We start from the raw sequence: 43,230 nt of genomic DNA on the forward strand, positions 1-43,230 counted from the left end.
ACCGGCCCAGGCACGGCAGCCAAACGGACACTTGTTTGGCTCGGCGTTATGTTTGCATTACTAGCAGTTCTCCTGGGCAGCGGGTCCATCTGGGGCACCGCGAGCTGGAGCCCCAAGCTGGCACTCGACCTTGAGGGCGGAACCCAGATGATCCTTGCGCCCCAGGTGCAGGGCGGCAGCGATGAGATTACCGAAGAGCAGCTCGACCAGGCTGTAGAAATCATCAGGCAGCGTGTTGACGGCAGCGGCGTGGCAGAGGCCGAGATCAACACCCAGTCCGGCCGCAACGTGATTGTGTCCCTGCCAGGTATCCCCGACGCCGAAACCCGCGAACTGATTCAGGCGTCGGCACAGATGGAATTCCGGCCGGTGCTCTTTGGCGGTCCGGGCCAGGCCCCCGCCGCGGAAACGCCCACTCCCGAAGAAGAGCTGCCCGCCCCTACTGACGAGCCAACCGATGCCAGCGATCCCAACTGGATCACGGCGGAGGTGTTCTCCGAGTTCGAGGCCCTCGACTGCACCTCGCCCGAAGCCCTCGAACCCGCCGAAGAAGCAGCCCCCGCTGATGCGCCAATGGTCGCCTGCGAGCCAGGCACCCAGGGCAAATACATTCTCGGACCGGTGGAGGTGCCGGGCACCGACATCGACTCCGCTGACTTCGGCATGCAGCGCGGTGCGCAGGGCCAGTCACTGAACACCTGGGCCGTCAACATCCAGTTCAACTCTGAGGGTAGTGAGACCTTCCGGGAAGTCACCGAACGGCTCTTCGCCTTCGAAGACGGCGACCCGCGGAACCAGTTCGCCATCGTGCTCGATGGGACGATCATTTCCGCTCCCACCACCCAGGCCGTCATTCCTGATGGGCGTCCCTCGATCAGCGGTAGCTTTACTGAGGAGTCGGCCGGGGCGTTGGCCGAGCAACTGAAGTACGGTGCACTACCGATCAGCTTCGAGATCCAGAGTGAGCAGCAGATCTCGGCCACACTCGGAGCCGACCAGCTCCGGCTCGGCATGATTGCAGGCATCATCGGCTTGATCCTGGTCGCCGTTTACTCGATCTTCCAGTACCGGATGCTGGGACTGGTGACCATTGCGTCCCTCGTGGTGGCAGGTTTCCTTACCTACCTCGCCATCTGCATCCTGGGCTGGACCGAGAACTACCGGCTCTCCCTCGCAGGTGTGGCCGGCCTGATCGTCGCCATTGGGCAGACCGCCGACTCCTTCATCGTCTACTTCGAACGAATTCGCGATGAACTCCGCGACGGCCGAGGACTCGTCTCGGCCGTTGAAAACGGCTGGCGCCGGGCCAAGAGCACGGTCCTCGCATCCAAGGCCGTCAGCCTGCTGGCCGCCGTCGTGCTGTACTTCGTCGCTGTCGGCAACGTTCGTGGGTTCGCGTTCACGCTTGGATTGACAGCTGTAGCCGACCTGATCGTCGTGTTCCTGTTCACTCATCCAGTGATGCGCCTGCTGGCGAGGACCAAGTTCTTTGGCGAGGGTCACCGGTTCTCCGGGGTCGATCCGAAGAAGCTTGGCATCATGCCGCTCTATCGTGGTGCCGGTCGGATCCGGATGCCGTCGGCAACACCACAGACAGCAGCCCCCCGCCCCAAGAACAAGGCAGTCTCAGGTGAAATCGCCCGACGCACCACCATCGCTGAACGCCGGCTGGCCGAACAAAAAGCCCTGGCCGCGCGAAGCAATGGTACAGACCAGGAGGAAAACTAAATGCGGGGCAATAGTTTCGCCAAATTCGGCAACGACCTCTACTCGGGCAAGCTGTCCTACCCGTTCGTCGGCAAGCGTAAGCTGTGGTTCACCATTGCTGCCGTGGCTGTCCTCGTGTCGATCATCATCCCCATCGTCAAGGGTGGGTTCAACCTCGGTATCGATTTCCGGGGCGGCTCCGAGTTCACGGTGTCGAGTGTCGAGAACACTGACATTGCCCTTGGCGAGCAGGCTGTTACGGGGGTGGTACCGGATGCGGTGCCGAGCGTCACGAACATCGCGCCGCAGACGATGCGGATCCAAACTGAGCGTCTCTCCGATGATGAGACCCTCAGTGTCCGCGATGCCCTGATCAGCGCCTATGAGGTCACCGAGGAGGAGGTCACCACCAACTTCGTGGGGCCCACGTGGGGCGAAGACGTCAGCCGGCAGGCACTGATCGGCCTGGTGGTCTTCATCCTGTTGGCTGCAGTGCTGATGGCCCTCTACTTCAGAACCTGGAAAATGTCGGTGGCCGCGCTCAGCGGCTTGTTCGTGGTCATGACGGTGACAGCCGGTCTGTATTCGCTGAGTAATTTTGAGGTGACACCGTCGGCGATGATCGGGTTCCTCACGGTGTTGAGCTATGCGCTGTATGACACGGTGGTGGTTTTCGACAAGATTAAGGAGAACACCGCCGACCTCGATGTTTCCACTAAGCGAACCTTTGGCGAGCAAGTGAATCTTGCGGTCAACCAGACGCTTGTGCGCTCCATCAACACCTCGGTTGTTGCCGTGTTGCCGGTGGCATCGATTCTCTTCATCGGTGCAATGCTCCTCGGTGCGGGTACCCTCCGGGACCTGTCTCTTGCCCTGTTCATTGGCATCATCATCGGGACCATCGGCACACTTTTTGTTGCCGCACCCGTTTACGCTTGGCTGAGGATGCGCGAACCGGGCATGAAGCGGCAGGAGAAGCGCGTGCTGCATCGCCGGTCGGTCGAAGCTGCAGAGTCCGTCTCCGCGACCTGACCCTCCCGGTCGCCGTCGGAGCAACCGACGTCCTGATGACCGTGTCCTGGACCCTAAGGGGGTCCAGGACACGGTTTTTTTGGACCAAGTTCATCCGCCACCGGAGAACGGTTCAACAGGGTTTGGTCCGTCGGACTAAACTTAAATATGCGTGCCGGAGAAGAGGCATGGTGTAATTCTTTTTCAGCCGTCCAACGGCTGAGGAATCGGGGTAGTACGTGGCAGATGCCAGTGGTCCAGCAGAGCGGCCAGACACGGAAAACCGTGAGGAGCGCCCTGGCACATACTCGCGCCCATCGACCGCCCAGCTGGAGCAGGTCCCGGCGCCCCCGGCGACTGTACCGCCGGTCCGAAGCCGCGACGTCGCAGTGACTTCATCGGGATCAGCCCCATCGGCGGCCAGCGCAGACCACGGGGCGCTGCCCGAGCGGAAAGTCCGGCCCCGGTCACGGCTCGCCCGCCTGACCGGCAGAGCCTCGAGCGGGTACTCCCCGGTGCTTGAACCGCTGCTGAGGACCGTCAGGGCCAACAACCCCAAGGAAGATCTTGACCTGATCCAGCGCGCGTACCTGGTGGCCGAGCATAGCCACGAGGGCCAGAAGAGGAAGAGCGGCGACCCGTACATCACCCACCCGGTGGCGGTGGCAACGATTCTGGCCGAATTGGGCATGACCGGCACCACTTTGGCTGCCGCCCTGCTGCACGACACCGTCGAGGACACCGCCTGCACCCTCGACGACATCAAGCGTGACTTCGGAGCCGAAGTGGCAATGCTGGTGGATGGTGTGACGAAGCTGGACAAGGTGTCCTTTGGGGACGCTGCACAGTCGGAGACCGTTCGTAAAATGGTGGTCGCCATGGCCAAGGACATCCGTGTCCTGGTGATCAAACTTGCGGACCGGCTCCACAACGCCCGGACCTGGCGCTTTGTCTCTCCCGAGTCGTCGGCCAGGAAGGCCCGCGAGACACTTGAAATATTCGCGCCTCTTGCGCACCGGCTTGGCATGAATACCATCAAATGGGAGCTTGAGGACCTGTCCTTTGCGGCGTTGCACCCGAAGGTCTACGAAGAGATCGTCCGGATGGTGGGTGACCGTACTCCTGAACGGGAGAAGCACCTGGCGGTGGTGCGCACCCAGATCGGCGAAGACCTTCGATCGGTCAAGATCAAGGCGACAATCACCGGACGCCCGAAGCACTACTACTCCATCTACCAAAAGATGATCGTCCGCGGCAAGGACTTCGATGACATCCACGACCTGATGGGGATTCGGGTGCTGGTGGACAGCGTGAGGGACTGCTACGCCACCTTGGGTCAGCTGCATGCCCGCTGGAATCCGCTGCCCGGCCGGTTCAAAGACTACATAGCGATGCCCAAGTTCAATATGTACCAGTCGCTTCACACCACAGTGATTGGGCCTGGCGGACGTCCGGTGGAGATTCAGATCCGGACTCACGATATGCACCGTCGAGCCGAGTACGGCGTTGCGGCGCACTGGAAATACAAGGGCGCTAGCGGCAAAGCCGGAGAGGGACCCGACAACAGCGACATGGGGTGGCTGCGGAGCCTGGTCGACTGGCAGCAGGAGACCGCCGACCCGGATGAGTTCCTTGACTCGCTGCGCTTCGAAATCAACGCCCGCGAGGTGTTCGTGTTCACCCCCAAGGGTGAAGTGATGGCGTTGCCTGCCGGGTCCACACCGGTGGACTTCGCCTATGCAGTCCACACCGAGGTGGGGCACCGAACCATCGGAGCCCGGGTCAACGGGAAGCTGATCCCGTTGAACAGCGAACTGAACCACGGCGACTGGGTAGAAATCTTCACCTCCAAGGCCGAGGGTGCTGGCCCGAGCCAGGACTGGCAGGGGTTCGTCAAGAGCCCGCGGGCTCGCAACAAGATCCGGCAGTGGTTCACCAAGGAACGCCGCGAAGAGGCGATCGAAAAGGGTAAGGAACTGCTCACCCGCGCAATGCGCAAGCAGAACCTGCCACTTCAGCGCATGATGACACACGACGCTCTGATAGCTGTGGCCCAGGAGTTGAGGCACGCGGACATTGCTGCTCTTTATGCGGCAGTCGGTGACGGCCACTCCTCAGCCCAGAACGTGATCGAACGTCTGGTCGCTCTGATGGGTGGGAACGAGGGTGCCGAAGAGAGCCTCGCCGAGACGGCGGTCGCCACCACGCCGCGCCGCCCCAAATTCTCCGACTCCGGGGTGACCGTGCGCGGCGTCGGCGACGTCTGGGTCAAAATCGCGCGCTGTTGCACTCCAGTACCGCCGGATCCCATCATCGGGTTCGTTACCCGCGGATCAGGGGTATCGGTCCATCGGAACGACTGCCGCAACGTCGAGGAATTGCGTGATCAGCCGGATCGGATTGTGGACGTTGACTGGGCTCCCACCCAGTCCAGCGTGTTCCTGGTCGAGATCCAGGTTGAAGCGCTTGATCGCAAGAGTCTCCTCTCTGACGTGACACGGGTCCTCTCGGAAAACCACGTCAACATTCTGGCGGCGAGCGTGAACACTTCAACGGACCGGGTGGCACTGTCGCGGTTTGCTTTCGAGATGGGGGACCCGAAGTACCTGACCCACATCCTGAACGCGGTCAGACGGATAGACGGCGTGTTTGACGTCTACCGCACTACAGGGGCCCAGCGGAGGCTCTAGCTGCCTGACCGTCGGCTCCGAATGGGGTGGACTCTAGCTTGAATGCATGGCGCTCTGGAGGCGAGCCAGGGCGCGGTTCTTACCAGGAACCCGCCGGGTTGCTTCCAGGGCCCTGGCTACGAGCGTCAGCTCACACTGCAAGTCCGGATGGGCTGCCAGCCTGACGAGGGTTGGCATGGCCCAGGAGTCATGTCCATGCACCGCAACATCGAGCGCGGTCCGCAGGGGAGCGGTGACGCCTACCCCGCCGACCACCCGTACATCACAGGGTCCTAAAGCCACCTGATGCATGAGTGCTTCACTAAACGGTGGCAGGGCGGTGGTGCGGCGTCGGTGATCTGTCACCAGATTGACCGTTTCCGGCAGCGGCGCGCAACCATAGACCCAGGCGGCGCTTTGGCGGGCAAGCGCCACTTTGGCCCGCAACGACACCGGGACACACAGGATCGCAGACTGGGCGCGGGAAGCGGGGTCTAGGCGGTGGTCCGCGCGTGCATAGGAATCCCCGCAGACACGGTGCAGCAGTCCGTCGATCCGCATAGCCTGCAACTCCACGCTGCTGAAGAGGTCGTTGGCTCGGAAGAGCACTCCGCCGGAGGAGGTGATCGGCTCGGCTGGGGTTTCTCCGGCAGCGGCTCCCAGCTGAAGATGGGACATGGCCCAAGCATTCCGAGTTTGGCGCCTCAACGAAAGCCCCGGCGTCGAGTTGTGGATAACCGGACTGGTGGCTGACCGGACTATTCATCCACAACCCCACGCCGGGGCTGATGGTTCGGGTGCTGCTAGGAGAAGTCCCGCGCTGACTTCTGGAGCATATCCATCCATTGTTGACGTGCGGACAGGGCTTCCTTGGCGGCTGCAATGCGTTTCGCGTCGCCAGCCTTCTCGGCGGCGTTCAGGTCCTCCTGGAGGGCAGCGATAGTGGCTTCCAGCTGGCTCAGAGCACTGTTGGTGCGGGCCTGGGTCTCGGGGTTGGTCCGCTCCCAATGGGCGTCGTCGGCAGCCTTCACCGCGTCCTCGACTTCGCGAATACCTGCTTCGATCCGCCCCATGTCCGCGCGTGGCACCTTGCCGGCTTCTTCCCAGCGGTCACGAATCGACTGAAGCGACTTCTTCGCGGCCGCAAGGTTCTTGATCGGTAGCAACTGGCGTGCCTCGACCAGCAGGGCTTCCTTGACCACAAGGTTCGCCCCGTATTCCTCGTCGATTGCCTCGTTGGTTGCTTTCCGTGCGGTGAAGAACTTGTCCTGGGCGGCCCGGAAACGTGCCCACAGGGCGTCGTCGTCCTTACGGCTGGCTCGCTTGGAGGCCTTCCACTCATCCATCAACCGGCGGTATTCGCCGGCGGTGTGGCCCCAGTCGGTTGAGGTGGAAAGCGCCTCGGCCTGCTGGATGAGGGACTCCTTGGCCTGTTTAGCCGAGGCGTTGTCAGTGTCCAGTTGGGAGAAGTACGCGCGCCGGTGGCGGTCGAAGATGGTGCGTGCCGCGCGGAACCGCTTCCAGAGGCCGTCCTCGGTGCCGCGGCCCAACCGGATGCCGTTCTTCTGCGCGGCCTTCCAGGTCTCGAACAGCTCGTTCATCCGGGTGCTGCTGGCTTTCCACTGCACCGTGGACGGGTCGCGGCCGGCGATTTCCTCGGCTTCGGCGACTATCGCTTCGCGGGCTGCGAGATCGGCTGACTTCAGCGCATCCTGCTCGGCCTTTTCGGCGGCAACAAGCTCCGCGATCTGGGTGTTCAGGGCGTCCAGCCGCGCTTCGAGGGCAAGCACGTCGCCAACGATCTTCTTCTCCGCGACCTGTTCCCGCAGATGACCGGCGGTCTTCTGCATGTCGGCGGATGGGGCCTTCGCGTGAACACGCTGTTCCAGGAGCGCGATCTGGCTGGCGACGTCGTCGTACTTGCGCACGAAATAGGCCAGCGCCTCCTCCTTGGAGGCATCGGGGTACTGGCCGACGGCGTGCTCCTCGCCGTTGACGATGAGGAAGACGTGGCCGTCGTCCTCTACCCGGGCAAACTTGGCTGCTTCGCTGAGCGGGGTGTTGTGCGCCGGGGGAGCGGCGACTGCTGCCCCGGGCTTCGCGCCTGGCTTACCGCCAGGCTTCGCACCGGGTCGTGGCGCCATCGCTGCGGGGCTGGGAGCGGTGCCGGGAGAAGGCGTGGGGCGGACGGCTTCAGCCACGGCTGGTTCAGCCTCGGGCGCCTCAGCCTCAGGCGCGGCTGATTCCGCCTGCTCGGGCTCACCAGCCTGCTCATGACCAGTTGTTGTTTCCTCGTCGCCTGACGTTTCGTCGGTACGGGGTGTTTCGTCGGATTGCTGACTTTGTGTCACCGCTAGAAGTCTTTCGCTCGTTGGTTTGCCTGCTGCCTTGCGGCAATTGGTTCAGGGCTATCGAGTCTATCGCCACGGCGTCCCCGCGCCGCGCAGCCTCAGAGGTTACTTTACGCATAAGGATTCGCGAGCGGAATCTCGGTTCCCCGTCAAAGCCGGGTAAAATCGGAGACCGTCAACCCGATATCACATCCCGCAAGGAGCTCAGCCGCATGGCACGCAAGGCCTCACTGTCCGGTTTTCCCGAATGGCTGCCGGAGGAACGCCTGGTGGAACTGCATGTGCTCGACACGTTGCGGAAGACCTTTGAGCTGCATGGCTTCTCCAACATCGAAACCCGCGCGGTGGAGACGGTGTCCCATCTGCTCCGCAAAGGAGACATCGACAAAGAGGTCTACGCCGTGTCGCGTCTGCAGGCCGACGACGACGGCGGCCGCGCCACCAGTTCCGACGACGGCCTCGCCCTGCACTACGACCTGACCGTGCCCTTCGCCCGCTACGTGGTGGAGAACTCCGGCCACCTTGCCTTCCCGTTCCGCCGCTACCAGATCCAGAAGTGCTGGCGTGGCGAGCGGCCGCAGGACGGGCGGTTCCGTGAGTTCACCCAGGCCGACATCGACGTCGTCGGCGACGGTGTCCTCCCGTTCCGGTACGACGTCGAGCTGGCCCTGGTGGTGGTCGACGCCCTCTCGGCACTGCCGATCCCCGACTTCACCGTGCGCGTAAACAACCGGAAGTTGGCCGAGGGCTTCTACCGGGGCATCGGCCTCGAAGACACCGCCGGTGTGCTGCGCAGCATCGACAAGCTGGAAAAGATCGGTGCGGAGAAGGTCACCGCCCTGCTGCAGACCGAACTCGGTGCCACCGACGACCAGGCGGTTCTGGCGCTCCGCCTCGCCTCGATCAGGACCGCTGATGTCTCCTTCGTCGACCAGGTACGAGCCCTCGGCGTAACGCACCCGCTGCTTGAGGAGGGTCTGAACGAGCTGGAGCAAGTCATCGCTGAAGCCTCCCGGCGCGCGCCGGGCCGGGTGGTCGCAGACCTGAGCATCGCCCGGGGTCTGGACTACTACACCGGAACCGTGTACGAGACTGTCCTCAACGGGCACGAATCGCTGGGGTCCATCTGCTCCGGTGGCCGTTACGACAGCCTGGCCACCAAGGGCAACCGGACGTTCCCCGGTGTGGGCCTCTCGATCGGCGTCACGCGGCTGGTCTCGCGGATCCTCAGCCAGGACTTCACCGCTGTGTCCCGACAGGTGCCCACTGCCGTGCTGATTTCGCTGACCGATGACAGCTCCTGGTCCGCGGCGCAGGACATCGCTACCTCCCTGCGGAGTCGCGGCATTTCGGCTGAGGTGGCAGCCTCGGCCGAAAAATTCGGCAAGCAGATCAAGTTCGCTGACCGGCGGGGGATCCCGTTTGTCTGGTTCACTGCCACGGACGGCACCCACGAGGTCAAGGACATCCGCACCGGCGCCCAGGAACCAGCAGACCCGGACACCTGGTCGCCTCCGGCAGTTGATCTTGTCCCGACGGTGCTCCGCGCCAAGCCAGCCGCAGGCTGACCCGAGCACTGCACCGAAAGGTCAGACGCGGCGTCGTCGTACTCCACTGACGACGGCGCGGCCCAGCACTCCCGCGGCCAGCACGGCCAGCATCGTGACGACCGAGGTCACCGGCAGGGTGAGCGCCAACAGCACGCACCCGCAGAAGCCCACCACGTTCAGCGCCCGCGGTGAATGCCACGGCCGCTCCGTGAGGGTAAACGCCGACAGGTTCGCGATCGCATAGTAGATCAGCACCCCGAAGCTTGAGAAGCCCACCACCGTCAGCACATCGGTGGTCAGGAGCAGGACGATGACGACGACGGCGGTCGCCACGTCCGCGGCATAGGGGACGCCGAAGCGCTCCCAGATCCCGGCCAGCGCGCGGGGAAGATCACCCTCGCGTGCCATGGCCAGGGTGGTCCTGCCCACCCCGGCAATCAAGGCCAGCAGCGCCCCCAGGCTGGCGAGGGCAGCTGCCACCGTGACCGCCGTCGTCGGGATCCCCGAGGTGGAGGGGGTGAAGACCTCCCGAAGAGGTGCGGTGGAGGTGGCGAGCGCTGTCGGGCCCAGTGCATTCAGCAGTCCCCAGGAAAGCAGCAGATACAGCACCAGGGTGAACCCGAGAGAACCGAAGATCGCGGCCGGGATGTTGCGGCGGGGGTCGCGGACCTCCTCGCCCATGGTGGCGATCCGCGCGTACCCGGCGAAAGCGAAGAACAGTAACCCGGCGGCCTGCAGCACACCGAGCCAGGTGGTGGGCAGCGCCACGACGTCGGCCGGTGCTGGTGCGGCGAAGGCCGCCACCACCACGAACGCCAGCACCGGGATCACCAGGGACACGATGATCCGGGTCATCAGGGCAGTGCGGGTGACTCCCAGGAGGTTGACCACGGTCAGGCCCACCACCGCCGCGACCGCTGCGGCGGTTTCGAAACCCGGAGCGGCGTACAGTCCAAACGTCAGGGCCATGGCGGCACAGGACGCGATCTTCCCGGTGATAAAGCTCCAGCCGGCGATGAACCCGGGCCAGGGGCCGAGCTGGCGGCGCCCATAGACGTAGGTGCCGCCGCTGTCCGGATGGACCGCGGCGAGCTGCGCCGACGCTGCGGCATTGCAGTAGGCGACGAAACCGGCGATGGCCACGGCGAGGGGAAGCCAGCTTCCCGCCGAGGCGGCTGCGGGCGCGAACACCACAAACACGCCGGCGCCGATCATTGAACCGATGCCCACAGTGGTGGCGTCGAAGCCGCCCAACTGCCGACGAAGCCCTGGTGGGTTACTCATGGCCATGTGGTTCCCCTGTGTGGCGGGTGGGTCCCGGTATCACCGGTAAACTCGAACGAGACGATCTTTTCACATGCGGGTAGCGAATGATGCCCCGTGCCCCCACCCGGAAGGAATGCTGTGCTGCGCACACATGACCTCGGTTCACTGCGGACCGAGCACATTGGACACACCGTCACCCTGGCAGGCTGGGTAGCCCGCCGCCGAGATCACGGCGGTGTCGCATTCCTTGACCTGCGCGACGCCTCAGGTTTCGCCCAGGTGGTGGTCCGGGAAGAGGAAGTGTTCCATGGACTGCGCAACGAGTACGTCCTGCAGATCACCGGCACCGTCGAGAAGCGCCCCGAGGGCAACGAGAACCCGGCACTGGCCACCGGCGGCATTGAAGTGATCGCCGAGACGGTCACCATCCTCAACACCTCCGACCCGCTGCCGTTCCAGATCGACGAGCACGTGGAGGTTGGTGAGGAAGCCCGGCTGAAGCACCGCTACCTCGACCTGCGCCGGCCCGCCCCGAACGCCAACCTCCGCCTGCGCTCGGAGGCGAACCGGGTGGCCCGCGAACTGCTGCACCAGGACGGGTACGTCGAAATCGAGACCCCCACGCTGACCCGCTCCACCCCCGAGGGTGCCCGCGACTTCGTGGTCCCGGCACGTCTGTCGCCCGGATCCTGGTACGCCCTGCCCCAGTCCCCGCAGCTCTTCAAGCAGCTGCTCCAGGTGGGCGGCTTTGAAAAGTACTACCAGATTGCCCGCTGCTACCGCGATGAGGACTTCCGCGCGGACCGCCAGCCCGAATTCACCCAGCTCGACATCGAAGCCAGCTTCGTGGAGCAGGACGACATCATTGCCCTGGGCGAGAACCTGGTCAAGGCACTCTGGCAGCTCATCGACGTCGAAATCCCCACCCCCATCCAGCGGATGACCTACGCCGACGCGATGGCCCGGTTCGGCTCCGACAAGCCCGATCTGCGCTTCGGCCTTGAGCTGACCGAGCTCACCGAGTTTTTCAAGGACACCGAGTTCGGTGTCTTCAAGGCACCCTACGTCGGGGCCGTCGTCATGCCCGGCGGGGCTTCCCAGCCGCGCCGCCAGCTTGACGCCTGGCAGGAATGGGCCAAGCAGCGCGGCGCCAAGGGCCTCGCGTATGTCCTGGTCGACGACGACGGCAGCCTCCGCGGCCCCGTCGCCAAAAACCTCACCGACGCCGAGCGCGAGGGCCTGCCCTCCGCCGTCGGCGCCAACCCAGGCGACTGCATCTTCTTCGCCGCCGGGGACAAGACCCCGTCCCGCGCGCTGCTCGGTGCTGCGCGCGTCGAGATCGGCCACCGCACCGGCCTGATCGACCCGAACGCCTGGGCCTTCGTCTGGGTGGTCGACGCACCCATGTTCGAACCGGCGTCGGCAGCTGTGGCAGCCGGCGACGTCGCCGTCGGCGGGGGAGCCTGGACGGCCGTCCACCACGCCTTCACCTCCCCGAAGCCCGAGTACCTGGACACCTTCGACAAGGATCCCGAGACCGCCCTGGCCTACGCCTACGACATTGTCTGCAACGGCAACGAAATTGGGGGCGGCTCGATCCGTATCCACCAACGTGACGTGCAGGAACGGGTCTTCGCGGTCATGGGCATCAGCCAGGAAGACGCGCAGGAGAAGTTCGGCTTCCTCCTCGAGGGATTCAAGTTCGGAGCGCCCCCTCACGGCGGCATCGCGTTCGGCTGGGACCGGGTGGTCGCACTGATGGCCGGTACCGAGTCCATCCGCGACGTCATCGCCTTCCCGAAGTCCGGTGGCGGTTTTGATCCGCTGACCGCGGCTCCAGCCCCGATCACCGCGCAGCAGCGCAAGGAAGCCGGAGTGGACTTCAAGCCGGAGCAGAAGAACTAGGGCACCGTTGTTCCTCACCCGGTGAGCTGAACGGGTGGGGAACAGGCGGGCTGTGCTGCTTTGTGACGGGAATGGACACACGCCCGATCCGGTTATGAAATACTGATACACACAAACGTGCTCCGGGGTCGGTGTAATTCCGAACCGGCGGTGATAGTCCGCGACCCGTCCGCTGCCAGTGCTACCGCGCTGGCGTGGCCGGTTGAACTGGTGAAACTCCGGTACCGACAGTTAAAGTCTGGATGGGAGAAGCGCGTGCAGCTTTGGCTGTGCTGGTTTGGTGGTGCCTTCGTGCGCCTTCGCCAGCACCGGCCGTTCCTGTCGTTACCCCCGGAGCGTACCGCTCGAGACTAGGGGACGACATGGATTTTCTGAGGTGGCTGTTCGACGCTCAGATCCCCGTCGCCGGAAGCTCGTTGCTGCTCCGCGAAGTGATTGGCAACGTCTTCGGGCTCCTCAGTGCGCTCGGTGGGATGCGCCGGAAACTCTGGGCCTGGCCCGTCGGTATCATCGGCAACGTTCTGCTCCTCACCGTCTTCCTCGGCTCCATTTTTGGCGGTGCCGATACCGCCAACCTGCTCGGGCAGGCCGGCCGCCAGATCATGTTCATTGCCGTCGCCGTCTACGGCTGGCGTCGGTGGCGGGCCAGCGCACAGTCCGACGGCCATGCGATCACACCGCGGTGGGCTTCAACCCGGGCGCGGATCGGCCTCGTCTCGGGCATGATCCTCGGCACCGTCGCGATCACGCCCCTCTTCCGGATGCTCGGTTCCTACGAACCCGTCTGGGCCGACGCGTGGACGTTCGTCGGGTCACTGCTCGCCACCATCGGCATGGCCAAGGGATGGGTCGAGTTCTGGCTCATCTGGGTGGCCGTCGACGTCGTCGGGGTGCCTCTGCTGTTCAGCGCCGGCTACTACGCCACCGCCTTCATGTACCTGTTCTACGGGGTCTTCACCCTGATCGGGTTCTTCGTCTGGATGCGTGCCCGGGAGAGCAAACCCCGCGTCGACGTCCTGCTCCCCGATCCCACGGTCCGGTAGACGCCGTGAACATGACCCTTCGGGACCCCGACTTCTCCGCCGCTGAACGCGGCGCGATGCAATCTGCCGTCAGCCTGGCCGGCCGCGGGGTGCGCGGGGCCAACCCGCTGGTGGGAGCAGTGGTACTTGACGAGCGCGGCACAGCGATTGGCTCCGGGTACCACCGGGGAGCGGGTACTCCGCACGCCGAAGTTGATGCCCTCGCCAAGGCCCTGACGCAGCGGGCTGACCTGACCGGGTGCACGCTGATCTGCACCCTTGAACCGTGCAACCATGCCGGGCGCACGGGCCCCTGTACCGAAGCCATCGCCGCGGCAGGGATCACCCGCGTGGTCTACGCCGCCGACGACGTCCACGGTCCTGCCGCCGGTGGCGCTGGCTGGCTCACCGCCCACGGCGTTGAGACGGTCGGCGGGTTGATGGCCGATGAGTCCCACCAGCTCAACCACCGCTGGCGGGAAGCCACCAGCTCCCGCCGCCCCTTCATCACCCTCAAGATCGCCCAGACCCTCGATGGGAAGGTTGCCGCGGTTGACGGCTCCAGCCAGTGGATCACCGGCCCCGAGTCGCGCAACGACGGGCACTCGATTCGGCGCCGTGCCGACGCCGTGCTCGTCGGCACCGGCACCGTGCTGGCCGACAACCCACGACTTTCTGCCCGCAACCCTGACGGGACCGTCACCACAAGGCAGCCCCTCCGCGTGGCGATGGGACTGCGCACTGTCCCCGACGACGCCGCCATCCGCGCCGGACACTTCGTTCACCTCACCACCCGCGACCCGTGGGAGGCTGGGCGTCACCTGTACGACGACGGCGTCGGCCACCTGATGATCGAGGGCGGCCCCACCATCGCCACTGCTTTCCTGGCCGCGGGGCTGGTCGACGAACTGTTCATCTATCAGGCGCCCCTGCTCCTCGGCGCCGGCACCCCGGCCATCCAGTCGCTCGGGATCGATTCCCTGCGAGACGCCAGCAGCTGGGTGCTCGACCCGTACGGGGGCGCGACGATCACCCGATACGGAAACGACGTCCGCCTCCACCTCAGCCCGGCACCGACCGCCCCGGCAGCCACCCGGGCTTCCCAGTCTTCTCTCCGAACGATCACCAGCAGCAAAGGATCCAGCACATGTTCACAGGAATAGTCGCCGAAAAGGGCAGCGTTGTTTCACTCGACGTCTCGGCGGACCAAACCAGCGCCATCCTGGTTTTCGACGCACCCACCACCGGCGAGGACCTGGGCCTAGGCGGGTCCATCGCGGTCAACGGCGTCTGCCTCACGGCAACCAGCGTTGAGGGCGGCCGGATCGCCGTCGACGTGATGGGGGAGACACTCCTGCGAACCACCACTGGGTCCCTTGCCCCCGGTGGCACCGTGAACCTCGAGCGTTGCGTCCCGGCGAGTGGGAGGCTGGACGGTCACGTTGTCCAGGGCCACGTCGATGGGATCGGTACCTTGCTTGAGCGCGAAGACCAGGGCGCCTGGCACCGTCTCCGCTTCGGATTGCCGACCAGGCTAGCCCGTTACGCGGCCGAGAAGGGGTCAATCACCGTCGACGGTGTTTCCCTCACGGTCAGCGCCGTCAGTGCAGTTTCGGCTCCTGACCCCTGGTTTGAGGTCGGGCTGATTCCCACCACCCTGCAGGAAACCAGTCTGGGCCTGAAACAGATCGGGGATTCGGTAAACCTGGAAATGGATGTGATGGCCAAATATGCTGAGCGGCTCATGAGCTTCATGGTGCCCGCCTGGCAGACGCCGAACACCCAGTCCATCCCGATCCAGAAACCGGCAATTCTGAAACCGTCGGTCCCCCCGGCAGTCGCTGAGTCGCAGCCATGATCACCCACCAGCCAGCACCGCAGGCCCTGACCATCCGGCTGGATTCCGTGGCGGAGGCGGTGGCGGCGATGGCCGCGGGCCGGGCCGTCGTCGTCGTCGACGATGAACGGCGCGAAAACGAGGGCGACATCATCTTCGCCGCCCAGTTCGCCACCCCCGCGCTGGTGGGGTGGACCGTGAGGTACACCTCGGGCGTGCTGTGCGTTCCGATTTCCGGCGTCGCCGCGGATCGGCTGTTACTGCCGCCCATGACAGCCGTCAACGAGGATGCCAAGGGGACCGCCTACACCGTCTCCTGCGACGCGGCGGTGGGCATTTCCACCGGGATCAGCGCGGCCGACCGCGCGGTCACTGCGCGCCTCCTCGCCGACCCGACGACGACGGCGGCCGACCTCACCCGGCCCGGCCACATGTTCCCGTTGCGCGGGGCCCCGGGTGGTGTCGGTCAACGTCCAGGCCACACCGAGGCGGGGCTGGAGCTGTGCGCCCTCGCCGGTCTGGAACCCGCGGCGGTCATCGCCGAGGTGGTCCACGACGAAGGTCACATGATGCGGCTACCCGACCTCAGGGACTTCGCCGACAGCCACGGTGTGCCCCTGATCTCGATCAAAGACCTGCTGAGCTACCTCAGTGACCCAACCAGAGACGAGAAGGGCCTCCGATGAATACCACCAGCGTCACCGGCGGGCCGACGGTTAGCCTTCCTACAGCCTTCGGACAGTTCACCACCCAGGCCTGGACCGACGAGGTGACGGGGGTTGAACACCTCAGCCTGTCATCCACCGGGGCCAATCCACTCGGGACCAGCGGGGACCCCGGCCCGCAGACGGAGGCACCCCTGGTACGGATGCATTCGGAGTGCCTGACCGGGGACGTCTTCTCGTCGTATCGCTGCGACTGTGGTGAACAACTTGAGCAGGCCCTCCAGCTGGTCAGCGAACAGGGCGGCACCGTGCTCTATCTGCGCGGCCAGGAGGGCAGGGGGATCGGCCTGGCCAACAAAATGCGCGCCTACGCCCTGCAGGACACCGGGGCGGACACCGTCGAAGCCAACGAACAGCTCGGGCTGCCCGTCGACTCGCGGGACTACCAAGCCGCCGCGGCGATCCTCAGCCAGCTTGGTCTGCGCTCTATCCGGCTGCTCAGCAACAACCCCGAGAAGCGGGACAAACTCGTCCTGTACGGCATCGACGTCACCGCGATGGTCCCCTCGGAGGTGCCCGCGCGTGCCGAGAACCAGCGGTACCTGCAGACCAAACGGGACCGGCTGAACCACCAGCTGACCCTTCTGGAAGACCACGGGATCCAGCAAAGCTGACCGACCCCCATCACCAGCCTCACCTACCGAAAAGAGACCCTCATGAGCGGCCACGGCGCACCAGCCATCGATCTCAGCCACCTATCCGGAAAGGGGCACCTTCGCCTCGTCGTCGTCGCCGCCAGCTGGCACACGGAAATTATGGACGGATTGCTTGCTGGCGCGCTCCGGGCCGCCACGGATGCCGGAATCCAGCCGACAGTGGTCCGGGTTCCCGGCAGCTTCGAACTGCCGGTCGCTGCCGCCCGGCTGGCACCGCACTTCGACGCGGTGGTGGCGCTCGGCGTCGTCATCCGCGGCGGCACCCCGCACTTCGACTATGTCTGCCAGGCGGCCACCTCAGGTCTTACCGACGTCAGCGTCAGTTCCGGAAAGCCCGTAGGCTTCGGCGTCCTGACCTGCGACACGGAACAGCAGGGCCTGGACCGGGCGGGCCTGCCCGGGTCCAGCGAGGACAAAGGCTACGAGTCGGTGGCCGCCGCGTTGACCACCGCCGCGGTCCTGGACGGCTGGCAGGGGTAGAGCTTTGTCACACCGAACTCACCGAATGAGGCTCAATGCTGCCAACCCAGTAACGTTGGCAGTGTGAAAAGCTTCGAATCCCTCTTCGCTGAACTCAGCGCCAAAGCCATCGACCGCCCGGACGGGTCGCGGACCATCGCCGAACTCGACTCGGGTGTCCACGGCATCGGCAAGAAAGTGGTCGAGGAAGCCGCCGAGGTGTGGATGGCCGCCGAGTACGAATCCGACGAGGCTGCGGCCGAGGAAATCTCCCAGCTGCTCTACCACCTGCAGGTCCTGATGATCGCCAAGGGTCTGACGCTGGACGACGTGTACAAGCATCTCTAGGCACCCTTCCGCCAGGATCCAGGTGCCCCAGCAGCAGACCTCCCCCGAAACCTTCAGCGAAAGAACCCCCATGCTTCGTGTAGCAGTCCCCAATAAGGGCGCCCTGTCCGAGTCAGCCTCCGCCATGCTTGCGGAGGCTGGCTACCGTCAGCGCCGCGACACCCGTGAACTGGTCCTCGAAGACCCCGACAACGGTGTCGAATTCTTCTTCCTCCGACCCCGCGATATCGCGGTCTACGTAGGGTCCGGGACCCTCGACGTCGGGATCACCGGCCGCGACCTGTTCCTGGACGCCGACGTCGACGCCGAAGAGCGGCTGACACTGGGCTTCGGCGCCTCGACTTTCCGGTTCGCCGGACCGGTAGGTCACTTCAGCAATGTCGCGCAGCTCGACGGCAAGCGGCTGGCGACCAGTTATGACGGACTCCTGCGCCGGCATCTCGCCGACCACGGCGTCAACGCGACAGTGGTGCGGCTCGACGGTGCCGTCGAATCGTCGGTCCGGCTCGGTGTCGCCGACGCCATCGCCGACGTCGTCGAAACCGGCAACACGCTCAAGGCCGCGGGAATGGAAATCTTCGGCGACCCGATCCTGCGTAGCGAGGCCGTCCTGATCGGACGCAGCGGCGACACCCCGGCCGGCCTCGACGTGCTGATCCGCCGCCTGCAGGGTGTCCTCGTGGCACGGCAGTACGTGCTGATGGACTACGACATCCGCAAGGACCTGGTCGACGCAGCGGCAGCCCTCACGCCAGGCCTCGAATCGCCGACGGTGTCCCCGCTCCGCGACTCTGACTGGGTGGCCGTCCGGTCCATGGTGCTGCGCAGCCAGACCAACCGCATCATGGACGAGCTGTACGAACTCGGCGCCCGCGCCATTCTCGTCAGCACCATCCACGCCTGCAGGGTCTAGGGGCAGCCATGGGTGTGGCCATTCGGGTTATCCCGTGCCTCGACGTCGACGCGGGTCGCGTTGTCAAGGGCATCAATTTCGCCGACCTGCGGGACGCCGGTGACCCGGTGGAGCTCGCGCACCGGTACGACCGAGCCGGCGCCGACGAACTGACGTTCCTCGACGTCACCGCGTCCTCCGGCAACCGGGACACCACGTTCGACGTCGTCGCCCGCACCGCTGAGGAGGTCTTCATCCCGCTGACGGTCGGCGGGGGAGTCCGCGGGATTGCCGACGTCGACAAGCTGCTGCGGTTCGGGGCCGACAAGGCATCGATCAACACGGCAGCCGTTAGTCGCCCGGACGTCATCGACGAGATCTCCAGCCACTTCGGATCGCAGGTTCTGGTGCTCTCGCTTGATGCGCGGCGCGTGCCCGGGGGCGGGACGCCGTCGGGCTTCGAAGTGACCACCCATGGGGGCCGTCAGGGCACAGGGATCGACGCCGTGCAGTGGGCCAGGGAAGCAGCGGACCGTGGGGTGGGCGAGATTCTCCTCAACTCGATCGACGCCGACGGCACCAAGGCCGGATTTGATCTGGAGATGATCCGCGCGGTGCGGGCCGCCGTCAAGGTTCCGCTGATCGCCTCCGGCGGCGCCGGCTTGCCCGAGCACTTTCCGCCGGCAGTGCAGGCCGGAGCTGATGCGGTGCTCGCGGCGTCGGTGTTCCACTTTGGACCCCTGGACGCTATTGCCCAGGTCAAGAAGGCCATCAGCGACGCAGGCTTCCCCGTCCGCTAGTGGGGATGTGCAGCTGTGGCGGGTGACCACAACTGTCCAAGGTGTTCGACGGCGAAGGGGATCGTCGGCCGTCGGGCAGGAAAAGGGCGGGCCCTGGGGAGTTAGAGGCCGACCTCGGCGCTATCGAGCAGTGCGACGGCGTCAGGCTGGCCTTCGAATGTCACGAGGGCATGGCGGGTCCGACCGTGGGCGTGCATGAGGAGCTCCCCGGGATCGCCCTTGATGGCAACCGACACCGGGGCCCGCTTGGCCACATGGCGCACACCATCCGCCCGAACCAGCACGATACCCAGGTCCACGCCCCGGTACAGGATGGCGGCGCGTTTGATCAGGTCGTCCCAGAGGGCGTTTGAGTAGTCCTCATCGAGGGCGCGGGGCGCCCACCGGCTCCGCGCGCGGCGGACATCTTCGGTATGCACAAAGTATTCGATCAGATTGGCGCTGGCATCGAGCGACTTTGATCGCTTCAGAGGTGAGTAGAACGGGTGCCCGGCACGGAAATCCTCGACCAGCTTCCGGTAACCGGCGGCAGAATCGGCTGTGGCGGACAGCTTTCGCACCGATTTCTCCGATACAGCGGCCAAGGGCTTGATAACCATGGCAAGGCTGACAGCAGGTCGGTGTTCCCGCAGATATAAGTGGGCTGCCAACTCTTTGGTCTGCCAGCCATCACACAACGTGGGCGAGTGGGGCCCTGCTGCGAGGAGCGTTTCGGCCAAGACTTCACGGGAAGGTTCTACATATTGCATCACTGCTGAAACTAGCACGATCCGCTACTTTTTGGCACGAAGAACCACCGGAGCGACCGTCCTGATGGGCTATTAGCCTCCGTCCCCTGGCCACCAACGAGCGCGATAGAATTGACGACGATGCCAACACACACCGACACCACGCCAGCGCCTGATTATTCCGCGGGAAAAACCCTCGATCCGGGGATCGCCGCGGCCCTCAAGCGAGACCCCGCCGGGCTGGTCGCTGCAGTGATCCAACAGTATGATTCGGGCGAGGTGCTGATGCTCGGCTGGATGGACGACGAAGCGGTCCACCGGACCCTCACCACGGGGCGGGTCACCTTCTTTTCCCGGTCCCGGAACACCTACTGGCGCAAGGGCGACACCTCCGGTCACATCCAATGGGTCCAATCGGTGGCCCTGGACTGCGACGGGGACGCCCTCCTGATCCGCGTCGACCAGGTCGGCGCCGCCTGCCACACCGGCACCCGGACCTGCTTCGATGGCAGGGGCCTCGACGTCGTCGTCGCCCAGAGCCTATCCTCGGGCAGTTCCCACGAAAACTCTCCCACCGCCAGCTGAAAGAGCACACACATTCATGCAGGAACTTGGAGTCATCAGCCCCAGCCTTGCCGAGTTCCGCGAGCTCGCCACGGAGCGTCGGGTAGTACCCGTGCACCTGAAGGTGCTGGCGGACGCCCACACCCCGATTGCCATTTACCGCAAGCTAGCCAACGGTGAGCCCGGGACGTTCCTGATGGAATCGGCAGCCGTCGGGGGCGTGTGGTCGAGGTACTCCTTCATCGGCGCCCACTCACGGGCGACGCTAACCAGTCTCGACGGGGAAGCACACTGGCTGGGTGAGCCGCCCGCGGGAGTTCCCACCTCAGGTAGCCCGGTCGAAGCCCTCCGTCAGACCATTGAGGCATTGCGCACCCGACGGTTCGACAACCTGCCGCCGTTCACCTCCGGGCTGGTTGGCTTTATCGGCTGGGAGTCGGTCCGTCATTGGGAGCGGCTCACCAGCCCCCCGGAGGACGATCTTTTCCTCCCCGAGCTGGCCATGTGCCTGGTAACCGACATGGCGGTGCACGACAACTCGGAGGGCACCCTCACCCTGGTTGCCAATGCCATCAACTTCGACGGAACCAGCGACCGGGTGGACGAAGCCTGGCACGACGCCGTCCAGCGGATCCGGGTCATGCTCACCAAGCTGGGTGAGGCTGCCGAACAGCCGGTGTCGGTATTGCAGGACGGGTCGGTGGACACCGCCGAGCTGTTGTCCCGGGTCGATGAGCGCTGGGACAAGCCCAAGTATCTCGCCGCAATCGAGCGGGGCAAGCGAGCCATTGTCGACGGCGACGTCTTCCAGGTGGTCATTTCACGCCGCTTCGAACTCGACTGCCAGGCGTCCCCCCTCGACGTCTACCGAGTGCTGCGCAACACCAATCCCAGCCCCTACATGTATCTGTTCAGCCTTGCTGACGCCGATGGCAGGGAATACTCGATTGTCGGATCCTCCCCGGAGGCACTGGTCACAGTCACCGGCAAGGACGTCATCACCCACCCGATCGCGGGATCCCGTCCGCGCGGCCAGACGCTCGAGGAGGATCGCGCCCTGGCCGATCAACTCCTGGCGGACGAAAAAGAACGCGCCGAACACCTCATGCTGGTGGATCTGGCCCGCAACGACATCTCCAAGGTCTGTGTCCCCGGGTCAGTGGACGTCACCAAGTTCATGGAAGTGGAGCGGTTCAGCCACATCATGCACCTGGTGTCGACCGTCGTCGGATCACTGGCTCCCGACAAAACCGCCTACGATGTCCTCGCCGCCACCTTCCCCGCCGGAACACTCTCGGGTGCGCCCAAACCCCGGGCGCTGCGTCTGATCGACGAGGTTGAACCTCACCGCCGGGGCATCTACGGGGGAGTGGTGGGCTACCTCGACTTCGCCGGCGACATGGACCTGGCGATTGCCATCCGGTCCGCGCTGCTCCGTGAGGGCCGCGCCTACGTGCAGGCCGGCGGCGGAATCGTTGCCGACTCGGTTCTTGAGGACGAGGCGCAGGAAACGGTCAACAAAGCGGCGGCGCCGCTCCGGGCCGCCCTGATTGCCTCAAGTCTCAGGCCTGTCTCCGCAACTGACCTTCAGGAGGTGCCCACCGCATGAATACCGCTTCAGGAACACCGCACACGACCGGCCCACACCACGGGAACACCCCAGCAGCCCCGCGGGCCTGGCAGCGCAAGGGCACCGTGATTCTTGCCACGGTGATCTTTTCGCTCATCGCTTTTGCCAGTACCACCCAGACCTGGTTGACGGTGATCCTGCCGCAGGATGCCGTCCAGACTCCAGACCTGCAGATCCCCGGCAGCGACGCCGCCACCGCCGTCACCGCATTCGCGCTGGTGGCGCTGGCCGCAGCACTGGCCGTCTCCATCGCCGGCCGCATCGCCCGGATCCTGGTGGTGGCGATCCTGTTTATCGCCGGTGTCGGCATCGCCTGGAACAGCCTGCTCGTGGTGGCGGATCCCACCGGCGCGGCGGCCCCCGCCATTGGGGAAGCACTCGGCGTCAGCACCGACAGCGGTGCCGGACTCATTCTGACCCTTTTCCCGTGGCTGGCCGCAGTCGCCGGGCTGGGCCTGATCGGCGCCGCCGTGTGGATGCTTCTCGCCAGCCGCAGCTGGAACCGCTCCATGCGGTATGAGAAGGTAGCCGCCGGTGATTCGCCGGCCCGGAAGACGACCGCCCACTCGGACGAGATCGACAGCTGGGACCAGTTGACCAAGGGAAAAGATCCCACCAGCTAAACCGGGTGAGGGCAGACCGCGGTCGCCCTGAACTAATGGCAGAATGGACAGTAGACCAGTTTCAAGGAGAGTCACCATGGCCAAAGACGCCACAGCTAACGCATCCACCCGGACCGCTTCGACAGAGCACCCGGAGAACTCCAAGCAGAACCACGCCTCGATGCATGACGAAACCATCGGGCATGGCAATAGCCCCGCCGCGTGGACCTGCGTCCTGATCATGCTGGCAGGTGCCGCCGTCTCGTCGTTCGCCTATGTCTTCGCCAGCACCGAAGGGAACTTCAACGCTGGCACGGTCCTGTTTTGGATCGGCATTGCGGTCATGGTGGTCGGTCTCGCTGCCGGTTTCGTCATGAAGCGGGCAGGCTACGGCGTCGGCGGTTCGAAGCTGAAGGGCAAAGACGACTAGGTGAGCGTTCTCGACGACATTATTGCGGGCGTCCGGGAGGACCTCGCGCCGCGGGTTGAGGCACGTCCGCTGGAGCAGTTGCGCGACGACGCCGCGGCCGCCCCGGCGCCCCGCGATGCCTATGCGGCCCTGAGTGGTGACGGCTCGGGGATCACCTTGATCGCCGAGGTGAAACGGCGCAGCCCCTCAAAAGGTGCGCTGGCCGACATTGCGGACCCGGCAGCACTGGCGGTCCGCTACGAAACGGGCGGGGCCGCCGTCGTCAGCGTCCTCACCGAACAACGCCGGTTCGGGGGGTCCCTCGCGGACCTCGACTCGGTGCGCGCTGCCGTCGACCTCCCGCTGCTGCGCAAGGATTTCACGGTTGACGAGTACCAAATCTGGGAGGCTCGTGCCCACGGCGCCGACCTGATCCTGCTGATCGTCGCTGCACTTACCGATGAGGAGCTTGCAGGTTTCCTCGCGCTCACCCACGAGCTGGGGATGAACGCGCTGGTCGAAACCCACACGGACGTCGAGGTTGAACGGGCCGTTGCGGTGGGGGCCAGGATCATCGGAATCAACGTGCGCAACCTCAAGACGCTTGACATTGACCGGTCAGTCTTCGGACCACTGGCCGGAGGAATCCCCGCGGGCACACTGATCGTCGCCGAGTCTGGTGTGCGGGACGTGGCCGACGTCGAGCGGTTCGCCTCGGATGGGGCAGACGCCATCCTGGTTGGCGAGGCGCTGGTTCGCCACGACAACCCCGAAGACACCATCGCGGCGTTCCTCAACGCCGGCCGCAGTGCGCGACTGGTCGACCAGGACCAGCCGACCGCCTAACCACCGGTACGCAGCACACCACCACAACAGGACAGGCAAGCTCATGACCGATTCGCCACAGGCAGCCAACGCATCCACCGGGGTCACCACCGACACGGCCGAGGCCTTCCTCGACCCGACGGCAAGCCTCCGCCACGCCCCGGGACCCTACTTCGGCGAGTACGGCGGCCGGTGGATGCCTGAGTCCCTGATCGCTGCCCTGGATGAGCTGACCGACACCTTCGACAAGGCCAAAGCCGATCCCGAGTTCACCGCCCAGGTGGCCGAACTGAATCGCACCTATGCCGGTCGGCCGTCGCTGCTTACCGAGGCGAAACGGTTCGCCGAGTATGCCGGGGGAGTGCGGATCTTCCTCAAGCGCGAAGACCTCAACCACACCGGGTCCCACAAGATCAATAACGTGCTGGGTCAGGCGCTGCTCGCCAAGCGGATGGGCAAAACCCGGGTCATCGCCGAAACCGGCGCCGGTCAGCATGGCGTGGCCAGTGCCACCGCCGCGGCCCTGATGGGTCTCGAGTGCGTCGTCTACATGGGTGCCGAAGACTGCCGCCGACAGGCGCTGAATGTTGCCCGGATGGAGCTGCTGGGCGCCACAGTGATCCCGGTGACCAGCGGGTCACAGACGCTCAAGGACGCGATCAACGAGGCGTTACGCGACTGGGTGGCCAACGTCGATACCACCCACTACCTCCTCGGCACCGCTGCCGGAGCGCACCCGTTCCCATCAATGGTCAGGTTCTTCCACGAAGTCATCGGTGAAGAAGCCCGCGAGCAGATGCTGGCGGAAACCGGCAAGCTGCCCGACGCTGTCTGCGCCTGCATCGGTGGCGGGTCCAATGCCATCGGCATGTTCCACGGGTTCCTCGACGACCCGGCGGTGGCCCTGTACGGCTTCGAGGCCGGCGGTGACGGTGTCGAGACCGGTCGGCACGCGGCGACCATCACGCTCGGACGCCCGGGTGTGCTGCACGGCGCCCGTTCCTACCTGATGCAGGACGACGACGGCCAGACCGTTGAGTCCCACTCCATCTCAGCCGGACTCGACTATCCGGGCGTGGGCCCCGAACACGCGTACCTTGCCGACATTGGCCGGGTCAGCTACGAACCGATCACCGACGCCGAGGCCATGGACGCTTTCCGCGTGCTGTGCCGCAGCGAAGGAATCATCCCGGCCATCGAGACAGCCCATGCTTTGGCGGGTGCCATCAAGGTGGGCCAGCGGCTTGCTGCTGAGGGTGGAGATCCGGCCGAGAAGATTGTGCTGATCAACCTTTCGGGCCGGGGTGACAAGGACGTGGCGACCGCCGCCGAATACTTCGACCTGTTGCCAGATGACAGCGCCGAATCCGAAATCGGGAAAGAGGGAGAACAGCTGTGACCACCCAGACCACGAGCAAAGCCGCCGCAGCGATCGACCGGGCACGCGACGCCGGGCGAGCGGCCCTGATCGGTTACCTGCCTGCGGGCTTCCCTGATGTTCAGACCACGATTGATGCTGCGTTGGCGATGGCGAACAACGGCGTGGACCTGATCGAGATCGGCATCCCCTACTCCGACCCCGTCATGGACGGCCAGGTCATCCAGGACGCGACGGTGCAGGCGCTCAAGAACGGGTTCACCGTCGAGCGGATCTTCGACATTGTCGAGGGCATCACCTCCCAAACCGACGCTGCCGTGCTGGTGATGACCTACTGGAACCCGGTGATGCAGCTGGGCGTCCGCGAATTCGCCCGGCGCCTGCACGAGGCTGGCGGGGCGGGGCTGATTACCCCCGACCTCATCCCCGATGAGGCCGGGGCATGGATTGCCGCCTCCGACGAGTTCGGCCTGGACCGGGTCTTCCTCGTGGCGCCATCCACCAGCCCTGAACGCATGGAACGCACGGTCAAGGCGAGCCGCGGGTTTGTCTACGCCGTGTCGATCATGGGTATCACCGGTGCACGGACGGCAGTCAGCTCGGCGGCGCGCGCCGTCGTCGACGCCGCCCACGGCGCGGGTGCCGACCGCGCCTGCGTGGGACTGGGCGTGTCAACGGCGGCCCAGGTCAAGGAAATCGCCGCCTACGCGGACGGGGTGATCGTGGGTACTGCCCTCGTTGCTGCCCTGCGCGACGGCGGTGTCGAGGCCGTCTCGGAATTGACCAAGGATCTCAGTAGCGGAACGGGAAAGAGCTAACCTATGGGTATCTCGAGCACCATCGGGGCGCTTCCCCTCAGTATCCCAAGCCCGCCAGCGGAGTGGGCGTCCTTCAGCCTTGGTCCGTTGACGCTCTACACGTACGCCCTGTGCATCCTGGCCGGTATTGTTCTGGCGCTGATGCTGACGGTGTCCCGATGGAAGCGGTACGGCGGCAACCCGGACGTCGTCTGGGACGTGGCCATCTGGGCCATCCCCTTCGGCATCCTTGGCGGCCGGCTCTACCACGTGTTCTCCTCACCGGACGCCTATTTCGGTCCCGACGGCGACCTGGCACGGATACCGCGGATCTGGGAGGGCGGCCTGGGCATTTGGGGCGCCATCGCCCTGGGCGCCGTCGGCGCCTGGATCGGCTGCCGCCGGTCGGGGGTCCGGCTGAGCGCCTTCGCCGATGCCGCCGCACCCGGCATCCTGCTCGCGCAGGCAGTGGGCCGGCTGGGCAACTGGTTCAACCAGGAACTTTTCGGTGCCCCCACCACCCTGCCCTGGGGCCTGGAGATCGATCCGGAGAACGCCAACTTCCCCGACGGCGTCCCCGTGGACACCCTGTTCCACCCGACCTTCCTGTACGAGCTGCTGTGGAACCTCGCCGGCGTCGCGCTCCTGCTGCTCCTCGACAAGAGGTTTGGTCTGCGCGGCGGAATGATGTTCTGGGCCTACGCCGCCTTCTACACGGCGGGCCGCGTCTGGATCGAAGCTCTCCGCATCGACGACGCCGAACTGGTCACCCTCTTCGGTGTCACCCAGCGGTTGAATGTCTGGACCAGCATCCTGGTGCTGCTCGGCGCGATCGCTGTCCTGATCTATCTCGGTACGAAACGCAAGGGTGCCGACACGCCGTCCCTGTATCTGCCAGGGCGTGAACCGTCTGCCGTGGACTCGCCGGACGACACCACTGACACCCACCGTGCCGACACAGACGAAACGAAATCCACCACCCGTGGTAATCTCGTCGAAACAAACGGAAGTGATGAACCTCTCTCCGAGCGGGACAGCACCGATCCGAAAAAGCGGGAGAACGATTCCCGACCCTAGCGTCCAGGGCCACCGCCCACACTGGACACACCGCCACAGTGACGTGGCTCCGGCGCCCCGGCGGAACACCCCTCTCCTGGCGCACCGGATCTGGCGGGTGCCTCCGGTGCCCAGTTGTTCTGCAATCGTTGTCCCAGGAACCTCCCGGGAAGCGTCAGTCACGCCATAGAATTCTGCTAACAAGTTCGTTTAGTGCGCAGCCCACTCGGGTTGCAGACCTGGGGCCAAGGCCGTCCCCTCCCGACGCTCCATTCTGGGGGAAGGACACTACCTATGAATGCTCCCACTTCCGGCAACCCCACCGCCGGCGCTTCCACACACACCTCGGACAACGGGCCATCGGCCCGTCCCGAGCAGGATTCTTCGATCGTTGAGGACGTCGCCGCCGGGGCATCCGCTCCCGTGGCCGACCAGCCCGCCGTCGTCTCACCCTTCGACCGGTTCTCCGCCATTCCCGAAGCCACCGGACTGTACAACCCGGAGAACGAGAAGGATGCGTGCGGCCTGGCCGTGATCGCCACCCTCCGGGGCGAACCGGGCCACGACATTGTCGACCATGCGTTGACCGCGCTTCGCAACCTGGAACACCGGGGTGCAGTAGGCGCCGACGAGGGGACGGGCGACGGCGCAGGCCTCCTCACCCAGGTGCCCGACGAGTTCTTCAGGGCCGTCGTCGGCTTCGACCTTCCACCTGCCGGCCAGTACGCCGTCGGGACCGCTTTCCTTCCCGCCGAAGGACGTGAGGAAGAAACAGCCCGCGCCGGGCTGGAAGCGATCGTCGAGTCCGAGGGCCTCACCGTCCTGGGCTGGCGGGACGTGCCAATCGAGGCCGACCTGGTCGGTGCCATGGCCCGCGCCTGCATGCCCCATTTCGTCCAGCTCTTCCTGGCGCCAGCCGAGGGCACGGCAGACGCCGTCGATATTGATGCGCTGGCGTTCCGGGTCCGCAAGCGCGCCCAGAACAAGCTCGGTGTCTACTTCCCCTCGCTGTCCTCGAAGACCATGGTCTACAAGGGCATGCTGACCACCGCGCAGCTCGAACCGTTCTACCCCGACCTGTCGGACCCGCGTTTCAAGACCAAGCTCGGCATTGTCCACTCCCGGTTCTCCACCAACACCTTCCCGTCCTGGCCGCTGGCGCAGCCGTTCAGGACCATCGCCCACAACGGCGAGATCAACACGGTCAAGGGGAACCGGAACTGGATGCGGGCCCGCCAGTCGCAGCTCTCCCACAGCCTGCTCGGCGATGATCCCGAAGAGTTGTTCCCCATCTGCACCCCCGGGGCGTCGGACTCGGCGTCGTTCGATGAGGTCGCCGAACTGCTGATGCTCTCCGGCCGGCCCATCACCCACGCCATCATGATGATGATCCCGGAGGCGTGGGAAAACCACTCCACCATGGATCCGGCCCGTCGTGCGTTCTACCAGTACCACTCGATGCTAATGGAGCCGTGGGACGGCCCAGCCGCAGTGTCCTTCACCGACGGCACTCTGGTCGGGGCGGTCCTGGACCGCAACGGCCTCCGCCCCGCACGCTACTGGGTGATGGAGGACGGACTGGTGGTGCTCGCCTCCGAGGTGGGGGTCATCGACATTGAACCCTCCAAGGTGGTCCACAAGGGCAGGGTATCCCCGGGCAAGATGTTCCTCGTCGACACCGAGGAAGGCCGCGTCATCGAGGACCAGGAGATCAAGGCCGAGATCGCCTCCGCCAATCCCTGGGGCGAGTGGGTCAAAGACAACCTGCTGCACCTGAAGGACCTCCCCGAGCGGGAGCACGTCCTGCACACCAAAGCCTCCATCAACCGCCGCCAGCGCACCTTCGGCTACACGCAGGAGGAGCTGCGGATCCTGCTCGGACCGATGGCCAAGGCCGGCGCTGAACCGCTCGGCGCGATGGGCTCCGACACGCCGGTGGCCGTGCTGTCCAAGCGCCCCCGGCTGTTGTTCGACTACTTTGTCCAGTCCTTTGCCCAGGTCACCAACCCGCCGCTGGATTCCATCCGTGAGGAACTGGTCACTTCGCTGCGGGCGTCGCTGGGGCCCAACGGCAATCTCCTGTCCACCAAGCGGGTGCACGCCAAACAGGTAGGGCTCTCCTTCCCGGTCATCAACAACGACGAGCTGGCGAAGATTGCCAACATGTCCAACGATGACGGCGAACGCATCAGCATGAAGGTGCGCGGCCTGTACCGGCCCGACGGCGGGGAGGCCTCCCTGCGGGCGCGGCTCACCGAGATCTGCGAGCAGGTTTCCAGCGCCATCAACCGGGGCATCCAGTACATCGTCCTGTCGGACCGCGACTCGAACGCGCAGTGGGCGCCGATCCCGTCGCTGCTGCTCACCAGCGCCGTCCATCACCATCTCCTGAGGAGCGCCAACCGGACCAAGACCTCCCTGGTGGTCGAGGCGGGGGACGTCCGTGAAGTGCACCATGTGGCAGCACTGATCGGGTACGGGTCCTCCGCGATCAACCCGTACCTGGCGATGGAGAGCTGCGAGGAACTGGTCCGCAACGGTGACATCACCGGCGTGACCGCCGAACAGGCGGTCGCCAACCTGATCAAGGGCCTCGGCAAGGGCGTCCTGAAGATCATGTCCAAGATGGGCATCTCAACGGTCGGCTCCTACTGTGGCGCACAGACCTTCGAGGCCCTCGGCCTGGGCCAGGAACTGGTCGACGAGTACTTCCACGGCACGCAGACCCAGCTCGGCGGCGTCGGGCTGGACGTGATTGCTGCCGAGACGGCAGCCCGTCACGCCAGTGCCTACCCGGAGGACGGGATTGACGATCCGCACCGGAGTCTCGACAACGGTGGCGAATACCAGTGGCGCCGCGAGGGTCCACCGCACCTGTTCAACCCGGAGACCGTCTTCCGGCTGCAGCATGCCACCCGCGAGCGACGCTACGACATCTTCAAGAAGTACACCAGCGGCGTCGACGACCAGGCCAAGGAACTGATGACCCTGCGCGGGTTGCTGCAGTTCAAGGACGGCGTGCGCGAACCGGTGCCCATCGACGAGGTGGAACCAGTCTCCAGCATCGTCAAGCGATTCTCCACCGGGGCCATGAGCTACGGGTCCATCTCCCAGGAGGCCCACGAGACGCTGGCCATCGCCATGAACCGGTTGGGCGGGAAGTCCAACACCGGTGAAGGCGGCGAGGATGTTGACCGGTTGCTCGATCCTGAGCGTCGTTCCGCCATCAAGCAGGTGGCCTCGGGCCGGTTCGGTGTGACCAGCCTCTACCTGACCAACGCCCAGGACATCCAGATCAAAATGGCGCAGGGAGCCAAGCCCGGCGAGGGCGGTCAGCTGATGAGCCAGAAGGTCTACCCCTGGGTAGCACGCACCCGGCACTCAACCCCGGGCGTGGCGTTGATTTCGCCACCGCCGCACCACGACATCTACTCGATCGAGGATCTTGCCCAGCTGATCTACGACCTCAAACGGTCCAACCCATCAGCCCGGGTCCACGTCAAACTGGTCTCCGAAGTGGGGATCGGCACTGTCGCAGCGGGCGTCACCAAGGCCAAGGCCGACGTCGTCCTCATCTCCGGGCACGACGGCGGCACCGGTGCCAGCCCACTGAACTCCCTCAAACATGCCGGGGTGCCGTGGGAATTGGGCCTCGCTGAAACGCAGCAGACCCTGATGCTCAACGGACTTCGCGACCGGGTCGTGGTCCAGGTGGACGGTCAGCTGAAGACCGGTCGCGACGTCGTCATCGCCGCCCTGTTGGGTGGTGAGGAATTCGGTTTCGCCACCGCACCGCTGGTGGTCTCCGGCTGCATCATGATGCGCGTCTGCCACCTGGACACCTGTCCTGTGGGCGTGGCCACCCAGAACCCCGAACTGCGGTCCCGGTTCACCGGCAAGCCGGAGTTTGTGGTCAACTTCTTTGAGTTCCTCGCCGAGGAGGTCAGGGAAATCCTGGCCAGCCTGGGCTTCAGGTCCATCGAGGAGGCGATCGGCCACAGTGAATCACTCGATGCCCGCAAGGCCATCGATCATTGGAAAGCCGATGGACTGGATCTTGACCCGATCCTGCGCGGCAACGAGTTCGGTGACGACGCGCCGATGCGGAACATGACCACCCAGAACCACGAGTTGGATCAGCACTTCGACCGTAAGCTCATCGAAATGAGCGGCGACGCGCTGGACAACCGCGCGCCGGTGAGGATCTCGGTCGATGTGGTCAACACCGACCGTTCGGTGGGCACCATGCTGGGCCACGAGGTGACCCGGCGGTTCGGCGTCGACACCCTTGCCACCGACACCATCGACGTCACCCTGACCGGTCAGGCGGGTCAATCCCTGGGTGCATTCCTGCCAGCGGGAATCACCCTCAGGCTGTTCGGCGACTCGAACGACTACGTGGGCAAGGGACTCTCCGGCGGGCGGATCATTGTCCGTCCGGACCGGTCCAACGTGTTCGCCGCCGACCGCAACGTCATTGCCGGCAACGTGATCGGCTACGGTGCCACCAGCGGGGAGATTTTCCTCCGGGGGCAGGTGGGGGAGCGGTTCCTGGTGCGCAACTCGGGTGCCACGGCGGTGGTTGAAGGAATCGGCGACCACGGCTGCGAGTACATGACCGGCGGGCAGACCTTGATCCTGGGTCGAACCGGCCGCAACTTCGGGGCAGGGATGTCCGGTGGTACCGCCTACGTGCTGGACCTGAACCGGCGGCGCATGAACATCCAAAGCCTTGAGAACGGCGAACTCAAACTGGTTGATCTCGATGCCGAGGATATCGAAATAGTGCGTCAGTTGATGATCAAGCACGTTGAAGAGACCGAATCGAACCTCGCAACGCACCTGTTGGAGAATTTCGATGACACGATTGCCCGCCTTACCAAGGTGCTGCCGCGTGACTACGCAGCGGTCCTCGACGCGCGGGCGACGGCCATCGAAGATGGGCTTGACCCCGACGGTGAAGAAGCTTGGACCCGAATCTTGGAGGTAACCGGTGGGTGATCCACGCGGATTCATGAAGGTACGCGAACGCCAGACCCAACCCCGCAGGCCTGTGCCAGTGCGAATCATGGACTGGAAGGAAGTCTACGAGGCGCAGGAAAAGGGCGTCCTCAAGGCCCAGGCCGGACGCTGCATGGACTGCGGCATCCCGTTCTGCCATCAGGGCTGCCCGCTGGGTAACCTGATCCCGGAATGGAACGACCTCACCTACCGGGACAAGGGTAGGGAAGCGATTGAGCGGCTGCACGCCACCAACAACTTCCCCGAGTTCACCGGCAGGCTGTGCCCGGCGCCCTGCGAGGCGTCCTGCGTGCTGGGGATCAACCAGCCGCCGGTCACCATCAAGCAGGTGGAAGTTTCGATCATCGACGAAGCCTTCGCCGAGGGCTGGGTTGAGGCGCACCCGCCGGAACGACTGACGGACAAGACCATCGCCGTCGTCGGCTCCGGACCGGCTGGCCTGGCCGCAGCGCAGCAGCTGACCCGGACCGGTCACACGGTGGCGGTGTACGAGCGTGACGACAAGATCGGTGGGCTCCTGCGCTACGGGATCCCCGATTTCAAGATGGAGAAGAGCCACCTGGAGCGGCGTCTCGAGCAGATGCGCGCCGAGGGGACCCGATTCCGGACCGGCGTCGAGGTGGGACGCGATATCAGTTGGGACCAGCTGCGGCGCCGGTACGACGCCGTCGTGGTGGCCACCGGTGCCACGATCCCACGTGACCTGCCCATTCCTGGCCGGGAACTCGAGGGTGTCCATTTCGCGATGGATTACCTGGTGCAGGCCAACCGGGTGAGTGCAGGCGGGGTCGTCGAGGACCAGATTCACGCGGAGGGCAAGCACGTGGTGATCCTCGGTGGCGGCGACACTGGCGCGGACTGTCTGGGTACCGCTCACCGGCAGCGCGCAGCATCGGTGACGACCCTGGCGATTGGCCAACAGCCTCCCGCGGACCGTGCGGCGCACCAGCCGTGGCCCACGTTCCCGACCCTCTTCGAGGTTGCCAGCGCACATGAGGAAGGTGGCGAGCGGACCTACCTTGCGTCCACCGTCGAATTTGTCGGCGAGAACGGCAAGCTGACGGCCATTCGCGTAGCCGAGACCGAGTTCGTGGACGGTCGCCGCGTGCCGAAAGCTGGCACCGAACGTGACATCCCGGCGGACCTGGTGTTCCTGTCACTTGGCTTCACCGGACCGGAACCGGCCGGTATCACCGAGCAGGTGCAGGCAGAGTTCGATGAACACGGCAATATTGGTCGGGACGGTTACTACATGACCAACACGCCCGGAATTTTCGCGGCGGGCGATGCTGGCCGCGGACAGTCACTGATCGTCTGGGCTATCGCGGAGGGGCGCGCTTGCGCCGCGGCAGTGGATCAGTGGCTGATGGGGAAGACCAAGCTGCCAGCACCGGTGGCTCCTACCGACCGGGCCATGGCAGTTCTCTGAGTGCACGTAGTCGCGGGCAGGCCGCCGCGCACCCAACACCATCTACTACAAGACGACTAGGCTAGGTTTCATGAGACGCGCAAAAATTGTTGCAACATTCGGCCCCGCGATCGCGAGCTATGAGAACACGGTGGCGGTGTTGAAAGCCGGTGTTGATGTTGCCCGGATGAACATGAGCCACGGCGATCACGCGGTGCATAACCAGACCTACGAGTATGTGCGGCAGGCTTCGGAAGAGCTGGGCCGTCCCGTGGCGATCTTCGCTGACCTTCAGGGGCCGAAGATCCGCCTCGGGCGATTTGTTGACGGCCCGCACGTGCTTGCTCCCGGAGACACCTTCACCATCACCACCGACGACGTCGAGGGCACGCAGGACATTTGCTCCACCACCCACCTCGGCCTGCCCAACGACGTCAACGTGGGCGACACCCTGCTCATCGATGACGGCAAGGTTGCGATGCGTGCGACTGCGGTCGACGGCACGAACGTTGTTGCAGTTGTCACCGTCGGCGGGGCTGTATCAAACAACAAGGGCATCAACCTTCCCGGCGTCGCGGTGAGCGTGCCGGCGATGAGCGACAAGGATGAGGCCGACCTGCGGTGGGCCATCCAGCGTGGCGTCGACATGGTGGCACTGTCCTTTGTCCGGAACGCGTCCGACGTCGTCCGCGTCCACGAGATCATGGACGAAGAGGGCCGCCGGGTCCCGGTGATTGCGAAGATCGAAAAGCCTCAGGCTGTCGACGCCATCGAAGAGATCATCGACGCGTTCGACGCCATCATGGTGGCCCGAGGCGACTTGGGTGTGGAGCTGCCGCTCGAAGAGGTTCCCATTGTGCAGAAGCGGGCCATCGAGCTCGCCCGTCGTTGGGCCAAACCGGTGATCGTGGCTACCCAGGTGCTGGAGTCAATGATTGACAACCCGCGGCCCACGCGCGCGGAGGCGTCTGACTGCGCCAACGCGGTCCTTGACGGCGCCGACGCCGTCATGCTTTCCGGCGAGACCAGTGTGGGCAAGTACCCCATGGAGACCGTCCAGACGATGGCGAACATTATCGAGTCGACTGAGAAGCATGGTCTGGACCGGGTACCTCCCTTGGGTAGCAAGCCGAAAACCCGTGGCGGTGCGATTACCCGTGCGGCAGTGGAGATCGCCGACCAGCTGGACGCGAAGTACATCTGTACCTTCACCCAGTCCGGTGACTCGGCACGTCGCCTGTCGCGCCTGCGGCCCACCAAGCCGGTATTCGCTTTCACCCCGGTTCAGTCAACCCTGAACTCGATGGCAATGATCTGGGGGATCCAGCCGATGCTCGTGGAGTTCGTCGAGCACACTGACCAGATGACCGCCCAGGTGGATCGCGTGCTCTTCGAACAGGGCCTCGTGGAGCCTGATGACCTGGTGGTCATCGCTGCCGGTTCGCCTCCCGGGCAGGCTGGGTCCACGAACTCGATCAAGGTGCACAAGGTCGGCGACATCGCCGACGCCGGTCAGCTCCCCAACGGCTACACGCCGAACAAAGAGAAGGTCGGCCCGTGGCCGGTCAAAAACAAGCGCAAGTAACCTAGTAGACAAAAGAAGGACCCCGCCGTTTTTTATCGGCGGGGTCCTTCTTTTGTTCGGCGTGTGTTGTTCAGAGTGGGGCTAGTTGACCTGGTTGATGATGGTCTCGGCAACCTCGCGCATGCTGAGACGGCGGTCCATCGAGGTCTTCTGGATCCAGCGGAAGGCCTCGGGCTCGGTGAGGCCCATCTTGGTGGTGAGTAGGCTCTTGGCGCGCTCCACGAGCTTGCGGGTGGCGAACTGTTCCTGGAGGTCCGAGACCTCATTTTCCAGTGCCTTGATCTCTTCGTGGCGGGAGAGCGCAATCTCGATGGCAGGGATCAGATCAGCTGGCGTGAACGGTTTGACCACGTAGGCCATGGCACCGGCGTCGCGTGCCCGCTCAACCAATTCCTTTTGGCTGAAGGCGGTCAGGAGCACAACGGGGGCGATGCGTGCCTTGACGATCTGTTCGGCTGCGGTGATGCCATCCATGACGGGCATTTTCACGTCCATCAGCACCAGATCGGGCTTGTGCTCTTTGGCCAGTTGGACGGCCTTTTCGCCGTTGTCGGCTTCGGCGACGACGTCGTATCCTTCGCCACGGAGGATCTCCACGATGTCCAGACGGATGAGGGTTTCATCTTCGGCAACAATCACGCGCCGCGCAACACCCGAGACGGTTGACTCGTTGGATTCAGACACAGCAGGCTCCTTGTTCAATCAATCAGATTTGCCCGGCAGGGCAGTGCCTTGCCGGTTCACTAAAACAGCCTATCGGCATGTAGAGTAGTTTCGCGCACTGACGAAGACTTGAGTACTCCATTTGGTCTTACCTGGATCTTTTGTCGGGGCGCCGGTTGGCCCGAATGGCGGAATTGGCAGACGCGCTGCACTCAAAATGCAGTATCGAAAGATGTGTGGGTTCAAGTCCCACTTCGGGCACACGTTTCCCCTTGTCAGAGGCTGTTTCGCTCTCTGACTGTGCACAAACCGGCTCAGATGGTGAACAGGGTGTGCCTGTTTCGGTGGCTGAATTGCAGTCTTCCTGTGAAGGGTCGACTCCTTTCTCTCCTCGAGCCCTTGGTGGGCTTTCTTACTACTTCATGGGGGGGTACTGCTCCGGGTACATGACTTTCGGGAGAGTTTTCACCGAGTCTTTCCTCTTGGTACCGTTCTGGGTGTTAGGGGCCGCAGTGCAACTTGGGGAACTGGGAGATGGCCGAAATTTGGCGAGGAAGTAAGCGACGGAGGAACGCATACAAGGAGGGTCCTATTGGCCGTTTGACCCAAGCTCGTCGGGTGAATGCATCAGACTGCAGGTCCTTGACGCGCATCGGACGGATTGAGCGTTGCAGCCAAAGGTTGGCAAGACCGGTCAGGCTCGAGGAGACCTCTGTTTACCAGACTGAAAACAAGGCGAATCAATCCGAATAGTTGGCTTGACTCCGCTTATGTAACCCTCTGGATAGGTGTGCAACATCTAATGTCATGCTGGGGGATCGATGCTTACGTCCGTCGCGGCAACCCGCCGTTAGCGGTACGGATGAGCGCAGCGGACCCGCGGCCGCTTTAGTCTGATTGCATGGACAACTCAACTCTGGAGATCATTACTGGGATTGCTGTCCCTGCCGCTGCGATCATCATTTCCACGTGGGTCGCAGTCGGCCTCGCGAAGTCGGAGCGCATCGCCGCCGCGGCCGCCCGATCTGAAGAGCGCAGTGATGGAGCCTTTGTTCGAGCACTAATTGCTCTCGCGACGCTGAACACCATCAACCTCCGAGCCGAGTCAGTAGCTGAACCGCTTAGGGACCTCCGCGTCGGCCTCACCCTGTTGGAGGCATCGAGCCCGAAACACGACAATGGCCTGCTCACCGAATGGTTTGAGGCAGAGCGGGTCGCTGGCCTATCCCAGAGTACGGAATCCACGCGGAAGCTCGCCCTGGCCCCGAAAACCCCTAGCAGCGATGCAGACGTTGAGGTGATCGTTGCCGCAGGGGCCCCGTTGAACACATGGGCCCGAAACTTCGCGAACAACCTCCGTTTGTGGCGGCGGAAGGGTGCGACGGAGGCGCAGCTTAAGGAACTCATCGCAAACGCCGCGAGCTTGCACTGAGCATGGCTGACCTGACCGGACAAAGCGACAGTCATGACGAAATACAAAGACGATCTCTTGGCAGCGATATACGCAAGTCGATGGAACTTCCGGTGAACCAGGTCATCGGCTGTAGCGACGCCCTGAAGCCTTCTCCCCTTCGCAGGGCCCCGGTAATCTCACGATCTTCGCGTCCGACATGAGTAGGGCGACCAGCCGTTCGCTGACCTTTATGCCAATCCCGAGGGCTAGCTCAGCATGGACCCGGCGGGACCCATAGGTTTGTCTTGACGCCGTGTGAACCTCACGGATCAGCCCGGTCAGCCACTGCCTGCGCATATGCGTCGCTGATAGTGGACGCTTCCTATACTTGTGATGACCAGCGCTACTCACCTCTAGGAACCGGCAGTAAAGCCTAACCCGATGACCTGTCTCGACGAGCGCATCGATCATCGGGTGAACCCTTTTGGGTTGGGTCGGACCTCCTCGAACAGCTTCGATGCCGCCCTCAGAATCGCTACTTCTTCCTTGAGCAGGCGGATTCGCTTTCTCGCTATCACCAGCTAGATGCTCTCCGGCGTCGTGACGCCGGTGCGTTCGCCTCGGTCGATCTGATCTTGCCGAACCCAGTTATGGATCGCGGCAGCGCTGACACCGAGTTCGACTGCCGCTGTCGTGATGGGTTTGCCGGCCCGCACGAGCTCGACAGCTCTTCTTCGGAACTCAAACGGAAAGGGACGTGGCATAGGTGAAACCTCTCAGAAGGAGCCCAATCCTCAGACCATAGCCGGTAACCAAACCGTGGGACACGTCAAAGTGTCAAGCAAACCTTCAGCAGTCCCCACCGACGTCAATGCGAAGTGGCACCCCGCCCACGAACGACAGCTGGAGTCCCTGAAAAGATCCGACCTTGTGGTGCTTGGTTGGAGCCACTACCTGCACTGGACGCACCCCCGAGAAATAGCTCAAACGCTCGAACGGTTCTTGCGGTGAGCAGCATCATCGGCAGCGGCTCCGCACAGGGGTACGCCGTGGGACAAAGGCATGGGATAGGGGCAACGCGTCTAGGTGTACTCAGTACATCTAGGTGGAGGGGACTGCACCCAATCCGGAGGTCGTATGGGATCACCATGTCCGTGGCTGGCCGGATACGGATTTCCAACTAGGAAGTGTTCAATGGATTTCAAGGGAGATAGAAATGAAAGATCAGTCCAAGGTGCGGGATACGGCCGAACTGCCAACTAGCTATGTGAGACACATAACGATCGACTTTAAAAAGGACAGGAAGTTCGCTGCCGCGGTCCAAGGGATTTTCGTGCTGGTGGTTTTGCTCGCCCTTGGCGCCGCGTTGGTACTCGATGTTCCTGCAGCTACGTCGTGGGGGCCGGCCGTTACCATCCCGGTGACGCTGGCTGCGTGCCTTATCTATATGGCGGTCCACGAGGTGACGCACGGAATCGTCCTCCAGTTATTGACTAAGGTAAAGCCTTCCTACGCAGTGCGCTTTCCCTTCCTGACCACCGGAAACCATGCCTTCCTGACCCGCCGGAGCGCGGTGCTTGTCGCCCTCGCCCCGAGTGTCTTTTGGGGGATAGTGCTGGGCCTTGGGCTGCTCACACTTCCGCAGGATTATCTGCTGAGCGCATACATCCTGCTGACCTTGAACTTCGCCGGATCCGCCGGGGACTTCCTCGAGACCTATGTCGTCACAAGGCAGCAACAGGACGTTCTCATCAAAGACGACGGAAAACTGATCCACGTGTTTATCCCGGAAACACGAAATTGACAGCAGAAAGCTCACCAAGGATGCCCAGCTGAAGTTTCGCTTCCTCCACTGCTAACGGTTCGCGCCAGTGAGTACCGGTCTCGGTGCTGGCGTGACCCGTGAGGGCGATGGAATCGGTGCGAGGTGCGTGCATTTCACGCAAGTGTTTGCGCTTTGGCCGTGCCACTGCCGTCGATCACGGGCATCGCTCGTACCTCGCTGATGCGCATCGTGCTGAGGTGCAGCGTGCCCAGGATCAGGAAAAGCAGGGAAAGCCCGAGGGCTGGCCAAAATGCGGCCGGGTTTGGTGTGTATTGAACAGCGGTTTGACGAGTTCGCCCACGGCTAAGGAGAAGAGATCAGGGTGAAGCCCGAGACGTGGGTAGCCGGCAGCAGTAGCAACCCCGTCTGCTGCTACCTGTAGGTCAGGACGGCGAGGATCAGAAAGGCAAGCATGATTAAGCAAAGGTCCAGGATGAAGATCGAGTAGAGGAAGGCGATCTGTTCTCCGGAGCGCATCAGGGGTAAAAGCATCGCTATCCAGAGGGGATAGAAAAGGAGAGGCGGCAGGATGGCGTCCGGGGCAGGTAGGAGCCGAACCGGTCCCGGTAGGGCAAACTGGAGAAGACCGCGGCGAAGGTGAGCTCCAGCGCATACCAGCGACCACAGGGCCAGGGTGAAGATTGCCAGGTACACGAGGACAGGCCGTTGTAGGCACGCTCGATGACGTAGATGCCGTACGCATAGAAGAGGTACCCCAGCAGCCTCAGAGCTACGATCTGGTGTTTCACCGGTCGCCCTGGGCTGTGACTGCAAAATACAGGAGGCCGAGTGCTGCGGCCACGGAGAGTAAGTCCTGGGAAAAGGCCCCGGGGATAAGTTCTTCGCTGACGATGCCTTCGTAGATTGTGGGGCGCCACAGCCCTGCCGCCGCGGGGCCAAGTGTCAGAACGTTGATGAAGGGCCACAGGGATCGGTGAAGGTTAAGATGAGAAAGCATTGCGCCCTTTCGGATGGGAAGAGCTTGGATGAACACTCTCAGTGCGTGTGCGAGGTGATTCTTTCGGCGCCTCTAATGACGACGGCGGCGCGTTTCGGTGTCAGGCGAAGTTCTTACCGGCAGCGAAGCTTCTCAGGGAGCGTTGGCTGCCGACCGTTATCGATCCACTATGCGGCAGACGTACTGCGAAAATTAGAGCCCAGCGGCCCCTTCGCCGAGGATGGGCCGACCGAATGGATATCTCGCACCTATGTTTAGCCCAAGACCAGGCAACTCGCTCCGCCACAGTTCTGTTGCCGAACCGTTGGCAGACCATGTAACGCTTTACTCCGGGGGCCTGCAGCAAACCTGCAGTATCCCCGTGGAAAACTAGGATCGGGATAGTGATGAGAGCCAAAGGCGTGACTGGGAAAAAGCGCCTTGGCGCGTGGGCTGCCGCTCTACTCATTGGTTGCGCGGCTATCTGGGTAGTGATGTTGGTCCACGATGACGTGGACATGTCGCTTTCGCGCCCAACTAATCTGGAAACGGTTACCGACGCGATCGACTCAGCGGTCCCCGAAGCACTTGAAGCCGAGCGGGTGCCCGGCGCGGCGGTGGCCGTGATTCAGGACGGTGCCGTGGTGTGGAGTCAAGGCTATGGGATGGCCTCTTTGGGTGGTGAAGCAGTCACAAGTTCGACGGTCTTTCAGGTGGGCTCGATCTCGAAGCCGGTGGCCGCAGCAACTGTCCTGGGTCTTGCCGATGAAGCCGTGCTAGATCTTGACACTCCCGTCCGACCGTTGCTGCGCGGCTGGCGGCCCCTCAGTGACTGGCCCGACGCAGACGGAGTAACAGTACGTCGGCTCCTCAGCCACACGGCCGGTATCGGCCAGCCGGGCTACCTCGGCCTGGACCCAGCCCGGCCGCTCCCGGGGACTGCCGAGTCACTCAACGGGGCCACAACGGGCACCGCTGTCACCCAGATACAGGCATCGGGCTCCTATTCATACTCCGGCGGCGGCTATACCCTCGCACAATTAGTGGCGGAGGAGGCCACTGGCCAGTCCTTCGACGAACTGGCCAACCGGTACGTCTTTGAACCAATCGGTCTGGATTCCACCGGCTACGCCTGCACCCAAGATTCCGGCGCCACCCGGTATTGGGCTGCTGGCCACGACACCCAAGGAAGACCAATTGCCCGCTATCGATACGCCGAAATGGCCGCTGCCGGGCTGTGTACCACCGTGGATGATCTTGGCCGGTTTGCTGCCTGGCTGGGTTCAAAAGACGATCACGCAGAACTTATGCGCATCCCCTCCGAGGGGACCAGCGGACGGTATGGCTTGGGTGTTGAGCTATACAAACATAACGGGACGACGACCGCGGGTCATCGAGGAGTTAACCGCGGCTTCCACGCCCAGCTGATAGTGAACCCGGGCGAGGACATCGGCCTCGTCGTGATGACGAACGGCGACAACGGCACCGCGGTGATCGAAGCAGTCCTAAAGGCCTGGCAAGACGCCTGACGATTCCTGGTTGACGACGGGCTGCGTCGCGGGACAGTTCTCGGCAGTGGAACGAGCGATCTGTGCATGGCCTGCCCTGGCGGCTTGAGCCGAACCGGTGGCCCTTGCTACCCGACGCAGCTCAGTTTTTCAATACGAGCGTCCATCGGCCGTTTAATGAAGCACTGGGTCGGCGGACTACCAGTTGGCTCAGCTTCCAGCAGTTAGAGAATCCCATGCTGCTCCAATTATCACACCGATACCTACTCCGATACACGTATTGATGGCAATTCCAGCGCCTCCACCCATAATCACTCCGAATGTTGTTCCGAGGCCAGCGCCGATAGCAACTGCAACTCCGACGATCGTGTTTTGTCGGTTTTTCTTTGATTTGTCTTCTTCAGACATAGCCACTCCTTAATGTTTTGTTCGGGGTGCTGGCTGACCTCCGTCTGTCGCCTGCTTGACTATGTCAACCGTAAATGGCCCCGTCAGGGCGGCTTAATTTGGCCCCAGTTGGCGAATACCGAATTTGAGCGTGACTTGATTGTGGAGAGGACTCAGGAAGGGCGGTTGGCCGCTCACAGCCGTGGCCCCGGGAGGACGGAAGCTGGGTTCGGGCCCAACGCAGATCGGTCGGGCCCGAACCATGATTGAGTCTTGCAGCTACACCACGCAACAGATCGCAGCCACTTTCAAAGTCTCAAGAGCCACTCTGTATCGGAATCTGAGCAAGACAGCGGACCGCCACCATGGTGACGATCCGCTGATGTTCTTTTGTTATGAGTTCTTTGTGCGCTGGGTGAGCAGGATGAATGAACCTGCGGCCAGCGCGGTGCAAACAGGAATCACCAAGTCCGCTACCCCCACTGGGCTGCTTGACTCTGCCCCGGAATAGAAAACGATGAATGCCCAGACTGCGGCCACCGTGAGGGTTACGGCGATTGCTATCACCTTCACGTCCAAGTGGCTCCGCCGAGCAAGAAGATAGCCGACAGCTCCAGCCAGTCCTCCGATAATCACTCCGAGCACAGCTCCCGTGATCACGCTGAACGCTGTAATGCCACTCGTTACCTCCGGAGAGTCGGATCCGGAGTAGAACAGGAGGTATTGGAGGGGGCCCACAACGGCGCCTGTTACCGCTGCTATGGGTAACAGCAAAAGTGCGCGACGTGCGTGTCTTTCGACTGGAGGGTTCAAGGTTTTGCTCAACTGTAACTCCTGGTGTTCAGGACAAGCTGGGTGGCAAACTGAGTCCATTTTATTTTAGCGACTTGGGCGTTTGCTGCGTTCGCAGCGGCTCCCCTGTCCTTGATGACCGTTGCTGCGATTGCGATCCGAACAGGCCAGCCGGAGGGCTTGTAGAAGCTGAAGCTGATCGTTGACCCTGCGCCGTCAAAGTGGCCTGGTGTTGCTCTTAGAGCAAAGTTGGTTGCGCCGGAACTCCGCACCATTTCAACGGGAGCGGGAATGTTGATGAAGGTCAGCGGGCTAGCATTCAGAGTAAATCTGTTTCCTCCTAGTGGGAAGTTTCTCGGTGCGCCCGAGATTGGGAAGGAGCAATTGAAGCACCTGCTGAGCTCGCGGCTCGCGCGCGCTACAGTTTCATTCCCAGGGATGTATGCCCCGTTTCCGGTCCTGGCAATGGCGGTGTGCGAGTACGTCCAGTAGGGGTCGGCCAGGATTGGATACTCATAGTTGC

General features: G+C 63.8%; 41 protein-coding genes, 1 tRNA gene and 1 riboswitch. Of the genes, 30 read left to right on the forward strand and 12 right to left on the reverse strand.

Going from position 1 to position 43,230, the window contains the following annotated elements; all coding sequences use genetic code 11:
- The 3 genes from secD to ABD059_RS15720 all read left to right on the forward strand — a co-directional run.
- Window positions 1-1,728, forward strand: a 1,728-nt coding sequence (secD, locus tag ABD059_RS15710) for a protein translocase subunit SecD (protein ID WP_343881746.1), incomplete at its 5' end; no start/stop codon positions are given.
- A complete protein-coding gene (secF, locus tag ABD059_RS15715; RefSeq protein ID WP_343881748.1) occupies window positions 1,729-2,739 on the forward strand; it encodes a protein translocase subunit SecF in 1,011 nt (336 codons plus the stop codon).
- 368 nt (window positions 2,740-3,107) lie between these two features.
- Window positions 3,108-5,408 carry a RelA/SpoT family protein gene (locus ABD059_RS15720; protein ID WP_377959698.1) on the forward strand — a complete coding sequence of 767 codons (2,301 nt, stop codon included), beginning with the start codon at window positions 3,108-3,110 and terminating at the stop codon, window positions 5,406-5,408.
- A gap of 33 nt (window positions 5,409-5,441) precedes the next feature.
- Here the strand turns inward: ABD059_RS15720 and ABD059_RS15725 are convergent, their stop codons facing one another.
- Complete coding sequence (locus tag ABD059_RS15725) at window positions 5,442-6,065, reverse strand: hypothetical protein (protein WP_343881750.1); 624 nt, start codon at window positions 6,063-6,065, stop codon at window positions 5,442-5,444.
- Window positions 6,066-6,190: 125 nt separating this feature from the next.
- Window positions 6,191-7,738: a DUF349 domain-containing protein gene (locus ABD059_RS15730; protein ID WP_343881752.1), complete on the reverse strand. Its 1,548-nt coding sequence runs from the start codon at window positions 7,736-7,738 to the stop codon at window positions 6,191-6,193.
- A 212-nt stretch (window positions 7,739-7,950) separates the two neighbouring features.
- On the opposite strand from ABD059_RS15730, the gene hisS reads away from it, so the two are divergent.
- A complete protein-coding gene (hisS, locus tag ABD059_RS15735; protein WP_343881754.1) occupies window positions 7,951-9,306 on the forward strand; it encodes a histidine--tRNA ligase in 1,356 nt (451 codons plus the stop codon).
- Between the two features lie 21 nt (window positions 9,307-9,327).
- Here hisS and ABD059_RS15740 read toward each other — a convergent pair whose 3' ends face one another.
- Window positions 9,328-10,572: an APC family permease gene (locus ABD059_RS15740; protein WP_377959687.1), complete on the reverse strand. Its 1,245-nt coding sequence runs from the start codon at window positions 10,570-10,572 to the stop codon at window positions 9,328-9,330.
- A 120-nt stretch (window positions 10,573-10,692) separates the two neighbouring features.
- Here ABD059_RS15740 and aspS point away from each other — a divergent pair, with 120 nt between their 5' ends.
- The 10 genes from aspS to hisF all read left to right on the forward strand — a co-directional run bounded on the left by aspS (window position 10,693) and on the right by hisF (window position 19,198).
- Window positions 10,693-12,459, forward strand: a complete 1,767-nt coding sequence (aspS, locus tag ABD059_RS15745) for an aspartate--tRNA ligase (RefSeq protein WP_343881758.1) — start codon at window positions 10,693-10,695, stop codon at window positions 12,457-12,459.
- Window positions 12,460-12,573: 114 nt separating this feature from the next.
- Window positions 12,574-12,717, forward strand: a riboswitch (FMN riboswitch).
- A 104-nt stretch (window positions 12,718-12,821) separates the two neighbouring features.
- Window positions 12,822-13,502 (forward strand): nicotinamide riboside transporter PnuC, encoded by a 681-nt coding sequence (pnuC, locus tag ABD059_RS15750; protein WP_343881760.1) that lies wholly within the window; start codon window positions 12,822-12,824, stop codon window positions 13,500-13,502.
- 11 nt (window positions 13,503-13,513) lie between these two features.
- Window positions 13,514-14,644 (forward strand): bifunctional diaminohydroxyphosphoribosylaminopyrimidine deaminase/5-amino-6-(5-phosphoribosylamino)uracil reductase RibD, encoded by a 1,131-nt coding sequence (ribD, locus tag ABD059_RS15755; RefSeq protein ID WP_343881762.1) that lies wholly within the window; start codon window positions 13,514-13,516, stop codon window positions 14,642-14,644.
- Window positions 14,629-15,339 carry a riboflavin synthase gene (locus ABD059_RS15760; protein ID WP_343881765.1) on the forward strand — a complete coding sequence of 237 codons (711 nt, stop codon included), beginning with the start codon at window positions 14,629-14,631 and terminating at the stop codon, window positions 15,337-15,339. Before ribD ends, ABD059_RS15760 begins: the two co-directional genes overlap by 16 nt.
- On the forward strand, window positions 15,336-16,004 hold the full coding sequence (gene ribB, locus ABD059_RS15765) for a 3,4-dihydroxy-2-butanone-4-phosphate synthase (RefSeq protein WP_343881767.1): 669 nt from the start codon (window positions 15,336-15,338) through the stop codon (window positions 16,002-16,004). Before ABD059_RS15760 ends, ribB begins: the two co-directional genes overlap by 4 nt.
- The gene (locus ABD059_RS15770; protein WP_343881769.1) at window positions 16,001-16,657 is read left to right on the forward strand and encodes a GTP cyclohydrolase II; all 657 of its coding nucleotides are present in this window, start codon (window positions 16,001-16,003) and stop codon (window positions 16,655-16,657) included. Before ribB ends, ABD059_RS15770 begins: the two co-directional genes overlap by 4 nt.
- Before the next feature lie 42 nt (window positions 16,658-16,699).
- Window positions 16,700-17,179 carry a 6,7-dimethyl-8-ribityllumazine synthase gene (gene ribH / locus ABD059_RS15775; RefSeq protein ID WP_343881770.1) on the forward strand — a complete coding sequence of 160 codons (480 nt, stop codon included), beginning with the start codon at window positions 16,700-16,702 and terminating at the stop codon, window positions 17,177-17,179.
- A gap of 63 nt (window positions 17,180-17,242) precedes the next feature.
- Entirely contained in the window at window positions 17,243-17,506 is a 264-nt protein-coding gene (locus ABD059_RS15780) for a phosphoribosyl-ATP diphosphatase (RefSeq protein WP_196867420.1), read from the forward strand.
- A 70-nt stretch (window positions 17,507-17,576) separates the two neighbouring features.
- Window positions 17,577-18,419, forward strand: a complete 843-nt coding sequence (gene hisG, locus ABD059_RS15785) for an ATP phosphoribosyltransferase (protein WP_343882161.1) — start codon at window positions 17,577-17,579, stop codon at window positions 18,417-18,419.
- A gap of 8 nt (window positions 18,420-18,427) precedes the next feature.
- Complete coding sequence (gene hisF / locus ABD059_RS15790) at window positions 18,428-19,198, forward strand: imidazole glycerol phosphate synthase subunit HisF (protein ID WP_019482419.1); 771 nt, start codon at window positions 18,428-18,430, stop codon at window positions 19,196-19,198.
- A gap of 101 nt (window positions 19,199-19,299) precedes the next feature.
- Here the strand turns inward: hisF and ABD059_RS15795 are convergent, their stop codons facing one another.
- Window positions 19,300-19,947, reverse strand: a complete 648-nt coding sequence (locus ABD059_RS15795; protein ID WP_343882163.1) for a TIGR03085 family metal-binding protein — start codon at window positions 19,945-19,947, stop codon at window positions 19,300-19,302.
- Window positions 19,948-20,067: 120 nt separating this feature from the next.
- Here ABD059_RS15795 and hisI point away from each other — a divergent pair, with 120 nt between their 5' ends.
- From hisI to pyk, 11 genes are all read left to right on the forward strand, one after another.
- Window positions 20,068-20,511 (forward strand): phosphoribosyl-AMP cyclohydrolase, encoded by a 444-nt coding sequence (hisI, locus tag ABD059_RS15800; RefSeq protein WP_343881775.1) that lies wholly within the window; start codon window positions 20,068-20,070, stop codon window positions 20,509-20,511.
- Window positions 20,512-20,527: 16 nt separating this feature from the next.
- Window positions 20,528-22,099, forward strand: a complete 1,572-nt coding sequence (locus ABD059_RS15805) for an anthranilate synthase component I (RefSeq protein ID WP_343881777.1) — start codon at window positions 20,528-20,530, stop codon at window positions 22,097-22,099.
- Window positions 22,096-22,743, forward strand: a complete 648-nt coding sequence (locus tag ABD059_RS15810) for a Trp biosynthesis-associated membrane protein (RefSeq protein WP_343881779.1) — start codon at window positions 22,096-22,098, stop codon at window positions 22,741-22,743. Before ABD059_RS15805 ends, ABD059_RS15810 begins: the two co-directional genes overlap by 4 nt.
- 160 nt (window positions 22,744-22,903) lie before the next feature.
- Window positions 22,904-23,152 (forward strand): HGxxPAAW family protein, encoded by a 249-nt coding sequence (locus ABD059_RS15815; protein WP_377959699.1) that lies wholly within the window; start codon window positions 22,904-22,906, stop codon window positions 23,150-23,152.
- The gene (trpC, locus tag ABD059_RS15820; RefSeq protein WP_343881783.1) at window positions 23,153-23,977 is read left to right on the forward strand and encodes an indole-3-glycerol phosphate synthase TrpC; all 825 of its coding nucleotides are present in this window, start codon (window positions 23,153-23,155) and stop codon (window positions 23,975-23,977) included.
- 43 nt (window positions 23,978-24,020) lie between these two features.
- On the forward strand, window positions 24,021-25,355 hold the full coding sequence (gene trpB, locus ABD059_RS15825) for a tryptophan synthase subunit beta (RefSeq protein WP_343881785.1): 1,335 nt from the start codon (window positions 24,021-24,023) through the stop codon (window positions 25,353-25,355).
- Window positions 25,352-26,152: a tryptophan synthase subunit alpha gene (trpA, locus tag ABD059_RS15830; protein ID WP_343881787.1), complete on the forward strand. Its 801-nt coding sequence runs from the start codon at window positions 25,352-25,354 to the stop codon at window positions 26,150-26,152. The genes trpB and trpA overlap by 4 nt, the downstream gene beginning before the upstream one ends.
- A 3-nt stretch (window positions 26,153-26,155) precedes the next feature.
- The gene (lgt, locus tag ABD059_RS15835; protein WP_343881789.1) at window positions 26,156-27,208 is read left to right on the forward strand and encodes a prolipoprotein diacylglyceryl transferase; all 1,053 of its coding nucleotides are present in this window, start codon (window positions 26,156-26,158) and stop codon (window positions 27,206-27,208) included.
- Window positions 27,209-27,481: 273 nt separating this feature from the next.
- Complete coding sequence (gltB, locus tag ABD059_RS15840) at window positions 27,482-32,188, forward strand: glutamate synthase large subunit (protein WP_343881791.1); 4,707 nt, start codon at window positions 27,482-27,484, stop codon at window positions 32,186-32,188.
- On the forward strand, window positions 32,181-33,638 hold the full coding sequence (locus ABD059_RS15845; protein WP_343881793.1) for a glutamate synthase subunit beta: 1,458 nt from the start codon (window positions 32,181-32,183) through the stop codon (window positions 33,636-33,638). Before gltB ends, ABD059_RS15845 begins: the two co-directional genes overlap by 8 nt.
- A 70-nt stretch (window positions 33,639-33,708) precedes the next feature.
- Window positions 33,709-35,202, forward strand: a complete 1,494-nt coding sequence (gene pyk / locus ABD059_RS15850) for a pyruvate kinase (protein ID WP_343881795.1) — start codon at window positions 33,709-33,711, stop codon at window positions 35,200-35,202.
- Between the two features lie 81 nt (window positions 35,203-35,283).
- Here pyk and ABD059_RS15855 read toward each other — a convergent pair whose 3' ends face one another.
- A complete protein-coding gene (locus ABD059_RS15855; protein WP_019482407.1) occupies window positions 35,284-35,886 on the reverse strand; it encodes an ANTAR domain-containing response regulator in 603 nt (200 codons plus the stop codon).
- Window positions 35,887-36,044: 158 nt separating this feature from the next.
- Here ABD059_RS15855 and ABD059_RS15860 point away from each other — a divergent pair.
- Window positions 36,045-36,126: transfer RNA gene (locus tag ABD059_RS15860), tRNA-Leu, on the forward strand.
- 640 nt (window positions 36,127-36,766) lie between these two features.
- Window positions 36,767-37,297 carry a hypothetical protein gene (locus ABD059_RS15865; protein WP_343881798.1) on the forward strand — a complete coding sequence of 177 codons (531 nt, stop codon included), beginning with the start codon at window positions 36,767-36,769 and terminating at the stop codon, window positions 37,295-37,297.
- Window positions 37,298-37,399: 102 nt separating this feature from the next.
- Here ABD059_RS15865 and ABD059_RS17790 read toward each other — a convergent pair whose 3' ends face one another.
- Window positions 37,400-37,729: an IS3 family transposase gene (locus tag ABD059_RS17790; RefSeq protein ID WP_377959688.1), complete on the reverse strand. Its 330-nt coding sequence runs from the start codon at window positions 37,727-37,729 to the stop codon at window positions 37,400-37,402.
- Window positions 37,730-37,839: 110 nt separating this feature from the next.
- Window positions 37,840-38,022 carry a transposase gene (locus ABD059_RS15870; protein ID WP_343881800.1) on the reverse strand — a complete coding sequence of 61 codons (183 nt, stop codon included), beginning with the start codon at window positions 38,020-38,022 and terminating at the stop codon, window positions 37,840-37,842.
- Between the two features lie 452 nt (window positions 38,023-38,474).
- Between ABD059_RS15870 and ABD059_RS15875 the strand changes: the two genes are divergently transcribed.
- Window positions 38,475-39,062: a DUF3267 domain-containing protein gene (locus tag ABD059_RS15875; protein ID WP_343881801.1), complete on the forward strand. Its 588-nt coding sequence runs from the start codon at window positions 38,475-38,477 to the stop codon at window positions 39,060-39,062.
- A gap of 515 nt (window positions 39,063-39,577) precedes the next feature.
- Here the strand turns inward: ABD059_RS15875 and ABD059_RS15880 are convergent.
- On the reverse strand, window positions 39,578-39,832 hold the full coding sequence (locus ABD059_RS15880; RefSeq protein WP_343881803.1) for a hypothetical protein: 255 nt from the start codon (window positions 39,830-39,832) through the stop codon (window positions 39,578-39,580).
- Entirely contained in the window at window positions 39,829-40,041 is a 213-nt protein-coding gene (locus tag ABD059_RS15885; RefSeq protein ID WP_343881805.1) for a hypothetical protein, read from the reverse strand. The genes ABD059_RS15880 and ABD059_RS15885 overlap by 4 nt, the downstream gene beginning before the upstream one ends.
- Before the next feature lie 386 nt (window positions 40,042-40,427).
- Between ABD059_RS15885 and ABD059_RS15890 the strand changes: the two genes are divergently transcribed.
- Complete coding sequence (locus ABD059_RS15890) at window positions 40,428-41,549, forward strand: serine hydrolase domain-containing protein (protein WP_343881807.1); 1,122 nt, start codon at window positions 40,428-40,430, stop codon at window positions 41,547-41,549.
- Window positions 41,550-41,738: 189 nt separating this feature from the next.
- On the opposite strand, the gene ABD059_RS15895 is transcribed toward ABD059_RS15890, so the two are convergent.
- Window positions 41,739-41,936: a hypothetical protein gene (locus tag ABD059_RS15895; RefSeq protein ID WP_343881809.1), complete on the reverse strand. Its 198-nt coding sequence runs from the start codon at window positions 41,934-41,936 to the stop codon at window positions 41,739-41,741.
- 181 nt (window positions 41,937-42,117) lie between these two features.
- On the opposite strand from ABD059_RS15895, the gene ABD059_RS17795 reads away from it, so the two are divergent.
- A complete protein-coding gene (locus ABD059_RS17795) occupies window positions 42,118-42,426 on the forward strand; it encodes a helix-turn-helix domain-containing protein (RefSeq protein ID WP_377959689.1) in 309 nt (102 codons plus the stop codon).
- Here ABD059_RS17795 and ABD059_RS15900 read toward each other — a convergent pair.
- Both ABD059_RS15900 and ABD059_RS15905 read right to left on the reverse strand, forming a co-directional pair.
- Complete coding sequence (locus ABD059_RS15900) at window positions 42,309-42,740, reverse strand: hypothetical protein (RefSeq protein ID WP_343881811.1); 432 nt, start codon at window positions 42,738-42,740, stop codon at window positions 42,309-42,311. The genes ABD059_RS17795 and ABD059_RS15900 overlap by 118 nt on opposite strands.
- Window positions 42,737-43,230 (reverse strand): hypothetical protein (locus ABD059_RS15905; RefSeq protein WP_343881813.1); only part of this gene is annotated, 494 nt, incomplete at its 5' end. The genes ABD059_RS15905 and ABD059_RS15900, both read right to left, overlap by 4 nt.

Source organism: Arthrobacter flavus (assembly GCF_039526005.1).
Lineage (GTDB): Bacteria > Actinomycetota > Actinomycetes > Actinomycetales > Micrococcaceae > Arthrobacter_D > Arthrobacter_D flavus.

Excerpts from the sequence above, each read along its gene's own strand:
- ABD059_RS15890 (WP_343881807.1), top strand. The coding sequence starts at position 40,428 with ATGAGAGCCAAAGGCGTGACTGGGAAAAAGCGCCTTGGCGCGTGGGCT.
- ABD059_RS15810 (WP_343881779.1), top strand. The coding sequence starts at position 22,096 with ATGAATACCGCTTCAGGAACACCGCACACGACCGGCCCACACCACGGG.
- ABD059_RS15760 (WP_343881765.1), top strand. The coding sequence starts at position 14,629 with ATGTTCACAGGAATAGTCGCCGAAAAGGGCAGCGTTGTTTCACTCGAC.
- hisS (WP_343881754.1), top strand. The coding sequence starts at position 7,951 with ATGGCACGCAAGGCCTCACTGTCCGGTTTTCCCGAATGGCTGCCGGAG.
- ABD059_RS15885 (WP_343881805.1), bottom strand. The coding sequence starts at position 40,041 with ATGCTTTCTCATCTTAACCTTCACCGATCCCTGTGGCCCTTCATCAAC.
- ABD059_RS15870 (WP_343881800.1), bottom strand. The coding sequence starts at position 38,022 with ATGCCACGTCCCTTTCCGTTTGAGTTCCGAAGAAGAGCTGTCGAGCTC.
- hisF (WP_019482419.1), top strand. The coding sequence starts at position 18,428 with ATGGGTGTGGCCATTCGGGTTATCCCGTGCCTCGACGTCGACGCGGGT.
- hisG (WP_343882161.1), top strand. The coding sequence starts at position 17,577 with ATGCTTCGTGTAGCAGTCCCCAATAAGGGCGCCCTGTCCGAGTCAGCC.
- ribB (WP_343881767.1), top strand. The coding sequence starts at position 15,336 with ATGATCACCCACCAGCCAGCACCGCAGGCCCTGACCATCCGGCTGGAT.
- hisI (WP_343881775.1), top strand. The coding sequence starts at position 20,068 with ATGCCAACACACACCGACACCACGCCAGCGCCTGATTATTCCGCGGGA.
- ABD059_RS15740 (WP_377959687.1), bottom strand. The coding sequence starts at position 10,572 with ATGAGTAACCCACCAGGGCTTCGTCGGCAGTTGGGCGGCTTCGACGCC.
- ABD059_RS17790 (WP_377959688.1), bottom strand. The coding sequence starts at position 37,729 with ATGATCGATGCGCTCGTCGAGACAGGTCATCGGGTTAGGCTTTACTGC.
- ABD059_RS15815 (WP_377959699.1), top strand. The coding sequence starts at position 22,904 with ATGCATGACGAAACCATCGGGCATGGCAATAGCCCCGCCGCGTGGACC.
- ABD059_RS15875 (WP_343881801.1), top strand. The coding sequence starts at position 38,475 with ATGAAAGATCAGTCCAAGGTGCGGGATACGGCCGAACTGCCAACTAGC.
- ABD059_RS15865 (WP_343881798.1), top strand. The coding sequence starts at position 36,767 with ATGGACAACTCAACTCTGGAGATCATTACTGGGATTGCTGTCCCTGCC.
- ABD059_RS15725 (WP_343881750.1), bottom strand. The coding sequence starts at position 6,065 with ATGTCCCATCTTCAGCTGGGAGCCGCTGCCGGAGAAACCCCAGCCGAG.
- lgt (WP_343881789.1), top strand. The coding sequence starts at position 26,156 with ATGGGTATCTCGAGCACCATCGGGGCGCTTCCCCTCAGTATCCCAAGC.
- ABD059_RS15770 (WP_343881769.1), top strand. The coding sequence starts at position 16,001 with ATGAATACCACCAGCGTCACCGGCGGGCCGACGGTTAGCCTTCCTACA.
- ABD059_RS15795 (WP_343882163.1), bottom strand. The coding sequence starts at position 19,947 with ATGCAATATGTAGAACCTTCCCGTGAAGTCTTGGCCGAAACGCTCCTC.
- ABD059_RS15895 (WP_343881809.1), bottom strand. The coding sequence starts at position 41,936 with ATGTCTGAAGAAGACAAATCAAAGAAAAACCGACAAAACACGATCGTC.
- ABD059_RS15805 (WP_343881777.1), top strand. The coding sequence starts at position 20,528 with ATGCAGGAACTTGGAGTCATCAGCCCCAGCCTTGCCGAGTTCCGCGAG.
- pyk (WP_343881795.1), top strand. The coding sequence starts at position 33,709 with ATGAGACGCGCAAAAATTGTTGCAACATTCGGCCCCGCGATCGCGAGC.
- pnuC (WP_343881760.1), top strand. The coding sequence starts at position 12,822 with ATGGATTTTCTGAGGTGGCTGTTCGACGCTCAGATCCCCGTCGCCGGA.
- trpB (WP_343881785.1), top strand. The coding sequence starts at position 24,021 with ATGACCGATTCGCCACAGGCAGCCAACGCATCCACCGGGGTCACCACC.
- ribD (WP_343881762.1), top strand. The coding sequence starts at position 13,514 with ATGACCCTTCGGGACCCCGACTTCTCCGCCGCTGAACGCGGCGCGATG.
- gltB (WP_343881791.1), top strand. The coding sequence starts at position 27,482 with ATGAATGCTCCCACTTCCGGCAACCCCACCGCCGGCGCTTCCACACAC.
- ribH (WP_343881770.1), top strand. The coding sequence starts at position 16,700 with ATGAGCGGCCACGGCGCACCAGCCATCGATCTCAGCCACCTATCCGGA.
- secF (WP_343881748.1), top strand. The coding sequence starts at position 1,729 with ATGCGGGGCAATAGTTTCGCCAAATTCGGCAACGACCTCTACTCGGGC.